At 68.7% G+C, this 57,671-nt stretch carries 48 protein-coding genes (2 of these 48 only partly in view); 18 read left to right on the top strand and 30 right to left on the bottom strand.

Annotated features, from left to right (window positions below; translation table 11 throughout):
* From BCEP18194_RS29540 to BCEP18194_RS29525, 4 genes are all read right to left on the bottom strand, one after another.
* Positions 1–581 carry the start of a virulence factor family protein gene (locus BCEP18194_RS29540; RefSeq protein ID WP_011354956.1) on the bottom strand. 700 nt of this gene lie to the left of the window's left edge, so 581 of the gene's 1,281 nt are visible here — the first part of the coding sequence; it begins with the start codon at positions 579–581; its stop codon lies beyond the left edge, outside the window.
* Entirely contained in the window at positions 578–3,172 is a 2,595-nt protein-coding gene (gene mprF / locus BCEP18194_RS29535) for a bifunctional lysylphosphatidylglycerol flippase/synthetase MprF (protein ID WP_011354955.1), read from the bottom strand. Before mprF ends, BCEP18194_RS29540 begins: the two co-directional genes overlap by 4 nt.
* Before the next feature lie 428 nt (positions 3,173–3,600).
* Complete coding sequence (locus BCEP18194_RS29530; protein WP_011354954.1) at positions 3,601–4,035, bottom strand: hypothetical protein; 435 nt, start codon at positions 4,033–4,035, stop codon at positions 3,601–3,603.
* A gap of 82 nt (positions 4,036–4,117) precedes the next feature.
* The gene (locus BCEP18194_RS29525) at positions 4,118–5,032 is read right to left on the bottom strand and encodes a LysR family transcriptional regulator (RefSeq protein WP_041493554.1); all 915 of its coding nucleotides are present in this window, start codon (positions 5,030–5,032) and stop codon (positions 4,118–4,120) included.
* 95 nt (positions 5,033–5,127) lie between these two features.
* On the opposite strand from BCEP18194_RS29525, the gene BCEP18194_RS29520 reads away from it, so the two are divergent.
* Positions 5,128–5,565: a GlcG/HbpS family heme-binding protein gene (locus BCEP18194_RS29520; RefSeq protein WP_011354952.1), complete on the top strand. Its 438-nt coding sequence runs from the start codon at positions 5,128–5,130 to the stop codon at positions 5,563–5,565.
* A 4-nt stretch (positions 5,566–5,569) separates the two neighbouring features.
* Positions 5,570–6,346 carry an SDR family oxidoreductase gene (locus BCEP18194_RS29515; protein WP_011354951.1) on the top strand — a complete coding sequence of 259 codons (777 nt, stop codon included), beginning with the start codon at positions 5,570–5,572 and terminating at the stop codon, positions 6,344–6,346.
* 59 nt (positions 6,347–6,405) lie between these two features.
* On the opposite strand, the gene BCEP18194_RS29510 is transcribed toward BCEP18194_RS29515, so the two are convergent.
* The 4 genes from BCEP18194_RS29510 to BCEP18194_RS29495 are packed head-to-tail and all read right to left on the bottom strand — an operon-like array spanning position 6,406 to position 14,940.
* Positions 6,406–10,593, bottom strand: coding sequence for a bifunctional nitrate reductase/sulfite reductase flavoprotein subunit alpha (locus tag BCEP18194_RS29510; protein ID WP_011354950.1), 4,188 nt, complete (start codon positions 10,591–10,593; stop codon positions 6,406–6,408).
* A gap of 16 nt (positions 10,594–10,609) precedes the next feature.
* On the bottom strand, positions 10,610–10,957 hold the full coding sequence (nirD, locus tag BCEP18194_RS29505) for a nitrite reductase small subunit NirD (protein ID WP_011354949.1): 348 nt from the start codon (positions 10,955–10,957) through the stop codon (positions 10,610–10,612).
* A gap of 38 nt (positions 10,958–10,995) precedes the next feature.
* Positions 10,996–13,593 (bottom strand): nitrite reductase large subunit NirB, encoded by a 2,598-nt coding sequence (gene nirB / locus BCEP18194_RS29500; protein ID WP_011354948.1) that lies wholly within the window; start codon positions 13,591–13,593, stop codon positions 10,996–10,998.
* 21 nt (positions 13,594–13,614) lie between these two features.
* Complete coding sequence (locus tag BCEP18194_RS29495; RefSeq protein WP_011354947.1) at positions 13,615–14,940, bottom strand: MFS transporter; 1,326 nt, start codon at positions 14,938–14,940, stop codon at positions 13,615–13,617.
* A gap of 665 nt (positions 14,941–15,605) precedes the next feature.
* Between BCEP18194_RS29495 and cobA the strand changes: the two genes are divergently transcribed.
* The 7 genes from cobA (at position 15,606) to BCEP18194_RS29460 (ending at position 21,646) form a co-directional block, all read left to right on the top strand.
* Entirely contained in the window at positions 15,606–16,376 is a 771-nt protein-coding gene (gene cobA / locus BCEP18194_RS29490; RefSeq protein WP_041493553.1) for a uroporphyrinogen-III C-methyltransferase, read from the top strand.
* Positions 16,377–16,532: 156 nt separating this feature from the next.
* Entirely contained in the window at positions 16,533–17,129 is a 597-nt protein-coding gene (locus BCEP18194_RS29485) for an ANTAR domain-containing response regulator (RefSeq protein WP_011354944.1), read from the top strand.
* A 5-nt stretch (positions 17,130–17,134) separates the two neighbouring features.
* Entirely contained in the window at positions 17,135–18,187 is a 1,053-nt protein-coding gene (locus tag BCEP18194_RS29480) for a CmpA/NrtA family ABC transporter substrate-binding protein (RefSeq protein ID WP_041493277.1), read from the top strand.
* A 122-nt stretch (positions 18,188–18,309) separates the two neighbouring features.
* Entirely contained in the window at positions 18,310–18,909 is a 600-nt protein-coding gene (locus BCEP18194_RS29475) for a uracil-DNA glycosylase family protein (RefSeq protein ID WP_011354942.1), read from the top strand.
* Between the two features lie 60 nt (positions 18,910–18,969).
* Entirely contained in the window at positions 18,970–19,761 is a 792-nt protein-coding gene (locus BCEP18194_RS29470) for a YkgJ family cysteine cluster protein (protein ID WP_041493276.1), read from the top strand.
* Between the two features lie 119 nt (positions 19,762–19,880).
* Positions 19,881–20,822 (top strand): helix-turn-helix transcriptional regulator, encoded by a 942-nt coding sequence (locus tag BCEP18194_RS29465; RefSeq protein WP_041493552.1) that lies wholly within the window; start codon positions 19,881–19,883, stop codon positions 20,820–20,822.
* Positions 20,823–20,947: 125 nt separating this feature from the next.
* Positions 20,948–21,646 (top strand): fumarylacetoacetate hydrolase family protein, encoded by a 699-nt coding sequence (locus tag BCEP18194_RS29460; RefSeq protein WP_041493275.1) that lies wholly within the window; start codon positions 20,948–20,950, stop codon positions 21,644–21,646.
* Between the two features lie 63 nt (positions 21,647–21,709).
* Here BCEP18194_RS29460 and BCEP18194_RS29455 read toward each other — a convergent pair whose 3' ends face one another.
* The 6 genes from BCEP18194_RS29455 to BCEP18194_RS29430 form a co-directional block, all read right to left on the bottom strand.
* Positions 21,710–22,249, bottom strand: coding sequence for a DUF4303 domain-containing protein (locus BCEP18194_RS29455; protein ID WP_011354939.1), 540 nt, complete (start codon positions 22,247–22,249; stop codon positions 21,710–21,712).
* A gap of 147 nt (positions 22,250–22,396) precedes the next feature.
* Positions 22,397–23,608 (bottom strand): MFS transporter, encoded by a 1,212-nt coding sequence (locus BCEP18194_RS29450; protein ID WP_041493274.1) that lies wholly within the window; start codon positions 23,606–23,608, stop codon positions 22,397–22,399.
* Between the two features lie 234 nt (positions 23,609–23,842).
* On the bottom strand, positions 23,843–25,438 hold the full coding sequence (locus tag BCEP18194_RS29445) for a trypsin-like peptidase domain-containing protein (RefSeq protein ID WP_041493273.1): 1,596 nt from the start codon (positions 25,436–25,438) through the stop codon (positions 23,843–23,845).
* Positions 25,439–25,752: 314 nt separating this feature from the next.
* Positions 25,753–26,391: a hypothetical protein gene (locus tag BCEP18194_RS29440; protein WP_011354936.1), complete on the bottom strand. Its 639-nt coding sequence runs from the start codon at positions 26,389–26,391 to the stop codon at positions 25,753–25,755.
* Positions 26,392–26,510: 119 nt separating this feature from the next.
* On the bottom strand, positions 26,511–27,092 hold the full coding sequence (locus tag BCEP18194_RS29435; protein WP_011354935.1) for a DUF3304 domain-containing protein: 582 nt from the start codon (positions 27,090–27,092) through the stop codon (positions 26,511–26,513).
* A gap of 104 nt (positions 27,093–27,196) precedes the next feature.
* Positions 27,197–28,669 (bottom strand): PLP-dependent aminotransferase family protein, encoded by a 1,473-nt coding sequence (locus BCEP18194_RS29430; protein ID WP_011354934.1) that lies wholly within the window; start codon positions 28,667–28,669, stop codon positions 27,197–27,199.
* A gap of 202 nt (positions 28,670–28,871) precedes the next feature.
* On the opposite strand from BCEP18194_RS29430, the gene BCEP18194_RS29425 reads away from it, so the two are divergent.
* Positions 28,872–30,074 (top strand): GNAT family N-acetyltransferase, encoded by a 1,203-nt coding sequence (locus BCEP18194_RS29425; RefSeq protein ID WP_041493271.1) that lies wholly within the window; start codon positions 28,872–28,874, stop codon positions 30,072–30,074.
* Between the two features lie 24 nt (positions 30,075–30,098).
* On the opposite strand, the gene BCEP18194_RS29420 is transcribed toward BCEP18194_RS29425, so the two are convergent.
* Entirely contained in the window at positions 30,099–30,578 is a 480-nt protein-coding gene (locus tag BCEP18194_RS29420; RefSeq protein WP_011354932.1) for a DUF3331 domain-containing protein, read from the bottom strand.
* Positions 30,579–30,616: 38 nt separating this feature from the next.
* On the bottom strand, positions 30,617–31,828 hold the full coding sequence (locus tag BCEP18194_RS29415) for an MFS transporter (RefSeq protein WP_041493270.1): 1,212 nt from the start codon (positions 31,826–31,828) through the stop codon (positions 30,617–30,619).
* Between the two features lie 213 nt (positions 31,829–32,041).
* On the opposite strand from BCEP18194_RS29415, the gene BCEP18194_RS29410 reads away from it, so the two are divergent.
* From BCEP18194_RS29410 to BCEP18194_RS29390, 5 genes are all read left to right on the top strand, one after another.
* Complete coding sequence (locus BCEP18194_RS29410; RefSeq protein WP_041493269.1) at positions 32,042–32,782, top strand: GNAT family N-acetyltransferase; 741 nt, start codon at positions 32,042–32,044, stop codon at positions 32,780–32,782.
* A gap of 347 nt (positions 32,783–33,129) precedes the next feature.
* Positions 33,130–34,194, top strand: a complete 1,065-nt coding sequence (locus BCEP18194_RS29405) for a 2,3-butanediol dehydrogenase (RefSeq protein WP_011354929.1) — start codon at positions 33,130–33,132, stop codon at positions 34,192–34,194.
* Between the two features lie 447 nt (positions 34,195–34,641).
* On the top strand, positions 34,642–36,579 hold the full coding sequence (locus BCEP18194_RS29400; RefSeq protein WP_011354928.1) for a sensor histidine kinase: 1,938 nt from the start codon (positions 34,642–34,644) through the stop codon (positions 36,577–36,579).
* 160 nt (positions 36,580–36,739) lie between these two features.
* Complete coding sequence (locus tag BCEP18194_RS29395; protein WP_041493551.1) at positions 36,740–37,396, top strand: VC0807 family protein; 657 nt, start codon at positions 36,740–36,742, stop codon at positions 37,394–37,396.
* Between the two features lie 81 nt (positions 37,397–37,477).
* The gene (locus tag BCEP18194_RS29390; RefSeq protein WP_011354926.1) at positions 37,478–38,344 is read left to right on the top strand and encodes a CPBP family intramembrane glutamic endopeptidase; all 867 of its coding nucleotides are present in this window, start codon (positions 37,478–37,480) and stop codon (positions 38,342–38,344) included.
* A gap of 20 nt (positions 38,345–38,364) precedes the next feature.
* On the opposite strand, the gene BCEP18194_RS29385 is transcribed toward BCEP18194_RS29390, so the two are convergent.
* The 5 genes from BCEP18194_RS29385 to BCEP18194_RS29365 all read right to left on the bottom strand — a co-directional run bounded on the left by BCEP18194_RS29385 (position 38,365) and on the right by BCEP18194_RS29365 (position 44,149).
* The gene (locus tag BCEP18194_RS29385) at positions 38,365–39,345 is read right to left on the bottom strand and encodes an aldo/keto reductase (RefSeq protein WP_011354925.1); all 981 of its coding nucleotides are present in this window, start codon (positions 39,343–39,345) and stop codon (positions 38,365–38,367) included.
* 194 nt (positions 39,346–39,539) lie between these two features.
* Positions 39,540–40,211: a MarC family protein gene (locus tag BCEP18194_RS29380; RefSeq protein ID WP_011354924.1), complete on the bottom strand. Its 672-nt coding sequence runs from the start codon at positions 40,209–40,211 to the stop codon at positions 39,540–39,542.
* 160 nt (positions 40,212–40,371) lie between these two features.
* Positions 40,372–41,172, bottom strand: coding sequence for an enoyl-CoA hydratase-related protein (locus tag BCEP18194_RS29375; RefSeq protein ID WP_011354923.1), 801 nt, complete (start codon positions 41,170–41,172; stop codon positions 40,372–40,374).
* A gap of 38 nt (positions 41,173–41,210) precedes the next feature.
* Positions 41,211–42,533 (bottom strand): phenylacetate--CoA ligase PaaK, encoded by a 1,323-nt coding sequence (gene paaK / locus BCEP18194_RS29370; RefSeq protein WP_011354922.1) that lies wholly within the window; start codon positions 42,531–42,533, stop codon positions 41,211–41,213.
* Positions 42,534–42,592: 59 nt separating this feature from the next.
* Positions 42,593–44,149 carry a 3-hydroxyacyl-CoA dehydrogenase gene (locus tag BCEP18194_RS29365; RefSeq protein ID WP_011354921.1) on the bottom strand — a complete coding sequence of 519 codons (1,557 nt, stop codon included), beginning with the start codon at positions 44,147–44,149 and terminating at the stop codon, positions 42,593–42,595.
* A 550-nt stretch (positions 44,150–44,699) separates the two neighbouring features.
* Here BCEP18194_RS29365 and BCEP18194_RS29360 point away from each other — a divergent pair.
* A complete protein-coding gene (locus BCEP18194_RS29360) occupies positions 44,700–45,788 on the top strand; it encodes a calcium:proton antiporter (RefSeq protein ID WP_011354920.1) in 1,089 nt (362 codons plus the stop codon).
* Positions 45,789–45,882: 94 nt separating this feature from the next.
* Here the strand turns inward: BCEP18194_RS29360 and BCEP18194_RS29355 are convergent, their stop codons facing one another.
* The 9 genes from BCEP18194_RS29355 to BCEP18194_RS42300 form a co-directional block, all read right to left on the bottom strand.
* On the bottom strand, positions 45,883–47,016 hold the full coding sequence (locus BCEP18194_RS29355; RefSeq protein WP_011354919.1) for a transporter substrate-binding and LysM peptidoglycan-binding domain-containing protein: 1,134 nt from the start codon (positions 47,014–47,016) through the stop codon (positions 45,883–45,885).
* A gap of 20 nt (positions 47,017–47,036) precedes the next feature.
* A complete protein-coding gene (locus tag BCEP18194_RS29350; protein WP_011354918.1) occupies positions 47,037–47,810 on the bottom strand; it encodes a hypothetical protein in 774 nt (257 codons plus the stop codon).
* Positions 47,811–48,479: 669 nt separating this feature from the next.
* Positions 48,480–49,304, bottom strand: a complete 825-nt coding sequence (locus tag BCEP18194_RS29345; protein WP_011354917.1) for an amidohydrolase family protein — start codon at positions 49,302–49,304, stop codon at positions 48,480–48,482.
* Positions 49,301–50,323, bottom strand: coding sequence for a hydroxyacid dehydrogenase (locus tag BCEP18194_RS29340; RefSeq protein WP_011354916.1), 1,023 nt, complete (start codon positions 50,321–50,323; stop codon positions 49,301–49,303). The genes BCEP18194_RS29345 and BCEP18194_RS29340 overlap by 4 nt, the downstream gene beginning before the upstream one ends.
* Positions 50,320–51,390, bottom strand: coding sequence for a LacI family DNA-binding transcriptional regulator (locus BCEP18194_RS29335; protein WP_011354915.1), 1,071 nt, complete (start codon positions 51,388–51,390; stop codon positions 50,320–50,322). The genes BCEP18194_RS29340 and BCEP18194_RS29335 overlap by 4 nt, the downstream gene beginning before the upstream one ends.
* A gap of 22 nt (positions 51,391–51,412) precedes the next feature.
* A complete protein-coding gene (locus tag BCEP18194_RS29330; RefSeq protein ID WP_011354914.1) occupies positions 51,413–53,299 on the bottom strand; it encodes a TRAP transporter large permease subunit in 1,887 nt (628 codons plus the stop codon).
* Positions 53,300–53,302: 3 nt separating this feature from the next.
* A complete protein-coding gene (locus BCEP18194_RS29325; RefSeq protein ID WP_011354913.1) occupies positions 53,303–54,331 on the bottom strand; it encodes a TRAP transporter substrate-binding protein in 1,029 nt (342 codons plus the stop codon).
* Positions 54,332–54,621: 290 nt separating this feature from the next.
* A complete protein-coding gene (locus tag BCEP18194_RS29320; RefSeq protein WP_011354912.1) occupies positions 54,622–55,530 on the bottom strand; it encodes a LysR substrate-binding domain-containing protein in 909 nt (302 codons plus the stop codon).
* On the bottom strand, positions 55,523–55,651 hold the full coding sequence (locus BCEP18194_RS42300) for a hypothetical protein (RefSeq protein ID WP_256990456.1): 129 nt from the start codon (positions 55,649–55,651) through the stop codon (positions 55,523–55,525). Before BCEP18194_RS42300 ends, BCEP18194_RS29320 begins: the two co-directional genes overlap by 8 nt.
* On the opposite strand from BCEP18194_RS42300, the gene BCEP18194_RS29315 reads away from it, so the two are divergent.
* Both BCEP18194_RS29315 and BCEP18194_RS29310 read left to right on the top strand, forming a co-directional pair.
* Positions 55,644–56,582, top strand: a complete 939-nt coding sequence (locus BCEP18194_RS29315; protein ID WP_041493550.1) for a 2-hydroxyacid dehydrogenase — start codon at positions 55,644–55,646, stop codon at positions 56,580–56,582. The genes BCEP18194_RS42300 and BCEP18194_RS29315 overlap by 8 nt on opposite strands.
* A gap of 66 nt (positions 56,583–56,648) precedes the next feature.
* Positions 56,649–57,671, top strand: the 5' portion of a protein-coding gene (locus BCEP18194_RS29310; RefSeq protein ID WP_011354910.1) for an MFS transporter. 342 nt of this gene lie beyond the right edge of the window; only the first 1,023 of its 1,365 coding nucleotides appear in the window; the start codon lies at positions 56,649–56,651; the stop codon falls past the right edge of the window.

Here is a 57,671-nt window from a genome sequence, read left to right as displayed (position 1 = left end):
TCGCCCGTGGCCGCCGTTTCGACGAAGCCCGGCATCGCGCGGCGCACGATCGTCGGATCGGGCGGGCACGGCTTGAAGCGCGGATCGAGCTTGGCAGCCGGATCGACCGATACAACACCGGCGATCGTGTTCTCCGGCGCCATCGACAGGATCTGCTTCGCGATCGCGCCGCCCTGGCCCACGCCCGCGACGATCGGCGTGAAGTAGCGCGACGATTGCGCGAGGCGTTCGAGCTGGTGGCTGACCGCTTCGGCGTCGCCGTCGAGGTGGTGGCAGGTCTCCTGCTTCGCGGCGAGATTCATCGCATAACGCTCCGAATCGACACCCACCGTCATCGCACCGGCCTTCGCCAGCGCATCGGCGGCCTGCTGGTCGGCCGCATTCCAGCCGGCCTCACGCGAGAACAGCACGACGAAGCCGCGCAACGGCCCGCTGGGTTTGGTCACCGTCACGGGCCCATAGCGGCCGCCCGATACGGTTTCGGCCTTCACTGCGGCTGGCTGCGTAGCGCACGCGGCGCCGGCCAGCATCATTCCCGCGCAGGCGGCTGCCGCCCGCGCGATTCCCTTCTTCAACATCATGAGCGCCGACCTCCAGCCAGCAATGACAGATCCGCCAGCGTGACGAACACGCCGACCGTGCCCGAGGCCGCGAGGTAACGCGGCTCCCAGTGCGGTTCGAACTTGCTCTTGAATGCGCGCAAGCCGCGGAAGTTGTAGAAGCGGCCGCCGAAGCGCCAGACCATCAGGCCGATCCGGTGCAACGGCGACGGCATCTTCGCCGCCCCCATCCCCGAGAACGGCGCGATGCCCAGGCTCAGCTTGCGGAAACCCGCTTCCTTCAGATGCAGCGCGAGCTGCGTAAACAGATATTCCATCGCGTACGGCGACGCGTCCGGCAGGTGGCGCATCACGCCGACCGTCGCCTCGGTGTTGAGGTCGGTCGTCATGAACGTGACGAACGCGATCGGCTTGTCGGCCTGCCGGACGAGCATCACCGACTGCGTCGCCAGATAGCCGTCGTGGAACGCGGCGACCGAGAAGCTCTTCTCGCGCGCGTCGCGGCTGTCGAGCCAGCCGTCGGAGATATCGCGCAGCGCCGGCAGCGCGGCCGGCACGTCGCTCGGCGCGATCACCTCGACCGTCAGCGCGTCCTTGTCGCCGCGGCGCAGCGCGTAGCGCAGGTGCGAGCGGTTCGAGCCTTTCAGGTCGAACCGGTCGAGCGCGATATGCGCTTCCTCGCCGAGCTTCATCAGCGTGAGCCCCGCGTCGAGATACAGCGGCAGCGCGTTCGCGCGCACCTGGTAGAACGCCGCACGGCCGCTATGCGCGTGGGCAAGCGCGATGAACTTGCTGATCAGCGCCGGCCATTCCTCGCGCGGCCCGACCGGGTCGTGCAGCGCGGCCCACGTGCGGCCGTTCTTCGCATACATCAGGAATGCCTGGCGGGACTCCGAGAACAGGAACGACTTGTCGCCCATCAGCGCGAGGCCCGCATCGCTGCATTCCTGCGCGCGGATGATCCGTTCGGCATCCGACAGGTCCTGCTCCGCAGGCTTCACGAAACGGCCCGGTGCCGGGCGCAGCAACTGCCACAGCGCGAACAGCGCGACGAACACGCCGGACGCGAGCGTCGCGCGCAGCGCCCGCGGCGCACGCGCGTCGAACGAGAAATGCGACCACAGCTCGCGCGTGTACGGCACGTCGCGGAACGCGAAGAACAGCACCCACACGGCCAGCATCAGCACCATCGCGACCGACACGAACCAGCTCACCGTGAAGCGCTCGGCCAGCAGCGACGAATGGCGGTTGAAGCGGCGACGGCTGACGAGCAGCAGCACGAGCAGCGTGCCGAGCACGCCGGCCTCGACGAACGCGAGGCCCTTCGCCAGCGACAGCGCGAGGCTGGCGAGCGTCAGCGCGAAGGTCATCCACCAGGCGCCGTCGAGGCGGCGCAGCAGCCCGCGCGCGACGAACAGCAGCGCGACGCCGAGCACGCTGCAGATCACCTGCGAACCTTCGAGCACCCACAGCGGCACGAGGTGGCGCAGGATCGCGATCCGGTGCCAGAACGCGGGCGTCGCGCTCGAGATCACCAGCATCCCGCCGACCGCGAACGTCACGAGGCTCAGGAACACCGGCGCGAGCTGCGATACGCGCACGGCCTGCCGCGTCACGAGCCGGCGCCGCAGCGCGCGGCCTTCGAAACCGGCCAGCAGGCCGGCCGACAGCACGAGCGGCACGCCGAAATAGATCGCGCGATACGCGATCAGCGCGGCGACCATCGCGTGCGGCGGCACTTCGCGACCGAGCGTGAAGACCATCGCGGCTTCGAACACGCCGATCCCGCCCGGCGTATGGCCGATCATCCCGAGCAGCAACGCCGCGGCGTAAACAGTAATGAAGGTCGGGAAGCCGACCGGCGCGGCCGGCAGCAGCACCCACAGCGTCAGGCCCGCCGCGACGACGTCGAGCACCGCATAGACGACCTGCGCGACGAGATCGCGCCGCGCCGGCACGTCGAACGACAGCCACTTGAAGCGCGTGACGACCGGGCGCGCGGTGTTGCCGCACATCACGACCATCGCGGCCAGCACCACGAGCAGCGCCGCGCCGGTCCACGTCAGCACGCCGGGCGCGACGTGCAGCATCGCGGCGAGCGCTTCCGGCACGCAGACCATGCCGACCGCCGTCATCAACACCATCGCGAGCGCCAGCGTGCCGCTCGTGAACACCGTCATCCGGCCGATCTGCGCGGGCGTGACGCCCGACACGCCGTACACGCGTGCGCGCACCGCGCCGCCCGTCAGCGCGCCGAAGCCGGTCGCGTTGCCGAGCGCGGACCCGGCGATCGCGCCGATCCACAACGCGACGCGCGGCACCTTCGCGGCGACATAGCGCAGGCCGACCGCGTCGCGCGCGACGAGCGCGAGATAGCTGAGGGCCGTCGCGCCCAGCGACGCGCCCCACTCGCCGACGGACATGTGACGCAGCTGGCGGATCACCGACCGGTAGTCGACGGATTCCGACAGGTGCTGGAAAACCACGATCAGCAGCAGGCCGATGCCGAGCGCGAGCAGCGGCGACAGCACACGCTCGTGGCGGATCAGCGCCCGGACACGGGCGATCACCGCCGCGGCGCGGCCGGGCGAACCAGAGTGGCGGGAAGACATAGAGTGTTCAGTGGTGGTGCATAGCGTGTCGCGGCGCAAGACGGCCAGGCGGCGACGTATCTGGTTGTTCTGCGTGGGCGGTCGGCCGAAGGAAATGGCACACGGCGCCTGGATCAGAACTTACGAGTATACGGAATTTATATTACAGAATCTTTCAGGTTCGGATTGTGCGGTTTTGTGGCGCCTCGCACATCAAAATCGCATCAAAAATAGTGCGTCCGACGAACGCAAGGTGCGCATCATACCGGGAACCGTCACGGTTTTTTCATCGGATGAATGACCGGTAGCGGAATTGGGAGAAATTCTCCCGGTCGGGCTGCGTCGACGAGGACGGATTCACGGGCCGGCAGCGCACTTCAGAAATGGGGACGAGTTGATCAGAGTGGCGGGTGCCGACCGTCTCTCGCCCCGGGAACACACGGGCCCCATTACTTCGCCCGCTCATGCTCCCCCAACCCGATCGCCTTGTAGTCGTAAGTCGGATAGAACTCCGTCCGGTACGCACCCCACGCCGTATCCTCGAGCACGCGATTGACCTCGCGCAGCCGCGACGCCGGCAACCGCAGCACGACGATCTGCCCGATCCCCATCGTCACGGTCCAGCTCACCACCTCCACGCCCGGCGGCGGAAACGCCTTGTAGAAGCCCTGCTTCGCGAGTTGCGCATTCAGCTCGGCAAGCGGGCGCGACTGGTCGTGTTTCAGGAATACCGTGAGCAGTACCGCGTTGTCGGGCGTCGCGGCGGCCGAAGCGGCCGGCACGGTCGATGTCTGGCCGATGGCCGGTGCGCTGCAGATCGCGGCACCGGCCAGCGCTGCAGCGATTGCAAGGGTTCGGATCGGGAAAGGCAGGCATGCCGTCATGACGCGACTCCATAGCTTCTCGTGGCTGGAGCCGCCATCATGCGCCGCCGGACCCATCGCTGCAGTCGGCCGACCGGTACGATTATTCGTCGTCCGCGCCGTTTCGTTCGCGCAGCACGTCGATGAATGCACGCAGCTTGGCCGGCACGTGCTTGCGATTGACGTAGTACAGCCACATCGGCGGCAGCGTGCGGCACGCACCGGGCAGCACCTCGACGAGCGTGCCGTCGCGCAAATCCTGCTCGATCCGCTCGCGCATGAACGCGAATGCAATGCCGACACCTGCGCGCGCCGCGTCGATCACCGCGTCGGCGTCGTTCGTCACGAACACGCCGTCCGGATCGAGATCGACGTCGCGCTGCCCGTCACGCAACGGCCATTTGTGCAGGCGCCCGCTCTCCGAGAACCGGAAACGGATGCACGCATGCCGCTCGAGGTCGGCAATCGACGCCGGCGCGTCATACCGCGCCAGATAACCGGGCGACGCAACCAGCGCGCACGTCAACGCCGGCGCGATCCGCACGCCGATCATGCCCGGCTGCAGCCGATCGGCCAGGCGAATCCCCGCATCGAACCCGTCCTTCGCGATATCGACCAGTTCGTTCTCATAGCGGATCTCGAGCCGGACTTTCGGGTAGCGCTCGCGGAACGTGGCGAGCACCGGCGCGATCACGAGCGTCCGCGCCAGCGGCAGCGCGGTCACGCGCAACAACCCGTTCGGCTCGCTGCGCGCATCCTTCAGCTCGTCGCGCGCCTGCATGACCTGCCGGTACGCGGGCTCCGTCTGCCGCCAGTAGCGCTGGCCGGCTTCCGTCAGGCTCACGCCGCGCGTGCTGCGGTTGAACAGCTTCACGTTCAGCTCGCCCTCGAGCTGCCCGATCGCGAGGCTCACGGCCGCCGGCGTCAGGCCGAGCGCGGCGGCGGCCCGCGTGAAGTTGCCGGCCGTCGCGACGGTCATGAACACGTGCAGCCCGGCCATTGGATCGCGTCTGCTCATCATTAAAAAAACTTGAAACGCCTTCGAGCGGAATGCGGATTCTCCCATATACCGCAACTGCCTACACTGGCACTGTCATCCCACCGGAGCCTCGCATGAACCCGCTCACCGCCGCATTGCCGCTCGCGGCCGCCCGCCGCACGATCGACGCGGCACTGGCGCATGCCGCCTCGCTGCAGGTCGCCGGCATCGCCGTCGCGATCGTCGATGCCGGTGCGAACCTGCTCGCGTTCGCGCGCGCTGACGACTGCTTTCTCGGCGCGATCGATCTCGCACAACGCAAGGCGCTGACGGCGGTTCGCTTCCGCGCCTCCACCGGCGCCCTCGGTGCGCTGTCGGGCGACGGCCCGCTGCGCGGCATCGAACACAGCCACGGCGGGCTCGTCACGTTCGGCGGCGGCGAACCGCTCGTCGACGGCGACGGGCACTGCGTCGGCGCGATCGGCATCTCGGGCGGCAGCGTCGACGACGACACCGCGATCGCGCAGCACTGTCGCGACCGCTTTCCGGCAACCTTCCACTCCACAAGGTAAGCACATGGCATCGAAACGCATCCTCATCACCGGCGCTGGCACCGGCTTCGGCCGCGAAGTCGCGCTGCGCCTCGCCGAACGCGGTCACGACGTGACGGCCGGCGTACGCGTCACCGCCGAAATCGACGCATTGACGGCCGCCGCCACGCAGCGCGGCACCGCGCTGCGCGCGATCAAGCTCGACGTCACGTCGGCGCACGATCGCACCCGCGCGGCCGAGCTCGACATCGACGTGCTTGTGAACAATGCAGGCGTCGGCGAAGCTGGCGCGTTGGTGGACCTGCCGGTCGAGATCGTCCGCGAGCTGTTCGACGTCAACGTGTTCGGGCCGCTCGAACTCACGCAGCAGATCGCGCGCGGCATGCTCGCGCGCCGGCACGGCAAGATCGTGTTCGTGTCGTCGATCGCGGGCCTGATCACGGGGCCGTTCACAGGCGCCTATTGCGCGTCGAAGCACGCGATCGAATCGGTAGCCGAGGCGATGCACGCGGAACTCGCGCCGCACGGGATCAAGGTCGCGGTCGTGAACCCCGGCCCGTACAGCACGGGCTTCAACGACCGGATGATGGAAACGACGCGACGCTGGCACGATCCGGCCGTCCATACCGTGACGCCCGAGCGGCTGACGTTCCCGCTCGAACAGCACGACCCGGAGGAAATGATCGCGAAGATGGTCGACGTGATCGACAGCGACGGCGGCGCGTTCCGCAACCTGCTGCCGGCATCGTCGGAAGCATTCGTGCGCACCGAACAGGCGCACGCGTGGGAGCGGCAGCAGTAACCTGCCGGCAGAGCGACGGAGCGACGGAGCGACGGATGGCACGCCGCCGCTCCGCGCGTTCAGTACACGTCCCGCATGTAGCGTCGCGCCTTCGAAAGCCGCGCGACGTAGTCGTTCGCGGCTTCGTCCGACATGCCGCCGTGCTCGGCGACCACCGCCTTCAGCGCCGTGTCGACGTCCTTCGCCATCCGCGCGGCATCGCCGCACACGTAGAAGTGCGCGCCTTCCTCCAGCCACGCGAACAGCTCGGCACCCTGCTCGCGCATCCGGTCCTGCACGTAGATCTTGTCGGCCTGGTCGCGCGAGAACGCGAGGTCGAGCCGCGTCAGGAAGCCGCTGTCGTGCATCGCGCCCAGTTCGTCGCCGTAGTAGAAGTCGGTCTGCGCGTGCTGCTCGCCGAAGAACAGCCAGTTGCGCCCGCGCGCGCCGCGTGCCTGCCGCTCGTGCAGGAAGCCGCGGAACGGCGCGACGCCGGTACCGGGGCCGACCATCACGATCGGCACGTCGCCGTTCACCGGCGGCCGGAAATGCGCGGACTTCTGCACGAACACCGGCACGCGGCCGTCGTCCGCGCGATCGGCGAGGAACGTCGACGCCACGCCTTTGCGTGCGCGCCGGCCGTTGTGATAGCGCACGGCCGACACGGTGAGGTGGATCTCGCCCTGGTGCGCGCTCGGGCTCGATGCGATCGAATAGAGACGCGGCTGCATGCGCTTGAGCATCCCGACCAGCTCCGTGCCCGACAGCTCGACCGGAAACTCGTGCAGCACGTCCGCGAGCTGCTGCCCCCACAGCCATTGCTTCAGGTCGCCCTTGCGCTCGTCGCCGAGCAGCGACTTCAGCGCGCCGTTCGCGCTGCGCGACGCGATGAAGGCAAGCGTGTCCGGATGCGGGCGCGTGATGTCGAAGTGACGCGCGAGCGCGTCGCCGAGGCGCACGTCGCCGACGCCCGCCACCGACACGGGTGAGTCGGCCTTCAGCGCGGTGACGGACAGCAGTTCGTCGACCAGCTCCGGGCAGTTGGTCGGCCACACGCCGAGCGCGTCGCCGGTTTCGTATTCGAGGTTCGCGCCTTCGGTCGACAGCGACACGCAGCGCGTATCCTTGGCCGCGCCCGGACGGTTGAGCCGCAGGTTCGCGACCAGCTTCGACGGCGCCGGATGCGCCTTCGTCGGCAACAGCCCCGACGGGCTCATCCCGCCGGTCGGCACCGCGTGCAGCGCGGCGTCGGCCTCCTTGATCCGCGCGACGACGCGTTCGAGCCACTGGTCGGCGTCGCGCTGGAATTCGACGTCGCAATCGACGCGTGCACAGAGACGCGCCGCGCCGAGTTCCGCGAGCCGCGCGTCGAGCCGGCGGCCGTGGCCGCAGAACTGGTCGTAGTTGCGATCGCCGAACGCGAGCACCGCGAAGTGCACGCCGTCGAGGCGCGCGGCGCTGCCGGCCTGCAGCGCTTCCCAGAATTCGCTGCCGTTGTCGGGCGCATCGCCGTCGCCGAACGTGCTCGTCATCAGCAGCACGTATTGCGCACCGGCGAGCGACGCCACCGGATAGTCGGACATGCATGCGGTGCGGATCTCGAAGCCCGCGTTCATCAGTTGCGTCGCGTAATCCTCGGTCAACGATTCGATGTTGCCGGTCTGCGATGCCCACAGCAGCACGACCTTCGGCCGCGTGCGCACGATCCGCACGCCACCGGACGCGCCGGCATCGGCCGGCAGCGCGGGCGCCGCGGCACCCGGCACACTCGCGGGCAGCGAGCGGCTGAACAGCCCGGCCAGCATGCCGTCGAGCCAGAACCGCACCGGCGGCGTGAGCGGCGCGGCAGCCGGCAGCACGGGCACGCTGCCCTCGCGCTTCCCGGCGCTCGCCTTCAGCCCGCTGACGAGGCCGGCCACGTACAGCCGTTCAGTGTCCGTCAACGGCGGCGGCGCGAGGTCGGCCACGCCGAGCGCGGCCGCGAAAGTGTCGATGTCTGCCATGTCGGATTCCTGTGAAGCGGTCGCCTGCGTCATCACCGGCGCGGGCCGCACGTCGTCGGCGCGTGCGTCGGGTTGCGCCGTCTCGTCGTCGGCGGACGCGAACGCATCGGTCTCGACGCGCCGCAGCGCGACCGCGCAGTATTTCAGTTCGGGTTGCTGCGATTCGGGATCGATCGCGTCGTTCGTCACCGCGTTGATGCACAGGTCGTCGCCGTACACGTCGTTCCAGTGCATCGGCGCGAAGCAGTTGCCGCGCTGCACGCGCTCGGTCACGACCGCCGGCAGCACCGCGCGACCCCGCGCCGAGCGGATCTCGACGCTGTCCTTCGCGGCGATGCCGAGCGCGCTCGCATCGTCCGGGTGCAGCTCGACGAACGGGCGCGGGTTGAGCTTGTTCAGCATCGCGACCTTGCCCGTCTTCGTCATCGTGTGCCATTGATGCTGCAGGCGCCCGGTGTTCAGCACGATCGGGAACGTGTCGTCAGGCAGCTCGGCCGGATCGACATGCGGCCGCGCGAAGAAGCGCGCCTTGCCCGACGGCGTCGGGAACGCGAGGCGCGGTGCGTCGTTGCCGTCGGCGGCCGGGCGCAGCGTCTGGCTCACGCCGTCGTTCAGGTAGCGGATCGGGTGGCGCTCGCGCGCGGTGCCCGGCGCGACCGGCCACTGCACGGGCCCGTCGCGCAACGCCGCATGGCTCGCGCCGCGCAGGTCGTAGCCGGTCGCCGGATTCGAGAAGCGGACGATCTCGTCGAACACGTCGGCCGCCGACGCATAGTCGAACGCATCGCCGAAGCCCATCGCGCGCGCGACTTCCGCGACGATGCGCCAGTCGGGCAGCGCGTCGCCCGGCGGTGCGACCGCCGCGCGCATCAGCGTCAGGTTGCGCTCGGAGTTGATCATCACGCCGTCACCCTCGGCCCACAGCGCGCCGGGCAGCAGGATGTCGGCATAGCGATTGGTCTCGGTGTCGAGGAACGCGTCCTGCGCGATCACGAGCTCGGCGGCCTGCAACCCGGCGATCACGTTCTGCCGGTTCGGCACCGTCGCGACCGGGTTCGTGCAGATGATCCAGCATGCCTTGATGTCGCCGGCCGCCATCCGCGAGAACATGTCCACCGTGCCTTGCCCCGTCTCCTTGCGCAGCGTGCCGGCCGGCACGCGCCACAGGTTCTCGACGAAACGGCGGTCGTCGTCGGACGCCACCGAGCGCTGGCCCGGCAGCCCGGGGCCCATGTAGCCCATCTCGCGCCCGCCCATCGCGTTCGGCTGGCCGGTCAGCGAGAACGGGCCGCTGCCGGGGCGGCAAATCCTGCCCGTCGCGAGATGCAGGTTGCAGATCGCGTTGGTGTTCCACACGCCGTGCGTGCTCTGGTTGAGCCCCATCGTCCAGCAGCTCATCCACTCCTGCGCGTCGCCGATCCATTGCGCGGCCGTGCGCAGGTCGGCTTCCGCGAGCCCGGTGATTTCCGCGACACGCTCGGGCGTGTAGTCGGCGAGGAACGCGGGCATCGCGTCCCAGCCTTCGGTGTACGCGTCGATGAACGCGGCATCGGTGCGGCCGTTCGCGTGCAGCAGGTGCAACAGCCCGTTGGTCAGCGCGAGATCGGTGCCCGGCCGGATCTGCAGGAACAGGTCGGCCTTGTCGGCCGTGCCGGTGCGGCGCGGATCGACGACGATCAGCTTCGCGCCGGCCTTTACGCGATCCATCATCCGCAGGAACAGGATCGGATGGCAGTCGGCCATGTTCGCGCCGATCACGAAGAACAGGTTCGCGCGATCGAAATCCTGGTACGACCCGGGCGGGCCGTCCGCGCCGAGCGACTGCTTGTAGCCGGTGCCCGCGCTCGCCATGCACAGGCGCGAGTTCGACTCGATGTTGTTGGTGCCGACGAAGCCCTTCGCGAGCTTGTTGACGAGGTATTGCGCCTCGATCGACATCTGCCCCGATACGTAGAACGACAGCGCGTCGGGCCCGTACGTATCGAGCACCGTACGCAGGCGGCGTGCGGTCTCGGCGATCGCGTCGCGGCCCGACAGCGGTACCAGGTCGTCCTCGCGCGCCCGGCGCACGAACGCGCGGTCAAGCCGGCCCGAGCGGCGCAACGCGACGTGCGCCGACGAGCCCTTCGTGCACAGCCGCCCGAAGTTGGTCGGATGGTCGGAGTCGCCGGACACCTTGACGACTTCGCCTTCCTCGACGTGCAGCACCATCCCGCAGCCGACGCCGCAGTACGGGCACACGCTCTTGACGGGGGTGGCGGTCATGCGCGCTCCGGGGCTCTCAGGCTGCGATCCACACGAAACCGTCCTCGACCCGCGACGGATACGCGCTCACCGACTGCTCGGGCGCCTCGAGGCATTCGCCGGTGCGCAGGTCGAAATGCTGCTTGTACAGCGGCGACGCGACGACGACGCGCTCGCCGAGGCTGCCGATCAGCCCGCGCGACATCACGGCCGCCTGCGACACGGGATCGACGTTGTCGATCGCGAACACGCCGCCTTCTTCGGCATGCGCGACGTGAAAAACCGCAACCTGCTCGCCGTTGACGAGGGCACACACGCCGGTGTTCGGCACGATGTCGTCGAGCGGGCACACGCGGGTCCAGGACAACGGAAGACGATCGTTCATGATGGGCTCCTTGGAAAAGACGCTGGTGTCGGTCAGGGTCAAACGGTTGCGGGTTCGGTGGCGGCTTGCGTCACGCCTTCAGCCACGACGGGAATCGACACAGGTTTGCCGCCCGCGCGTTCGCCGGGCGTCGCGGGCCGGATCTGGCCGCGCGTCTCGACGAATTCGATAGTCGTGTCCGGCGCATCGCTGTTCACGAAGTGGCGGAAGCGCTTGCGCGTTTCGGGATCGGTGACGGCCTTCTTCCATTCGCACTCGTAGGTGTCGACCACGTGCTGCATGTCGGCTTCGAGTTCGGCGCCGATCGCCAGTTTGTCGTGCACGACGACGTCGATCAGGTAGTCGAGGCCGCCTTCGAGGTTGTCGCGCCACACGCTGGTGCGTTGCAGCCGGTCGGCGGTGCGCACGTAGAACATCAGGAGGCGGTCGATGTAGCGGATCAGCGTCGGACGGTCGAGATCGGACGCGAGCAGTTCCGCGTGGCGCGGCTTCATCCCGCCGTTGCCGCACACGTACAGGTTCCAGCCCTTCTCGGTCGCGATGATGCCGACGTCCTTGCCCTGCGCTTCCGCGCATTCGCGCGTGCAGCCGGACACGCCGAACTTGATCTTGTGCGGCGCGCGCAGCCCCTTGTAGCGGTTCTCCAGGTCGATCGCGAGGCCGACCGAATCGTCGACGCCGTAGCGGCACCACGTCGACCCGACGCACGATTTCACGGTGCGCAGCGCCTTGCCGTATGCGTGGCCCGATTCGAAACCGGCCGCGATCAGCTCTTCCCAGATCGACGGCAGCTGCTCGACGCGCGCGCCGAACAGGTCGACGCGCTGGCCGCCGGTGATCTTCGTGTAGAGCCCGTACTTCTGCGCGACCTGGCCCACCGCGATCAGCCCTTCCGGCGTGACTTCGCCGCCCGGCATGCGCGGCACGACCGAGTACGTGCCGTCGCGCTGGATGTTCGCGAGGTAGTAGTCGTTCGAATCCTGCAGCCCGGCGTGCTCCTTCTTCAGCACGAATTCGTTGAAGCACGACGCGAGAATGCCGGCCACCGCCGGCTTGCAGACGTCGCAGCCGAGCCCGTGGCCGTGCTTCGCGAGCAGTTCGTCGAAGGTCGTGATGCGCTCGACGCGGATCAGGTGGAACAGCTCCTGGCGCGAATGCGGGAAGTGTTCGCACAGATGGTTGTTGACCGCGAGGCCCTGCTTCTTCATCTCGGCCTTCATGATCTGCGTGACGAGCGGCACGCAGCCGCCGCACGACGTGCCGGCGCCCGTGCACGTCTTCAGCGCGCCGAGGCTCGTCGCGCCGTCGGCGACCGCCGTGCAGATCTGCGACTTCGACACGTTGTTGCACGAGCAGATCTGGGCGGCCGCGGGCAGCGCCTCGACGCCGATCGCCGGCTTCGCGACGCCGTCCGACGACGGCAGGATCAGGAATTCCGGCGACTCCGGCAGCTCGATGCGGTTCAGCATCATCTGCAGCAGCGTGCCGTATTCGGCCGCGTCGCCGACCATCACCGCGCCATGCAGGAACTTGCCGCAATCGGACACCACGAGCTTCTTGTAGACCTGGCGGCGCTCGTCCGCGTACTGGTAGGTGCGGCTGCCGGCCGTCGTGCCGTGCGCGTCGCCGATGCTCGCGACGTCCACGCCCATCAGCTTCAGCTTCGTGCTCATGTCGGCGCCGGCGAATGCGGCCTCGGCTGCACTGCCTGCATCGCCGCCGAGCTGCTTCGCGACCACCCGCGCCATGTCGTAGCCGGGCGCGACGAGGCCGTACACCATGCCGTTCCAGGCCGCGCATTCGCCGATCGCGTAGATGTCGGCGTCGCTCGTGCGGCAGGCATCGTCGATCGCGACGCCGCCGCGCGGGCCGAGGTCGAGCCCGCACGCGCGGGCCAGTTCGTCGCGCGCGCGGATGCCGGCCGAGAACACGATCATGTCGGCGTCGAGGTGCGAGCCGTCGGCGAATGCCATCCGGTGCGTGCCTTCCTCGCCATCGACGATCTCGAGCGTGTTCTTGCCCGTATGCACGGTCACGCCGAGCGCCTCGATCTTCGCGCGCAGCATCCGGCCGCCGCCGTCGTCGACCTGCACGGCCATCAGCCGCGGCGCGAATTCGACGACGTGCGTGTCGAGCCCCATGTCGCGCAGCGCCTTCGCGCATTCGAGGCCGAGCAGCCCGCCGCCGATCACGACGCCGCGCTTCGCATGCGTGCCGCACGCCTGCATCGCTTCGAGATCCTCGATCGTCCGGTACACGAAGCAGCCGTCCCGATCGTGCCCCGGCATCGGCGGCACGAACGGGCGCGAACCCGTCGCGAGCACCAGCTTGTCGTACGCGAGCGTTTCGCCGGACGCGAGCGTGACCGTATGCGCGGCCCGGTCGATCGACGCGACTTGCGCGTTCAGCCGCAGGTCGAACTGCGGATGACGCTCGAAGAAGCCGGGTTCGACGAGCGATAGGTCGTCCGCCGACTTGCCCGCGAAGAATTCGGACAGGTGCACGCGGTCGTACGCCGGGCGCGGTTCCTCGCCGAGCACGGTGACCTGCAGCGCGCCCGCGGCGCCCGCTTCCGCCGCGACGCATTCGAGGAGCTTGTGGCCGACCATGCCGTGGCCGATGACGATGAGTTTCATGGTGACGTTTCCTTCGGTCGATCAGTTCGCGACGCTGCTGGCAGCCAGCGCGCGGTCGCGCAGCTCGGCTTCGCGAGCCTTGTGTTCTTCGCTGAAGCGCACGGCCATCGCGCACAGCGCGGTTGCGGTGACGGCCAGCCCGAGCAGGCTCAGCGTGTGCTGTACGTCGCCGACGCCCTTCAGCAGGAAGCTCGCGGCCACCGCGCCGACGTTGCCGCCCGCGCCGACGATCCCCGCCACGCCGCCGAGCGCCTTGCGGTCGATGAACGGCACCAGTGCGTAGGTCGCGCCGCAGGCCATGTGCGTGAAGAGGCCGAACGTGAGCATCGCGACCAGCGCGACGCCGATGCTTTGCGCATGCGAGAACCAGATCAGCCCGAGCCCTTCGCCGACGATCAGCGCGCACAGCAACGTGGCGCGCACGTCGAGGCTGCGGCGCGCGGCGATCTTGTCGGACAGCCAGCCGCCGAGCGCGCGGGCGAACAGCGCGAGCAGCCCGAACAGGCCGACCGCGAAACCGGCGTCCTTCAGCGACAGGCTGAAGTGATCGACGTAGTACAGCGCGGCGATGTTGTGGATGAACACCTCGACGCCGAAGCACGCGCCGTACGTGACGAACAGCATCCACACGCGATAGTTGCCGCAGGCCGCGAAGAAGCTCGCCCAACCGCCCTTCTTGCCGCTGTCGACCGTCACGCCTGCCTTGCGCAGCGCGACGATGTCGCCTTGCGGGCAATCCTGCGTGAAGCGCCAGTACGCCCACGCCATCACGAGCATCGCGACGCCCGGCACGACCAGCGCGATGCGCCACGACGAATCCTCGCCGAAGCCGAGCATCAGGCCGGCGGCGACGAGCAGCGGCATCAGCGCCTGCGTGGCGCCGGCACCGGCGTTGCCCCAGCCGGCCGTCGTCGCGTTCGCGGTGCCGACCACGTTCGGTGCGAACATCACCGACGTGTGGTACTGCGTGATCACGAAGCCCGCGCCGATCGCGCCGATGCCGAGCCGGCAGATCAGGAACGACAGGTAGTCGTGCGTGAAGGACACCGCGAACACGGGGATCGCGCCGAGCAGCAACAGGCCGACGTACACGCGGCGCGGGCCGAAGCGGTCGCACAGCGGGCCGACCAGCAGCCGCACGGCGATCGTCGCGGCCACGGCCGCGATGTTGATGTTGGCGACCTGTGCCGCGGTCAGGTGGAATTCGCGTGCGATCAGCGGCATCAGCGGCGCGCACGCGAACCACGCAAAGAAGCACACGAAGAACGCCATCCACGTCAGGTGGAACGCGCGCATCGGCGCGGTGCGGAAGCTGAAGAGATCGATACGGGTAGCTTTGTCGGTCATGTCATCCGCCAAACGAAAAACGGCGTCCTGCGCACCCGGTCTCGTCGAGACCCGATGCGTAGGACGCCGTTGCCCATGAAGCCCGTTGCCGGGCGCGTCTAGTAATCGGTACTGCCGGACGCATCGCCGTTGATCCGCCCGAACCACCTAACGCAAACGCCGTGCCATGTCGTCGTGAATCGGGCCCGCAGCCCCGCCGCGCAAGGCGCATCGGGCGTTGCACGATGCGCGGCTTCGTGCGACCCACGATGCGCCGTGAGGCAGCGAGGCACAGATGTGGTGCGCTGCAGCACTGTCCCCGTGCGACATCGCGGTGCGCGCTGACGGGGCACGATGCACGCCGATGCGGCATTGCGGCTGCCCGCGCGCGGCGGCTGCATGGGCACGCGTGGCCATCGCGCGGCGCGATGCACCCTGCTCCCGCCGCGCCGGCGCGACGTCTCATGCCGGTTGGCCCGGATATTGCTGAATCCCGTGCATGACACCGGCAACGGCGCCGGTGGGCAGTCCCCGCAAACCATGCCCGTCGTATCGGCGGGCCGATCAGGACAACGGTGTCCCTCCGTGCACGGCACGGCCGGATGCCGGTGCGTTTCGACCGCCCGCCGCCGCCGCGCAGACAACGCGCTATCGACCGCCGCATGCAGGCGGCCCTGGAACACGACATGACGACAGGCAAAGTCACGCTGCTGGGCGCCGGCCCCGGCGAGCCCGATCTCCTCACGCTGAAGGCCGTGAAGGCGCTGGCCGCCGCCGACGTGCTGCTGCTCGACGATCTCGTCGCGCCCGGCATCGTCGAACTCGCGCCGCAGGCGCGCGTGATCCGCGTCGGCAAGCGCGGCGGCTGCCGCTCCACGCCGCAGGCATTCATCGAGAAGCTGATGCGCCGCTACGCGCTGCGCGGCGCGCACGTGGTGCGCGTGAAAGGCGGCGATGCGCTGCTGTTCGGGCGTGCCGGCGAAGAACTGGCGACGCTGCGCGCCGCCGCGATTCCGGTCGAGATCGTCAACGGCATCTCGTCGGGATTCGCGGCCGCCGCGAGCCTCGGCATCTCGCTCACGCACCGCGAGCATTGCCAGGGCGTCACGTTCGTTACCGCGCACCGCCAGGACCACGGCGAGCCCGACTGGGCACGCCTCGCGGCGACCGGCACCACGCTCGCGATCTACATGGGCATGAGCCGCGTCGACAGCATTGCCGCCGGCCTGCTCGCCGTGCTGTCGCCCTCGACGCCGGCCGCGGCCGTGCAATGGGCCGGCACGCCCGACGAACGCCGCTGGACCGGCACGCTCGGTGGCCTCGCGCGCGGCATCGACGAAGCGCGGCTCGGCAGCCCGGCCGTGATCCTCGTCGGCGGCGCGATCGGCGAAGCGGCCGTGCAGCACGTGCCGGATGCGGGTGCTGCGATCGAAACAGCCTTGTCCCGGGCCGCGTAGCATGCGCGACACCTCGCGGCACCGGCCGCCCACCTATCATGAAGACAGCGGCACCGGCCGCCGGGCTGCCATGCGCGGCCCCGGCACGATGTCCGCCCGGGGCCGTTGCCCCCGATCGGCCCATCGCGCCACGCTTTCGCCGCCGCCGTTCGCATCATGAGTACGCCTGCTTCTTCCGCCCGCCTGCGCGTGCTGCTCGTCACCGACACCGACAAGCCGATCGGCGACCTCGGCGATGCGCTCGCGACCCTCGGTTACGAGATGCTGAACGACGTCGCGACGCCCGCGCGCCTGCCGGCAGCCGTCGAGGAGCAGCATCCCGACGTCGTGATCATCGATACCGATTCGCCGTCGCGCGACACCCTCGAGCAGCTTGCCGTGATGCACGCCACCGCGCCGCGCCCCGTGCTGATGTTCAGCCACGACTCGAACCAGTCGCTGATCCGCGCGGCGGTCGGCGCGGGCGTCAGCGCGTATCTCGTCGAAGGGCTGTCGGCCGAGCGTCTCGCACCGATTCTCGAAGTCGCGCTCGCCCGCTTCTCGCACGACGACGCGCTGCGCCGCCGGCTGGCTGACGTCGAGCGCGAACTCGCGGAGCGCAAGCTGATCGACCGCGCGAAGCGCCTGCTGATGGACCAGCGCAAGCTGTCCGAACACGACGCGTACGCGGCGCTGCGCAAGCGCGCGATGGATCAGGGCCTGCGCATCGTCGACGTCGCGCGGCAACTGCTCGACGCGTCACCCCAGTCATGAATGCCATGGATACTTCCTCTCCCGCCGCGCCGGAACGCGCGCATCTTCGCCTCGGGTTCGTCGCGCTGAGCGATGCGGCCCCGCTGATCGTCGCGCAACGCCTGAACCTCGGCGCGCGGCACGGCCTCACGCTCGAACTCAGCCGCCAGCCGTCGTGGGCCGCCGTGCGCGACAAGCTGCTGAGCGGCGAGCTCGACGCCGCGCATGCGCTGTACGGGCTCGTCTGCGGGCTGCAGCTCGGGATCGGCGGCCCGCAGGCCGACATGGCCGCGCTGATGGTGCTGAACCGCAATGGCCAGGCGATCTCGTTGTCGCGCGGCCTCGCCGACGCGTATCGCGCGAGCGGCAGCGTGCGCGACGCGTTCACGACGCTCGGCCGCAAGCCACTTCTTGCCCAGACCTTCCCGACCGGCACGCACGCGATGTGGCTGAACCACTGGCTCGCGTCTCACGATGTCGATCCGCTGCGCGACGTGCGCAGCGTCGTGATCCCGCCGCCCGAGATGGTGGCCGCGCTCGCGAGCGGCGAACTCGACGGCTTCTGCGCCGGCGAACCGTGGCATGCGGTGGCCGAGGCCTGCGGCGCGGGGCGGACCATTGCCGTCACGAGCGAGATCTGGCCCGATCATCCGGAGAAGGTGCTCGCGACCCGGCGCGATTTCGTCGCGCTGTACCCGGCCACGGCCCGCGCGCTGATCCGCACGCTCGTCGATGCCTGCGCATGGCTCGACAGCGCCCCGCACCGTCGCGAGACGGCCGACTGGCTCGCGTCGCCCGATGCGCTCGGTGTGCCGGCCCGGCTGATCGCACCGCGCCTGCTCGGCGACTACGGATCGGGCCCGTTCGCCGTGCCGCCGCTGCCGATCCGCTTCCACGACGGTGGCGCCGTGAACCGCCCCGATCCGCGCGAAGGCGAGTGGTTCCTGTCCCAATACCGGCGCTGGGGCATGCTCGACGGTTCGCACGACGACGCGAGGATCGCCAGAGCGATCGCGCAAACCGCGTTGTATGATGCTGCCGTCGCCGAAAGCGGCGCAGCGGGCCTGTCGCAGGCTTGATGCGCGCCGCGTGATGCAGGCGGCGCGCGCTCCCGCGCCACGCCTGTCCGGGCCGCCTGTCGGCGCCCGGCACGCGCCCACCGGGTGACGCCGCATGACCACTCCGTCCCCGATCAGATTCGATGCCGAAACCCACGCGCGCGCCGCTCGACGTGCTGCTTACCGAAATCCGCGCGTGCCGTGCCTGCGAAGCCGACCTGCCGCTCGGCCCGCGCCCCGTCGTGCGGGCCCATCGCGACGCGCGCATTCTGATCGTCGGGCAGGCGCCGGGCGCACGCGTCCATGCGAGCGGCATTCCGTGGGACGACGCGAGCGGCAAGCGGCTGCGCGGCTGGCTCGACGTCGACGCCGACACGTTCTACGACGAGACGCGCTTCGCGATCGTGCCGATGGGTTTCTGCTACCCGGGCCGCGGCGCAAGCGGCGACAACCCGCCGCGCCCCGAATGCGCGCCGCTGTGGATCGACCGCTTGCTCGCCGAGCTGCCGTCGATCCGGCTCACGCTGCTGATCGGCCAGTACGCGCAGCGGCATTTCCTGCGCGATACGCGCAAGGCCACGCTGACCGACACCGTGCACGCCTGGCGCGACTATGGCCCCGACGTGTTGCCGCTGCCGCATCCGTCGCCGCGCAACCAGGCGTGGTTCAAGCACCACCCGTGGTTCGACGCCGCGGTCGTGCCAGAGCTGCGACGCCGGGTCGCGCCGCTGGTCGCCCCGTAAAGAATCCACCGACATGTCGCGACGTTTCGCGACACCCCCGTAATCCGTATCGAATCGAGCATGAACGACACCCCCACCGACCTCGACTTTGCCTGCAACGGCTGCGGCGGATGCTGCCGCGACCTGCGCATTCCGCTGACGATCGACGAGGCCACTGCGTGGCTGCGGCGCGGCGGCCACGTGGAGCTGCTGTGCGACGCGATGCCGTGGCTCGTCGAGCCCGAGCCCGACAACGCATTCGCCGCTTACAAGCGCGTGCGCTCGACCGCCGCGCTCAGCGGCTCGCTGCCCGTCCGCATCACGGTCATGCTCACCGCGACCCATGCCGGGCCGTGCCCGAACCTGCTCGACGATCTGCGCTGCGCGATCTACGACGAGCGGCCGCTCGTGTGCCGGATCTATCCGGCCGAAGTGAATCCGTTCGTGCCGCTGGTGCCGGACGGCAAGCAATGCACGCCCGACGCATGGCAGCAGGCACCGTTCGTCCGCGGCGGCACGATCGTCGACGCGGACACCCGCGAGAACATCGCGCGCTCGCGTGCGGCGAGCGAAGCCGAGACGCCGCTGCGGGCGCGGCTTTGCGCGGCATTGGGAATCGATACGGCGGCCGTGGCCAACGAAGGGTTCGCCGTCCATGCGCCGCCGGCCGCCACGCTGCTTGCGGCACTGACGGCATTGCGCGCGTCGGAGTCGGAGTCCGTGCCGGCCAGCGCCGACGACGCCATCGCCTGGACGCTGGTGTCGAACCGCACGTCGACGATGGACGCGCTCGTGTCGGTCGGCGCGGCCAGTCAGCGTGCCGGCAGCGGCAGCCCGCACGCCCGTTATCTCGGCTTCCACCCGGACGAGTGATCGCCACGCGGCACGCCGCGAGCGACACCGGGCAACGCCGCGCGGCTGCACAGATCGCCGTCGCGCCCGGTTCGCTGTACCATCGCGGCTCAACCGCGTCACGAACAGCAGAATCCTTCATGCCCTCCATCGCCCCGCCGCGCCTGTACGGGATGCCCGAACGCAGCGACCGGCTCGACTTCTACATCCGCGACCAGGCGTCGCGCCAGGCGATCACCGAGCCGCACCGGCACGCGTATTTCCAGATCCAGTTCAACCTCGGCGGCGACACCGAGCAGCGGATCGGCGGCGTCACGCGGCCGTTTCCGCGCGGCGCGCTCGCGTTCGTGCTGCCGCACCGCGAGCACCTGATCCCGCACCCGGAAGGCGCGCATTTCATCGTGATCAACTTCAGCCAGGCGTTCCTGCGCGCCGATCTCGACGTCGACCCGCTCGATCTCGAGGACGTGCCCGCGCACCGCTTTCCCGAGCTGACGCCGTTCCGCTTCCAGGAACATCTCGACTTCATCCTGACCGGCGACGCCTACGACGAAGCGCGCCGCCTCGCACTGTGCATGCTCGACACCGATCGCGTGCGCACGTTCGGCTCGACCACGTTGCTGCGCGGCTACCTGCTGCAGCTGATCGGGCTCGTCTGCACGCAGTACGCGGGGGCGCTCGACAAGCTCGCGCAGCGCGGCGCCCAGCGCGCGGGCCGGCGCGACGCACTTGCACGCGTGCTGCGGCACGTGCGCGCCAACCTGACCCGCGAAGACCTGACGCTCGCCGCGACCGCCGAGGCCGCGTTCCTGTCGCCCAACTACCTCGCGCACCTGGTCCGCAAGGAAACCGGCAGCACCTTCACCGATCTCGTGACCGAGCGCCGGATCGCGCTCGCGCAGTCGCTGCTGGCCCACACGAGCCGGCGCATCGCAGATATCGCGCGCTCGGTCGGCTTCCGCGACGAAGGGTATTTCGCGCGGCGCTTCCGTGCGCGGGTCGGCGTGTCACCGAAGGCGTACCGCGACGCGAACGCCGCGCTGCCGGACGGCGACGACACACCGACGGCCGCCGACGCGTAGTTTTGTCCCGGTAAAACGCAGTTGCGTCGCATCCGGCCGCACGGGCGTCGGGTATCGTTGCACGCATGCCGGCCCGTGCGCCGCACGGGCGCGGCATCCGTCTTCCCACCGAACGAGGCCATCCGATGTCCGCTTATGTCATCGACGCTGCCGAGCGTCCTTCCGTCGAAGTCGAACAGTCGTCCGCGCGCTTTCCGGTGCGCCGCGTCTTCTGTGTCGGCCGCAACTACGCCGACCACGCGCGCGAAATGGGCGCCGATCCCGACCGCGAACCGCCGTTCTTCTTCACGAAGCCGGCCGACGCGATCGTCCCGGCCAGCGGCACCGTCGCCTATCCGCCGCTGACGAACGACCTTCATCACGAAATCGAGCTGGTCGTCGCGATCGGCAAGGACGGCCGGGCGATCGACCCGGCCGACGCGCTGTCGCACGTGTGGGGCTACGGCGTCGGCATCGACCTCACGCGCCGCGACCTGCAGGCCGAAGCGAAGAAGCTGAGCCGTCCGTGGGACTGGGCGAAGGGTTTCGACGCATCGGGCCCCGTGACCGCGCTGCGCGCGGCGTCCGCTACCGGCCACCCGGCGACGGGCCGCATCTGGCTCGCAGTGAACGGCGACACGCGCCAGCAAGGCGACCTGGCCGACATGATCTGGGCCGTGCCCGACGTCATCGCGTATGTGTCGCGCTCGGTCGAGCTGAAGGCCGGCGACCTGATCTTCACCGGCACGCCGGCTGGCGTCGGTGCGCTGCAGCCCGGTGACCGCGTCACGGGCGGCGTCGACGGCGTCGCGACGTTCGAGTTCGTCGTGGGCGCAAAGCCGTAAGCCGTCACGCAGCACGCATGGCGGCCGCCTGCCCGAGGTCGCCGTGCGACATCCCGAATTCGCTCAGTCGTAACGGCGCAGGAATGCGTCGGCAACGGCCGGCGGATTCAGCGCCTTCGCCGATTCGTTTTCCAGCGCCTCGGCAGCGTCGTCGTCGCTGATCGACACGAACAGCGTGATCGCCGCCCTTTCGTCGCCCGTGCCGAACAGGCCTTCGCGGTCGAGCAAGTGCAACGCCTCGATCATCGAGGCGTGCAGTTGCCGCGAAAATTCCGGGAATCTCGACCGGACAAACTGCGGGCTCAGCAAGTCATCGGCGAGCTTGCCGCAGATCGCATTGAACGGCGACGCTTCCGCCGCCGCGTACGCCCATTCGGAAAAGCCCCACGCATACCACGGGTCGTCGTCCGGAACGGCCTGTTGCTCGCGGGTCCGGCGCAGGCCCTCGACCGAGTTGGCCGCCGGCACCACCGTCATCGCACCGCTGTCGGTGTACAGCGCGAACGCGTAGAAATGCTCGTCCGGGTGCAGCGCCCGCAGCGCCCTGAAGGTCGCCCTCGCGGCGTCGGCAATCTCCCGCTGAAAATCAGAAAAGTCGCTCATCGCATCCTCGTCCAGTCACCCTGCGCGCGTCGGGGATGACTCGGTGCGCGGAGGGTTCGTCGTCTCCCGATATTCGACCGATTGTCCGCCAATCGCCCGCGGCACGGTAGCGCGCCCGCACCCGTGCCTGGTCCTGCGCGCCTGCGCTCACGGCCCCGCGTCCCGCGCATCGAACACCCGCACGCAGACGGCCGCCGCCAGCGCGATCGCGGCAGACAGCAGCATCATCGCCAGCGGCGCATAGCCCGCGTTGCCAGCCGTCAGCACCGCGCCCGTCAACGACGAAAGCGCGGCGCCACCGGCGATCGTCATCGCGCCCGCCAGCCCCGACGCGCTCCCCGCCAGCTCCGGGCGCACCGACACCGCGCCGGCATGCGCGCCGGGATTGGTCAGCCCGTTGCCGATGCCGACCAGCACGCACGGCCCGAACCATGCGATCGCCTGCGTCGCGCCACCGAACATCAGCGCGAGGCCGACCAACGGCCCCGCGCACGCGACCACCCGTCCGCACAGGATCGTCGTGGCCAGCGCGTAGCGGCGCGCGTAACGCGCGGCCAGGAAGCTGCCGCACACAAAACCGGCCGTGACGGTCCCCATGTAGACGCCGATCTTCGCGGGCGCGATGCCGAACACCGTTTGCGCGGCGAGCGGTGCGCCGGCCAGGAACGCGTAGAACGAGCCGGTCGAAAACGCCATGCAGAGCGCATAGGCCCAGAAACGGCGCGCACGGAGCAGCGCCGGATACGCGCGAAGCTGCTGCCCGAGGCTCGACGACCGGTTCGCGTGGGTTTCGACGAGATCGAACGCGCACCAGACGAACAGCGCGATGCCCGCCACGCCGAGCAGCCAGAAGCTCGCGCGCCAGCCCATCGTCTGGTCGAGCGCGCCGCCGAGCGTGGGGCCGAGCATCGGCGCGAACGCGGCCGCCATCGCCGCATAGCCGATCCGGCTCGCCGCGCGCGCACCGCCGCCGGTGTCCCGGATCGTCGCCATCGACACCGGATAGACCGACGTGATCGCCGCCTGCATCAGCCGGCATGCGAGAAACGCACGAATATCGGTCGCCATCGCGCAGCCCAACGAGCCGAGCGCGAACACGCCGACGCTCGCCAGCACGACCGGCCGCCGCCCGAACCGGTCCGACAGCGGCCCCATCACGAATTCGAGCGATGCGGCCACCGCCGCGTAACCGCCGAGCGACAACGCTACGAGCGCGTAATCGGCGCGCAGGTCGCGCGCGATGGCCGGCAGCGACGGCAGGAACAGGCTCAGCGGCAGCACCGAGCATGCGCACAGCAGGATCAGCGTCGCGTGTCTCGGCGACGCCCGTTCGGAAGCGACCGGCAGGTTCGATTGCAAGCGGATGCCATCCGCGCACGTGCCGCACGGCCGTGCGCAATGCAAAAAAAAGCCCCCGAACGAGTCGGGGGCGCATGGGTGCCGGCGCGGTGCCGCTACCGGACCCTGCGCCTGTGGACGACTACGATGACGAATGCTGCTTTCATGCCGGATGGCTCCTGATTGTCTGGCTGATGGCTGACTGCCTGCGATATCGGACGATGGTAGGCGGACGATGCCGAGCGCGTCAACGCCCTAACGCGCACGCACCGACACGAACTTCCTTGCGTTGTTGCGCTGGATCAGCACCGCGATCACGCTGCCGTTCGCTTCGAGCGTCGGTATGTCATCGGGCGTCTCGAGCAGCGTATCGTTGAGCTCCAGCACGACATCGCCCGGCTGGATGCCCGCAGTGGCTGCCGGGCCGTGCACCGCGTCCACCATCATTCCCACCGCGAGCCCCGTCGAGCGGCGCTCGTCGTCGCTGAGCGCGTGCATCGTCAGCCCGAGGCGGTCGCCGCCGTCGGCTGCCCCTGCTCCCGCCCCCGGTCGTGCAGCCGCCTTCGGCGTGGCCATGCCGACGGTCGCACCCGCGTTGCCGGCGGCCTCGTCGGCGCCCGTGATCGTCAGCATCACCGGCGCACGGTTGCGGATCAGCCGCAGCGGCGCCTTCTGGCCGGGCGGCAGCGCGGCGGCCAGGTCGTTCAGCTCGGCCGAGCGGCCGATCGTCTTGTCGCCCAGCTTCACGATCACGTCGCCGGGCTTCACGCCGGCCGCGGCAGCCGGCGAGCCGGGCGCGACACCATTGACGAGCGCGCCCGCCGGACGCGGCAGCCCGAACGCCGCCGCGAGCCCGATCCCGACATCCTGCACGTCGACGCCGATCGCATTACCGGATGACGGCTCGCCCGGCGCCTGCGACTGCTGTGCCTGCGCCTGCATCTGCTTCTGCAGTTGCGCACGCACCTTTGCGGCAAACGCGATCGGGATCGCGAACGTCATGCTCGCGTAGCGGTCGGCGCCCGTATAGACCTGCACCGCGATACCGATCACGTCGCCCGCGCGATTGAACACGGGGCCGCCCGAGTTGTCGGGGTTCGGCGCGATGTCGGTTTCGAAGAACGGGAACGCGCTGCCATCCGGCAGCCGGTGCGACGTCGCGCTGACGATACCGGCCGTGACCGTGTTGCCCGACCCGTCCGGCGCACCGATCGTCATCACCGGTTCGCCCGCGCGTACCTTCGACGAATCGCCGACGCGCACGAACGGCAGCTTCGTTGCGTTGACACGCAACACCGCGACATCGCTTTGCGGATCGACGGCCAGCACGGTCGCCTTAAATTCGCGGCGGTCGGTGAGCCGCACCGTCACGTCGGTCGCGTCGTCGACCACGTGGGCGGAGGTGAGGATCAGGCCGTCGGCACTGACGATGAAACCCGAGCCGCTGCCCGATACCGCGCGCGGCGCCGTGTCGGGTGCCGGCGCCTGGGCCTGGGCTTGCGCCTGGGTTGGCGCCTGCGGGCCCTGCGCGGGCGGCGGTGCGTCATGCCGGAAGAACGCGGCGAGCGGATCGTCGGGATCGAGGATCGAGAAGGACGGCCCGCCGGCCTGCTGGTCGGGTGCGGCGGTCATGATGGTCACGACCGCCGGGCCGTAGCGGTCGACGATCGCCGGAAAATCGACCGGCATCGCATAAGGCGTAGCAGCCGGCCGCTGCTTCATCGGGTGTGGCGTGACGGGCGGCGAGAGGGTTCCGGCAAGGGCAGCCGGCGGCGGCAGCAAACAGCCGGCAAACACGCCCCCGATCAACGCGGTGCGAAGCACGGCGCGAGCAAGCGTCTGGCGAACCACAGTGCACCTCCCCCGGGAGTCGCGGCGCCGACCTGCGCGAGACGCGCAGCTGCCCGACAAGCACCGGTACACGCATCCATTTATAGCTCACGCGGCCTGTTCGAACATACGAATCGAAACCCGAATGCCGGGCGGCGCGGCAGGCGCGGAGCCGCGACGGTGGCCGTTTCGAACAAAATGCGCGGCTCGTCAATCCGCACAAGTCCGATTGTCGTGCGTGGGGATGGGTGGTTCGTGGCGGGCGGTGCCATGCATGCGCACCTTCGCTCTACCTGGATGTCGATGAACGTCGAGAGGCGAGCGATCGCCCGCCATCACCTCGAATCGACTGTGTGGGCTTCCGCCAGCGTCTGCAGGCGTCGACTCAGATCCCGAACCGCATCGGCCGGCGCGCCTGACACGACCAGGCACAGGTTCTTGTAGATCCACACGAGTCCGAGCCCGGGACCCGCGATGGAGCTCTGGACCGACACGCTTCCGAGCGGATCGGGATTCGTCTCGAACGGCACGCGCGCGATCGTCGGCGACGTGGTCTCGTCGAGGAAATAATCCGCCGCCTTGAAGCGATCGCTGGCCTGCGCAACCGTGATCGACACGCCCGCCGCGTTGAACCGGCCGTTGAAGACAAACACCCGGACATCCTTGAGCGGCCCGGTTTCGTCGAGACGCTGTTCGAAAGATTCGATCTTCAGCGCATTCAAACCGGGGACGCGCTGTGTTGCGAGGTTGCCCCAGTCGAACACGACGATCATCCGGCCATCGTCGGTCGCGAACTTCCGGTCGAAATCGATGCGCGCCTTGAATGCGTCGACGCGCGCGGTCGGGCTGAGGGCTCGCCGAATGGCTGCGGCTCGTTCTTCCGCACTCGTGGCGTTTCCCGATGCCGGCGCCTGCGCGTGGCTCAAGCCGACAAACATGGAACCTAGCAGCAGGCCGATGACACACGCTTTCATTGCACCGCTCCTGCGCCGTGCGACACCTTCGCCATCGTCACGAGGCCTGCGAAGAATCGCATCATGTATCGGCGTCACAACGCACGAATCGGGCCGCCCGGCAGAAGCAAAACGCGCGCTCATGGCGCGACTCCCGCGATTCTTTTGTCCGGTGCCGGGCAGTCAGGGCTGCTGTTCAACACCGTAAAGTGTCCCGGGCAAGCCTTGCTGGGCACCTGTAATCCCTCAGGAAACGCCGGTGCGCCCGGCAGCCACGGCGACGCGTATGCCTTGATCGTGTCTCCCGGGAAAAACACGATCCACAGATAGCCGTCCGAGAACGAACCATACTGCTCGATCGGCACGACCCGGCTGGCCATTGCATGCGGATTGCGCCGGACCATCTCGTCGTTGCGCCATTCGACCTCGACCGTCAATCCCGGGCGCCATTTTTCAGGAACGGACACGCAGCAGGTGATGCCGCCGCCGGCGCTGCCGATACGGGCGGCCACATTTCCGCCCCAGGTGCCGTCGACAGAGAAGGTACCGATCGGCACGTCCGTGTAGTTCAGCGCATTCAGCTTCAGCCCGATCCCGGCATCCTTGCCGCCGGGTAGCGCGACGTCATCCGTCGCACGAGAGCACCCTGCTCCCGTAGCGACGGCAGCCAGGAAAACGGCCAGACGAACGACGGTCATCATCGATCCAGCTCGCACACTCATGACTCGATTCTCTTGTCGGGATCCCGAAGTGAAATCGCAAGCGATACGGTAGCGGAAATCACCGGTGACCGGTGATGCAACCCGCGCGCCCGACCGCCCTCACGTCACGCCCCACCCACCCGCTCCGCGATCGCCGACAGCATCCGCAACATCGGCTCGAACGCGTCGGCCGACGTATTGCCGAAACCGAGCACGAGCCCGTTACCCGCCGATGCCGCATCGATCGAAAAACCCGACAGCGGAAACGGCCCGATGCCGTGTGCGCGCGCCGCGTCGACGATCGCACGATCGCGGTAGCGCGCCGGCAGCCGCAGCGCGAGATGCAGCCCGCACGGCCCGCCCTCGATCTGATGCGGCACGCTCAGGTTGCCGTCGAGCGCGGCGAGCAGCAACCGTCGCCGGTCGCGGTACAGCCGGCGCATGCGGCCGAGATGGCGGCCGTACTCGCCCGTCTCGATGAAATCGGCCAGCGCGAGCTGCACGTGGCGCGTCCCGCCACGCAGCATCTCCGGCAACACCGGCCGCACCGCCGCCAGCAACGCGTCGGGCAGCACGAGAAAACCGATCCGCAGCGCCGGAAACATCGTCTTGCTGAACGAGCCGAGATAGACGACGGGCGAATCGGGTGCGAGCCCGTGCATCGCGCCGATCGGCTCGCCGGTATGGCGGAATTCGCTGTCGTAGTCGTCCTCGATGATCCACGCGCGATGCCGGCGCGCGGCATCGATCAGCGCGAGCCGGCGCGAGATCGACAGCACGGCGCCGGTCGGGAACTGGTTTGACGGCGTCGTATAGACGAGGCGCGGCGTCCGCTCGCGCCAGTCGTCGGCGTCGACCCGCAGCCCTTCCGCGTCGACCGGCATCGGCACGACGTCGAGGTCCGCGGCCTGCATCGCGGTGCGCGCGCCGCGATAGCCGGGCTCTTCGACCCACACCGTATCGCCCGGGTTCGTCAGCAACTGCGCGCACAGCGCGATCGCGCCCTGTGCGCCTTCCGTGATCACGATCTGCTCGGGATCGCAGCGCACGCCGCGCGTCACGGCCAGATGGCGCGCGATCGATTCGCGCAGCCCGCGCTCGCCGAGCGGATCGCCATAGCCGAGCAGGTCGCGGCCGGCGCGACGCAGCGCGCGGTCGATCGCATGGCGCCACGCGTCCGCCGGGAAATGCGTCAGCGCGGGCACGCCCGGCCGGAAACCTTCCGATTCGCCGGTGCCGATGCGGCTCGGGCGAATCCGGCCGAGCCGCTGCGCGACGGCCGGCGGCGCGGCGCGCCGGCGCGGTGGCGCCGGCCGCGACAACCCGACGACTCGCGTGCCGCGGCGATCGGATTGCAGGAAGCCTTCGGCGACGAGTTGCTCGTAGACGGCGGCCGTCGTGTTGCGCGACACGCCGAGCGTTTCGGCCAGCGCGCGCGTGCCGGGCAGCCGCGTGCCGGCCGGCATCGCGCCGCCGAGAATCGCGTCGCGCACGCGGCGCAGCAACTGGCGCTGCAGCGAAGGCGCGCCCGGCGTGCGTGCCAGCGGCGCGTCGAGCGGCAGCGACGGTGCATCGCCGGAAGGAAGGACAGTCGTCATCGGAACATCACAGCGTGAAAATGTTGGAACGTGGCGGACGGCTAGTGGCACCCAGCTAGCGAAGAACGGCTCGCGGTTCGCGCCCCACAATTCGTGGCACCATAAATTTACCGATCTCTGGCGCTTCTCATGGTACCTCGTCGCGACTACGATCGTCTGCATGCCGGCATGTCGCCGGCCGCCAACCGAAGCGAGATCGACCTTGTCCACGCTCACCAACGCTTTCCAGCAACCCATCGGCCACCCCGTTCCCGACTGGTCCGCGCGCCCGCGCCCGGAGCGCATCGTGCTCGAAGGCCGCTACTGCCGGCTCGAACCGCTCGACGCCGAGCGCCACGCGGCCGACCTGCACGCCGCCTATGCCCAGGCGCCGGACGGCAGCGACTGGACCTATCTCGCACACGGCCCGTACGCCGACGAATCGAGCTACCGCGACTACGCGCGGACCGCGCAGGCGAGCCCGGATCCGCTGCACTACACGGTGATCGACCGGGCCACGGGCCGCGCGGTCGGCACGCTTGCACTGATGCGCATCGATCCGGCCAACGGCGTGATCGAGGTCGGCTCCGTCACGTTCTCGCCGCTGCTCAAGCGCACGCCGATTTCGACCGAAGCGCAGTTCCTGCTGATGAAGTACGCGTTCGACACGCTCGGCTACCGGCGCTACGAATGGAAGTGCGACGACCTGAACATCCCGTCGCGCAAGGCCGCCGCCCGCCTCGGCTTCCGCTACGAAGGCACGTTCCGGCAGGCGATCGTCTACCGCAGCCGCAATCGCGACACCGCGTGGTTCTCGATCATCGATGGCGAATGGCCGGATGTCCGCGCCGCGTTCGACGCGTGGCTCGCACCGGAGAACTTCGACGCGCAGGGCGAGCAGCGCCAGTCGCTCACCGCGATCCGCCACGCGCAGGCAAGCGCGCGCGATGCGGCCAGCCGCGCGCACGACGCCACGCGCGTCACGGTGCGCCCGCTCGTCGCCGCCGACGAAGCCGCATGGCGTCCGCTGTGGCAGGGTTACCAGAAGTTCTACGACACCGCGCTGAGCGACGCGGTATTCGCGACGACGTGGGCACGCCTGATGGATCCCGACGAGCCGATGTTCGTGCTCGGCGCATTCGACGCATCAGGTGCGCTGGTCGGGATCGTGCATTCGATCTACCACCGCTCGTGCTGGACCGAAGGGCCGTACTGCTACCTGCAGGACCTGTACACCGCGCCCGACGCGCGCGGGCAAGGCGCTGGCGGTGCGCTGATCGAGGCCGTGTACGAACATGCCCGCGAAGCCGGCGCGAGCCGCGTGTACTGGCTCACGCATGAAACCAACACGACCGCGCGCGCGCTGTACGACAAGCTCGCGAACAACGCCGGGTTCATCCAGTACCGGCACGACGTGAAGAAGTAACACGCTGCCGCCACCGGCCGGCGTTCAGCCTGGAACGTCGGCCGCCGCGTGTGCGTCGTCATCCTCCAGCGCGACGTCACACGCCACGCCGGCCGCACCCGGCACCGCCGCCGGGCAGATCATCTCGTCGCCATTGGCCGGCACGGGCCGCCGTACCGGCCGGAACACCGGCTCGCCCGGCTCGATCGGCTGCCCGGATATCGCGCAGCGGCCCGGCTGCAACGCGACGCGCAGGCGCCAGCGCTGTTCGCCGTAATGGCACCGGCCGCTTTCGACCCAGCGAACCAGCAACGCATTGTCGTCGGCCTCCAGCACCGTGACGAACAGTTGCGGGCGCAACGGCGAGACGGCCGCTGCGGCGTGCTCGGGAACCGGCGCTCGGCCGATCGTCACGAGCGGATGCGCGACGCCGCCACGTGGCGGCATCGCATCGTCTTCGTCCCATGCCGGCGCATCGCGCGGCAGGTCTTCTTCGCAGATCAGGCTTTCCATGGTGTTGAGCATGCTTGACGGATTTCCGTGCAGGTTGAACGGCGCAGCGCTCAGCGCCGGCCCATTGGTGCGCGCAGCAGCGACAGGCCGATCGCCGCGCCGGTGACGGCGGCCGCGAGCATCAGCCCGATGCCGCCCGACCAGCCGAATGCACCGACGATCGCGCCGATCGCCAGCGGCCCGATCACCTGTCCGAGATAGTTGCCCTGCACGACCCAGCCGATGCTGAGCGGCGCCAGCGATGGCGTCGGCGCGGAGCCCGGCGCACACGCGAGGATCGTCGCGGGCAGCATCCCCGCGATCGCCGAGAACGCAAAACCCAGCGCGACCGCGAGCGGCGCCGGTGTGGCCGCGCTGAAGAGCCCCGCGCCGGCCACGCCGATCGCGACCGACGTGGCGGCCATCACGATCCCGGGCCGTGCGCCGCGCGACAGCAGCCAGCCGGCCGTCAGGTTGCCGATCACGCACGCGGCGACGATCGCCGCGCTGATCAGCCCCGCCGCGCCGACCGCCACGCCGAGGCGCTGCATCAGGAACACCGGGAGGAACGTCATCGCCGCGAAAAACTGCACGTTGTAGGTGGCGAAACCCAGCGCGAGCAGCGTGGTCGACCGCGACGCGAGCACGTCGCGCAGCGCGGGCCCGATGCGCGGCGCGGCAGCCTGCCGCGACGACGCATCGGCGGACGTCGTGACGGGCACCGCAGCCGCCGCGACAAGTGTGAGCACCGCGGCCGCGAGCCAGCCGTTGCGCCAGCCGCCGAGCAGCGGCCCGACCAGCATCGACAGCGCCATCCCGGCCGGCATGAACGTGCTCCACAGTCCGAACGCGAGGTTGCGCCGCTCCGGCGGCGTCACACGATTCAGCACGGCCGGCGCGGCAACCACCACGATCACGAAACCGAGCCCCTCGGCGAAGCGCGTGGCCAGCAGCAGCGCAAAACTGCCCGCCCATGCGCCGGCGATACTCGACAGGCCGAGGATGACGAGGCCCGCGATCAGCAACAACCGATCGCCCCAGCGCCGCACCAGCAGGCCGGCTGCGATGCCGCCGAACACGCCGACGAACGGAAACACCGACATGATCCCGCTCAGCGACGCGAGCGAGCCGCCGAACTCGTGCTGGAGCGACGGCAACGCGATCGTCGCCTTGCCGACGTGCAACGCCGACACGATGCTCGCCAGCACGACGTTCGCGACGGCGGCCCGGTAGCTGCGTGACGGCAGCGTGGCGGCATCGGCCGCGACAGGCGATTCGGTCATCTCCACCTCCGTTGAAGCGGCCGCGTGCAACGGGATGCGTCACGCGTCCGCGATCGGACTGGCGCACATGATACAAATTGAAGTTAACTTCAAGTAAAGGGGTAATGTGCGCAACGATCCGTTCCGCCGATCGCGGCAATGCGCCGGCATGGCAGCGTGCGCCCGCCTGATCTAAGCTGTCGGCTTCGCCCCGACAACGTTGCATACGACCGCATGCCGACCGCCGCTCCCGCTCCCGACGCCCTGCTTCCGCTCGACACAGCCTGGTCGACGTTCCCCGGCCGCAAGGCCGCCGTACGCACCTTCGTCGCCGGGTACTGCGCCGCACGCGACCGGCGCGACGCGCCGCTGCACGACAGCCCGGACGGCCACGTCGTGCGATTCGACGCCGGCATGGGGCGGCCTTCCGAGCACTTCGTGATCGAGGGCGCGCCCGCGGATGGCGACGGTCCGTTCACCGTCGGCGCATGGATCACGCGCTACGGCGCCGCGCCGCTGCCGGCCGCGCTGCACGGCAGGACACGCCGGCTGTCGGACGAGCATTTCATGGCCGCCGATATCGGCAGGCTGTCCGGCGACGATGCGCTCGCGCAATCGCTCGCCTGCCACACGCCGGGCGACGTCGATACGTTCAATGCGGGCGCGCCATTCCCGCCGTTCCAGCCGAATCCGGCCGCGTTCTTGTTCGCGCACCGGCTGGACGGGCAGATCGCCGCCACAGCGCGCTACGGCTTTGCGTCGGCACGCGACATCGTCGTCGACCGGGTCGGGACGGCCGACGCGTACCGCCGCCGCGGCCTCGCGATGCAGTTGCTCGCCGCGATCGTCGCGCACGCTCGGCAACGCGGCGCGCAGCGGGTATGGCTCGTGTCGACCGAGGCCGGCCTGCCGCTGTACCGCGCCGCCGGATTCACGCTGCTCGCACCGGTTGCGGTCGACGAAGTCGTCGCCTGAACGCGCATCGAGCCGCACCGGCCATCGCCGCACGTCTCGCGATTCGTCTCATTTCACTGAGACGAACGTCCCAGCGTCTCACCGGCGTGTCGTTCAGCTGTCGCAGCACACTTCGCGCCACGCCCCCGCCAAACCGTTTCCTGTCAACGAACGGGGAAATGATGCATCGCACCACGCACATCCCGTCCGATCGCCATCCGTCGCCCCGACTCGAGCTGGCCCCGTTCCTGCATACCGGTCGTTCGCGCAATCGCGCGACGGGCGCACCGGCAGCCACGCCTCGCGCCCGACGACAACCTGATGGAGACAGCAACGTGAGTACACCGGCATCGACCACCGCCCCCAGCATGAAAGCTGCCGTCTGGCACGGCCGCCACGACATCCGCGTCGAACAGGTTCCCGTTCCGGAGCGCCCGCCGGCAGGCTGGGTCACGATTCGCGTGCACTGGTGCGGGATCTGCGGCTCCGACCTGCACGAATACGTCGCGGGCCCCGTCTTCATCCCGGTCGACGCGCCGCATCCGCTGACGGGCCTGAAGGGCCAATGCATCCTCGGCCACGAGTTCAGCGGCGAGATCGCCGAACTCGGTGCGGGCGTGACGGGCTTCGCGGTCGGCGACCGCGTGACGGCCGACGCCTGCCAGCATTGCGGCACCTGCTGGTATTGCAAGCATGGGCTGTACAACATCTGCGAAAACCTCGCGTTCACCGGGCTGATGAACAACGGCGCATTCGCCGAATACGTGAACGTGCCGGCCGAGTTGCTGTACAAGCTGCCCGACGATTTCCCGACCGAGGCCGGCGCGCTGATCGAACCGCTCGCGGTCGGGCTGCATGCGGTGAAGAAGGCCGGCAACATCGTCGGGCAGACCGTCGTCGTGGTCGGCGCGGGCACGATCGGCCTGTGCACGATCATGTGCGCGAAGGCCGCGGGCGCCGGGCGCGTGATCGCGCTGGAAATGTCGGCCGCGCGCAAGCAGAAGGCGCTGGAAGTCGGCGCGAGCGTCGTCATCGATCCGAAGACGTCCGATGCGATCGCGGAAGTCAAGGCGCTGACCGGCGGCTACGGCGCCGACGTGTCGTTCGAGTGCATCGGGCACACCACCACCGCGAAGCTCGCGATCGACGTGATCCGCAAGGCCGGCAAGTCGGTGATGGTCGGCATCTTCGAGGAGCCCGCGCCGTTCAACTTCTTCGACATCGTGTCGACCGAGAAGGAAGTGATCGGCTCGCTCGCGTACAACGGCGAATTCGCGGACGTGATCCGCTTCATCGCGGACGGCCGCATCGACGTGCAGCCGCTCATCACCGGACGCATCGCGCTCGGCGACATCGTCTCGCACGGCTTCGAGGAACTGGTCAACCACAAGGAACGGAACGTGAAGATCATCGTCCAGCCCGCCCTCGCCTGACCGCGCGCGCAGCCGAGGCAGCTGTTCGCGCCGCGGCACCGATGCTGCAAGTGTCACCCTGAAGCGTCGCCCGTGCACGGGCGGCGCGCCTGCCATTCCCCTCCAACGCCTCCTCCTTGCCGCCGTCGTCCGTCGCGAACTCAATGCCGCGTACCGGTCGATCACGACGCTCAAAAACATTCGCAATCCAAACCATCCGTCGTAACGCACCACCGACCGGATACGCGATCAGGGTTTCTCCGGATCAAGCGCGATTCGTCCGCTGTCGACAGGACACTGACGCAAGGTGATCCTGTGCAAGGCAAGGCACGATCCGGCCTCCCTGCCAGGATCGTTGTCGCTCCCCTTGAAGGCGCCCCCCGCGCCCCCACAAAACCTTACGGTGTCATGGCGCCGACAGGCCGAGAATACGGGCCCACCCGGGATAGCTTGCAAACATGGTGTGTCATGAATCGTTCATTCTCGTTTAGCCGGGAACGCGCATATAACATTCGATCGCTGACGATCCAGCAGAAGACCCATATCGGCTTCGCACTCGTCACCACGCTGCTGGCCTTGCTGTGCGGCACGATCATCTGGGGGAGTCTCCGGCAATACCGGCAGGAGAACGCCGACCTGCAGAGCTTCGAATTCGTCCGTGGCGCGATGAGCGCCGCCAACGTGATCTCGGCCGAACGCGGCCCGACGAACGACCTGCTGGTGCGCCTGCAGGACGACGGTGCCAGCGAGGTCCGCAAGCTGCTCGCCGCGCGCGTGCGCTCCGACCAGGCGCTCGAACGTTTCCGCGCCGGCATCGTGCAGGCGACCGTGCTCGACGATCGCGAACGCAGCAACCTGCTGCATGCACTCGACTCGGTCCGGATCACACTTGCCGATGCGCGTACGGAAGTCGACGCACTCGACGCGCGGCCGCTCGCGACCCGCAGCGTTCACGATATCCAGCACGCGCAGGCACGCCTGTTCCGGATCGTCGACACGCTGTCGCTGCTGATCGACGGTGCAATGACCGACACCGCGATGCGCGACCCGCGCACGTCGGGTGCGATCCTGCTCGCGCGGCTCCTCGGCGATCTCCGCGAATACGCGGGCCGCACGGGCTCGCTGCTCATCGCGCCGATGTTCGCGCGGCAGGCGCTCGATCGCACGCAGTTCGCGGACATCATGCGGATACGCGGCCGCATCGAGCAATTGCGCGCGCTGATCGACGGTTCAATCGGCGCGCAGCTCGACGACCCAGACGTGGCACGCGAATACGCGGAGCTCAACGGGGCCTTCGATGCGCACATCCTGCCGCTCGTCGACGCGACCGTCGCCAGCGGCAAGAACGGCGCCTATGCGATGAGCGCGGCCGACTTTTCCCGCGCGATCGTCCCGCATTTCCGGTCGAGCGAGCTGCTGCGCGATCGCGTGATCGACCTTGCGCGGCGTCGCGCGATCGGCGACCGGCACACCGCCCGGATCAAGGTCGCGTTGTCGGCGTTCGCCACGACGCTGTGCATCGCGATCCTCGCCTCGCTCGCGCGCGGCATGCAGCGGCTGCTGTCGAAGCCGCTCGATGCGCTCGGCCACCGGATCGTCGCGCTCAGCGATGGCGATACGTCGCACGTGGCGATGCCGCGCGGCATCGGGCCCGAGATCACGCGGATCCACGACGCGCTGGAAACGTTGCGCAACGCGACCATCCGCCGCGACATGCTCGAGCGGCAGCGCAACGACATGCTGACGCTGTTCTCGCACGACATGCGCGCCCCGCTGACGTCGCTGATCATCCTGATCGACACGCATGCGCGACGGGTGGGCGAGGCGCAGATGAAGCAGCAGTTCGCGAGAATCGGCAAGCTGGCGCGGCACACGCTGGCGATGGCCGACGGTTTCGCGCAGCTCTCGCGTGCGGAGGCCAGCGATTACGAACGTGTGCCGGTCAACCTCGCCGACCTGATGAACGAGGCACGCGACGCGGTGTGGCCGCTCGCGCACCGGAAATCCATGTCGATCGACGACGTGCCGCGGCGCGACGACGCGATCGTGCTGGGCGACCCGGCGCTGCTGTCGCGCGCGCTGATCAACCTGCTGGACAACGCCATCAAGTACAGCGCATCGCTGACGAGCGTCGAATGCAAAGTCGAGCCCGGTGCCGACGGCAAGACCGTGCGCTGCACGATCCGCGACAGCGGGTGCGGGATCGGCAGCGCCGACCAGACGCGGCTGTTCGAGCGCTACCGGCGCTTTCACACCGCCGGCCAGCCGGAAACCAGCGGCGTCGGGCTCGGCATGGCGTTCGTCAAGGCTGTCGTCGAACGGCACGAAGGCACGATCCACGTGCACAGCGTGGTGCTGCAAGGCACCACGGTCACGATCACGCTGCCGGCCGCGGCGCTGCCGTGACGATGGCACCGGCGGCGCCAGCGGCACCAGTGGCAAGCGGCCAAGGCGGCACCGCAGCCCCGCCCGATTCTTCGATATACTGGACCGAACCCTTTTCGGGGCAACCGCGGGCCACCACGCCCTTTGCACGTTCGCCCCAACCTGCGTGGAATTGCTCACCGTGAAACCGCGAGCCGGACTGATTCTCGAACTCTTCGTCAACCTGGTGCTGCCCTGGGTTGCCTACCGGGCCGCGCAGCCGTATTTCGGCGAAACCGGTGCGCTGTATGCGTCGGCGGTCCCGCCGATCATCTGGTCGATCGTCGAATTCATCCGCTCGCGCCGTGTCGACGCGGTGGCGGCCATCGTGCTGCTCGGCATCGCGCTGTCGATCATCGGGATGGCGCTCGGCGGCAGCCCGCGCACGCTGCTGATGCGCGAATCGCTCGCGTCGGGCACGATCGGCGTCGTGTTCCTGCTGTCGCTGTTCCGCGAACGCCCGCTGATCTTCTATCTCGCCCGCGCCACCATAGCCCGTGAGATGGATGGCGGCGCCGCGCATTTCGAAGCCGTCTGGAACGCCCAGCCGGGGCTGCGGCGGATGCTCCGGCGAATGACGTTCGTGTGGGGCGCGTTCATGACGCTGGAAATGCTGCTGCGCCTCTGGATGGTCGTGACCTGGCCGGTCGAACGCGTGCTGGTCGTGTCGCCGGTCATGGGCTACACGGTGTTCGGCTGTCTACTGCTGTGGACATTCTGGTACCGGCGGCGGATGCGCGAGCGTAACAGCGTCCACATTCCGGGCCGCGACGGCGTCACCGAAACCGCCGGCCGCTGAGCACTGACGGTTCGCCGCCGGGATCGCAAGACGGCTGCTGTATGATGCGCGGCGTCTCGTCCGACGAATGCCGTTCCTGTCATGTCCCTTTCACTCCTTCCGTCCGCCACGATCTGGCTTGCCCTGTTTGCGGCCGCCGCATTCGCGTGGCATCGCCCGCAGCACGGCCTGAGCGTCGGCCTCGCCGCGCTCGGCTACGCGTGCGCGCTGGCGTTCGGCAAGCTCGCGCCACTTGCGCTGGCGCCGCTCGCGTTGCTGGCCGCGGCCGCCTGGGGCGTGATGCCCGAACGCCCGCGCGCAGTGCGCATCGCCGCGCACGTCGTCTTTGCCGCGGTCGCGATCGCGCTCAGCCTGCACCTGATTCCCGGCTTCCACAATCCGCGCGCGATCGGCCCGACGCGCTTCACGCCGGATGCCGTGCCGTTCACGATGTACCTGAATCTGGACAAGCCGCTCGTCGGCCTGTGGCTGGTGTGGGTGCTGCCGTGGGTCGCTCCCGACATCCCGCTGTCTCGTGCGCTGCGCACCGGCGCGGTGGCGGCCGTCGCAACGGCGGCCGCGTGCCTGGCCGGCGCGCTCGCGTTCGGGATGGTCGGCTGGGCGCCCAAATGGCCGCCGTCGGGCTGGCTGTGGCTCGTAAACAACGTGCTGATCGTGACGCTCGCCGAGGAAGCGCTGTTCCGCGGCTACGTGCAGGGCGGGCTGACGCGCGCACTGCGCGCGTTCGCATGGGGGCCGTGGGCCGCGCTTGCGATCGGCGCGGTGCTGTTCGGCGCCGCGCATGCGGCCGGCGGCTGGCAATGGATCGTGCTCGGCACGGTGGCCGGCGTCGGCTACGGCCTCGCCTGGCGGCGCGGCGGCCTGCTCGCGTCCGCGCTCGCGCATGCGGGGCTGAACGTCGTCCACTTCGGCCTGTTCACCTACCCGATGCTCGACGCCGCGCGCTGACGGCCGCGCGGCGCCGCCGCTCAGTTGATCCCGGCGACCGCGTGCGGCACGTACGGGCGTTCGAGCGTGGCGATCTCGTCGTCGGTCAGTTTCAGTTCGAGCGCGGCCAGTGCATCGTCCAGTTGCTGCGGCTTCGAAATGCCGACGATCGGCGCGGTGACCCCGCGCTTCTGCGCGACCCAGGCGAGCGCGACCTGCGCACGCGGCACGTTGCGGGCGGCCGCGATCGTCGCAACGGCGTCGACGACCGCCTTGTCCGATTCGACCGTCGCATCGTAGAGCCGCTGGCCGACCGCGTCGCTCTGCTGCCGCTCGGTCGACTCGTCCCAGTTGCGCGTGAGGCGGCCGCGCGCGAGCGGGCTCCACGGAATCACCGCGATCCCTTCGTCTTCGCACAGCGGCAGCATTTCCCGCTCTTCTTCCCGATACAGCAGGTTCAGGTGGTTCTGCATGCTGACGAAGCGGGTCCAGCCGTGCTGCTTCGACGTGTGCAGCGCCTTCGCGAACTGCCACGCGAACATCGACGATGCGCCGATATAGCGCGCCTTGCCGGCCTTCACGACGTCATGCAGCGCCTCGAGCGTCTCCTCGAGCGGCGTGCCGTTGTCCCAGCGGTGAATCTGGTAGAGATCGACATAGTCGGTGCCGAGCCGCTTCAGGCTCTGGTCGATGTCGGTCATGATCGCCTTGCGCGACAGCCCGGCACCGTTCGGCCCCTGCCGCATCCGGTAGAACACCTTGGTCGCGATCACGATCTCGTCGCGATTCGCGAAATCGCGCAGCGCGCGGCCGACGATCTCTTCCGACGTGCCGTCCGAATACATGTTCGCGGTATCGAAGAAGTTGATGCCGGCTTCGACCGCCCGCTGGATGATCGGGCGACTCTCCGCTTCCGGCAGCGTCCACGGATGCGTGCCGCGTGACGGTTCGCCGAACGTCATGCAGCCCAGCACCAGCTTGGACACTTCCAGCCCTGTCGATCCGAATTTCACGTAATCCATTGCACGCCTCGCCATTGAAGTTGAGCTGACGGCCGGATGCGCGCCGCGCATCCGCCGGACCGTCGCATGGTATCCCGGGCGGCAAAAATGCGTGCGGCATCGCCGCAGCGTACGAAGGGGGCGCGCGTCAGCGCGAGGTCGTGCGGGGCGCCGGCTGCGCAGCACGTGCGCAGCAGCGCCAGCCGCTTACCGGCTTACTTGGCCTGGTCGGCGATCGGCTGCAGGAACGCGGAAAAGCCGGTCAGCATGATCTGCACGCCGATGCACAGCAGCAGGAATGCCGACACGCGCTTCGCGACCTTGGTGCCTTCGCTGCCGAGGTAGCGCGACAGCAGCGCGGAGCGGCTGTAGACCTGCCAGATCACGATCGCCACCAGCACGGAGACGGCGATCGACACGATGCTCGACAGCATGAATTCCGACAGCTTGTGCGTGCGGTTCGCGTTCAGCGCGATCGCGGTCGCGATCGAGCCCGGGCCGACCGTCAGCGGCATGGTCAACGGGAAGAACGCGCGCGTCATGATCGCGTTCGCGTCGATCGGCTTGACCGGCGTGTCGCCGCCGCCCGGGCCGTCGGGTTCGTTCAGCATCTGCCAGCCCGCGACGGCGACCGCGAAGCCGCCGCCGATCCGCAGCGCTTCCATCGAAATCCCGAAGAAGTGCAGCACCGGCGTGCCGGCGAAGAACGCGACCATCAGCACGATGAACGCGTTGAACGCGACCTTCCTCGCGAGCAGATCGCGTTCTTGCTCGGTCAGCGCCTCGGTCCGTTCGAGAAACAGGAACGCGATGCCGATCGGGTTGATGATGCCGATCAGGCCGGTGAAGCCGAACAGGATCTCGGAGATAAGGCGGTTGACGATCATCGGATGAAGAATCGGTCGGGGCTGGGCCGGCAGCGCGCCGGAGGTCACGCATTGTAGAGCAAGCGCCCGCGCCCGCGCCGCAAAATTCGGCCGGGCCCGCTGTGCCGCCGATCGCCGCCGTTTCCCCTTGGTTTCCCCGCGGTTTCCCTGCGGTTTCCCCTTACTCGGCGCTCGCCTCCCATGCCGGCGGCCGCTTCGCGAAGAACGCAGTGAAGCCCTCCTTCGCTTCCGGCGTCGCCCGCACGCGGGAGATCGTCTGCGCGGTGAACGCCGCGCGCTCGTCCGACGGCGGATACTCGCCGATCGCATCGAAGAAGCGCTTGATCTCCATCAGCGCGTTCGGGCCATTGCGGCCGAGTTCGGCAAGCGTCTTGTCGAGTGCTTCGTCGAGCGAATCGAGCGGCACGGCCTGGTGGATCAGGCCGATCGCGACCGCTTCGCCCGCGGCGAGCTGGGTCGCCGTCAGCGCGAGCCGGCGCGCCTGGCGCTGGCCGACCGCCTCGACCAGGTACGGGCCGATCACGGCCGGCAGGATCCCGAAGCGTGCCTCGCTGACCGAGAAGCGCGCGTGATCGCTTGCGATCACGATGTCGCACGCCGCGCACAGGCCGACGCCGCCGCCGAACGCATGGCCCTGCACGCGCGCCACCGTCGGTTTCGGGCATTGCCGGATCGCGCGCATCATCGCGGCGAACCGCTCCGCATCGCGCAGGTTCGCGGCCGCGTCGTTCGCACTCGCGCGCTGCATCCACTGCAGGTCGGCACCGGCGCAGAACGCGCGGCCCTCCGAACGCAGCACGATCGCGCGCACGTCGTCGCGCTGGCCGAGCGTGGTGAACGCGTCGGTCAGTTCGGCGATCATTGTCTCGTCGAACGCGTTGAGCACGTCGCCACGCTGCAGCGCGACGGTTGCGATGCCGCGCGCATCGACCGTGACGGCCAGGGTCTTCAATCCATCCATCGAACAGGTTTCCTCGGGTAGAACCGCAAACAGGGGAATTACGCAGCCTGGCGGCGGTCGATCACGCGCCGGGCCTTGCCGGTCGCGGTCGCGGGAATGCCGCCCGCCGCCAGCACCGTCACGCCGGACGACACGCCGACCATCGTCTTGATCCGGTGCTGCAGCTCGCGCGCGAGCGCCGCGCGATCGCTGTCGCTGACGGACGCGGCCGCTTCGGAGCGCAGCTCGACCGCGAGATCGAGCCGGTCCATGTGACCGTCGCGCGACAGCGTGATCTGGAACTGGCCCGACAACTGCGGCAGCGCGACGACGATCTCCTCGATCTGGCTCGGGAACACGTTCACGCCGCGCACGATCAGCATGTCGTCGGAGCGGCCCGTGATCTTCGCGAGACGGCGCATCGCGCGCGCAGTCGGCGGCAGCAGCGCGGTGAGGTCTCGCGTGCGGTAGCGGATCACCGGCATCGCTTCCTTCGTCAGCGACGTGAACACGAGCTCGCCCTGGCTGCCGTCGGGCAACACTTCGCCCGTGACCGGATCGATGATCTCCGGGTAGAAGTGGTCTTCCCAGATCACCGGGCCGTCTTTCGTCTCCACGCATTCGCACGCGACGCCCGGGCCCATCACTTCCGACAGCCCGTAGATGTCGAGCGCGTCGATGCCCACGCGCGTCTCGACTTCCTCGCGCAACGCCTGCGTCCACGGCTCCGCGCCGAAGATGCCGATCTTCAGCGACGACTCGGCCGGATCCATCCCCTGCCGCACCATCTCGTCGATCAGGTTCAGCATGTACGACGGCGTGACGAGGATGATCTTCGGCTCGAAATCGCGGATCAGCTGCACCTGCTTCTCGGTCTGCCCGCCCGACATCGGCACGACCATGCAACCGAGCCGCTCCGCGCCGTAATGAATCCCGAGGCCGCCGGTGAAGAGCCCGTAGCCGAACGCGTTGTGCAGCGTGTCGCCGGGGCGGCCGCCGGCCGCACGGATCGAGCGCGCGGTCACGTTCGCCCACGTATCGATGTCGCGCGCGGTGTAGCCGACCACCGTCGGCTTGCCCGTCGTGCCGCTCGACGCGTGCACGCGCACGACCTGCTCGCGCGGCACCGCGAACAGCCCGAACGGATAGTTGTCGCGCAAGTCGTTCTTGGTCGAGAACGGGAATTTCGCGAGATCGGCGAGCGACTTCAGGTCGTCCGGATGCACGCCCGCCGCATCGAACGTGCGGCGATAGTGCGGGACGTTGTCGTATGCGTGGCGCAGCGACCACTTGAGGCGCTCGAGCTGCAGCGCCTGAAGTTCGTCACGGCTGGCGGTCTCGATCGGCTCGAGGGCGGCGGCGGGATGCGTCGGGTGAGTCATCGGGGTGCTCCTCCAATGGAGTGATGTCGTTATCGTGTTCGAAGTAACGGGGGCGACGGCTACGAGCGAAACGTGCGGCCGGCCGCATGCAGCGCGGCGATGAGCGGCGACACGCGATAGCGGTCCTCGCCGTAGCTCGCCGCCAGGTTCGACAGCACGCGATGCACGCGGCCGATGCCGATCGCATCGGCCCACGCGAGCGGGCCGCACGGGTAGTTCACGCCCTTCTCCATCGCCAGATCGAGATCGGCGGGCGAGCACACGCCTTGGTTCACCGTGTCGGCCGCCTCGTTCGCGAGCATCGCGACGGTGCGCATCGCGACCATGCCCGGCACGTCCGCGACGCCGACGACGCGGAAGCCCGCCTGCTGGAACTGGCCGACCGCGTCCGCATAGGCCGCATCGCTGCACTGGAGCGCGCGCGTCAGCGCAACGAGCCCGGCCTGTGCGTAATCGCGTGCAAGGTCGACCAGCACGAGATCGGCGACGCCCGTCTGCGCGGCACGCGCGGTCGCGGTGCGGCCGTCGGTCAGCGCGATCGATGCACGGCCGGCCGTCGCGAGCAGGTCGTCGGCATGCGCGCCGGCCTGCCGGGCGCCCGGAATACGTTCGGCGAAGCGCGCATGCAGCGCGGCGGCCGGACCGTCCTCCACAAACAGGGCGACGTCGGCCGGCGCATCGCGCGGCGCTTCGAGCTCGGGCGCGGGCGGCGTCGCGCCATCCGCATACGAATAGAAGCCGCGACCCGACTTGCGCCCGAGGAAGCCCGCGTTCACGAGCTCCTGCTGGATCAGCGACGGCGTGTAGCGCGGATCGTTGAAGTACGCGCGGAACACCGATTCGGTCACCGCGAAGTTCACGTCGTGGCCGATCAGGTCCATCAGCTCGAACGGCCCCATCCGGAAGCCGCCGGCCTCGCGCATTACCGCGTCGATCGATGCCGGCGCGCCGCCCTGCTCGTTCAGCACGCGCAGCGCCTCCGCGTAATACGGCCGCGCGACGCGGTTCACGATGAAGCCCGGCGTCGATTTCGCCATCACGGGCCGCTTGCCCCATGCGGCGGCGGTGGCATATAGCACCTGCGCGACCTCGGGCGCGGTCGCGAGCCCGCTCACCACCTCGACGAGCGCCATCAGCGGCGCCGGGTTGAAGAAATGCAGGCCGGCGACGCGCTGCGGCACGCGCAGCCCGGCCGCGATCGACGTGATCGAGATCGACGACGTGTTGGTGGCCAGCAGGCACGCGTCGTCGACATGGCGCTCAAGGGTCGCGAAGATCTCGCGCTTCACGTCGAGCCGCTCGGCCGCCGCCTCGACGATCAGTGCGGCGCCCGCGAAATCGGCCAGTTCACGCACCGCGCGAATCCGGGCGCCGGCCGCATCGGCCTGGGCCGGTTCGAGCCGGCCCTTCTCCGCGAGCCGCGCGAACTGCGCGCGGATGCCGGCCAGCGCCTTGTCGCAGGCGGCTTCGTTCAGGTCGTACAGCAGCACCGTATGGCCGGCCGCCGCCGCGACCTGCGCAATGCCCGCGCCCATCGCGCCGGCACCGATCACGCCGACGACGACCGACGGCGCCAGCGCGCCCGAGTTCACCGAATGTGCAGAAGAAACAGCCATCGCTTGCGATCCGTCATGAAGTGGAAGTGCGAGCGATTATAAACCGACCGGTCGGTATATTTATGTCAGGGCGAGCCCGAATTTGTCGTGCAAGAGACCGTTACGGAAACTGCAAAGACAAAAAAATTGAAAGGTCGGGGCACTTTTTGTAAACCGAAAGGTCAATGAAAGCGTTCGAATATGAGATAGTGACCCCCGAACGCCTGATAAAATTCGACAAACCGCCGGATTTCAGGGGGAAACCGCGTGTCACGCTGCCACCGCCGTCCATCGCCGGCCGCCCTTCCGGGGTCGGAACCGAGCCTCCGGCCCGAGCGTCGTCACACGTGCTCGCCTCGCCGTCCGCGGCCAGCCGCATCGAACCGTTTCATCCAGCGACGGGCTTCGGCCCGCCCGCGCCCCTCGCTGCCTCACGGCGGCGAATCCAGGGCAGCACCGTTGCGTGCCGCCCCCTTTCGGTTCCATCATCCTCGTTCGGCGGATAGTACGGCCGGGCTTCGTCAACCCGTGACGGCGCGTCGCGCGCCGCCACTCGCATAAGGAAACCCCCATGCCGCTCTCGTCCAACCAGCTCCCGCGCTGGACCCTCGTGGCCCCGCTTGCCGCATGGCTGGTCCTCGCGCTGTCGCGCGTCGTGCCGGCCGAAGGCCTCCTCATCGCGGTGTTCGCCGCCGCACTCGCCGGCGCCGTGTTCGCCGCCGTCCACCATGCCGAAGTCGTCGCGCACCGCGTCGGCGAGCCGTTCGGCACGCTCGTGCTCGCGGTCGCCGTGACCGTCATCGAAGTCGCGCTGATCGTGTCGGTGATGCTCGGCGCGGGCCCGGAGAAATCGGGCCTCGCGCGCGACACCGTGTTCGCCGCCGTGATGATCATCTGCAACGGCATCGTCGGTATCTGCCTGCTGGTCGGCGCGTGGAAGCACGGCGAACAGGACTTCCAGGGCCGTGGCGCCAGCAAGGCGCTCGCGGTACTGGCGTCGCTGTCGGTGCTGTCGCTCGTGATGCCGAACTACCTGAACGCCGCACCGGGCCCGTTCTTCTCGAAATCGCAGCTCGCGTTCGCCGGCGTGTCGTCGCTCGTGCTGTACGGCGCATTCGTGTTCGTGCAGACCGTGCGCCATCGCGACTACTTCCTCGCCGCGCACGACAGCGCGAACGAGGCGGTGCACGCGGCGGCGCCGAGCAACCGCACTGCGCTGATCCGCCTGGTGCTGCTGTTCGTGAGTCTCATCTCGGTCGTGCTGCTCGCGAAGCTGCTGTCACCGGCCGTCGAGCATGCGGTGATGAAGCTCGGTGCGCCCGAGGCCGCGGTCGGTATCGTGATCGCCGCGCTCGTGCTGCTGCCGGAAGCGCTCGCGGCCGTTACCGCCGCGCGCGCGAATCGCCTGCAGACCAGCATGAACCTCGCGCTCGGTTCGGCGCTCGCGAGTATCGGGCTCACGATCCCGACCGTCGCGGCCGTGTTCATCTGGGTCGGCCAGCCGCTCACGCTCGGCATCGGTCCGATGGAAACCGTGCTGCTGGCGCTCACCCTGCTGGTCAGCACGCTGACGCTCAGCCAGGGGCGCACGACGGTGCTGCACGGCGTCGTGCACCTGTCGCTGTTCGCCGCTTACCTGTTCCTGTCGATCACGCACTGACGCAAAAAAGCGCACGGCCCGGCGAATCACCTCCGCCGGGCCGTGCGCAGTCTTTCACGTCGCTTCAACTTCCTTCGTTCACGTCACGCCGCCGTTACCGCACCGGAATCACGAGGTGCTGGCCCGCCAGGATCAGGTTCGGATTGGCGAGGTTGTTCCGGCGTTGAATCTCGCGATAACGCTGGCCGCTGCCGAGCTTGCTCGCCGCGATCATGTTCAGCGTGTCGCCCGCCTTCACCACATACGTGTGTTCGCCCGACGCGGCCGCAGTCGTCACCGCCTGGTCGCTGACGAAGTACTTGCGCAGCAGGTCGAGATACTGCGGCGACTGCTTGAGCTTCGCGATCGCGGCATTCAGGTAGATCAGCAGATCCTGGTCGTCCGCGCGCACGCCGATCTTGTACGCGATGTTCGAGCCGTCGAGCTTGGTCACCGCGAACTTCAGGTCGGTGTCCTTGATCGAGCTGACCGCGAACGGATAGTCGTAGATGAACGCGTCGACCGTATGACCGTCGATGCTCTTCGCGATGAACGCCGGATCGGAATCGTCGACCTCGACGAACTTCACGTTCGGATACTGGCGCGTGACGAACGCGCGCACGTCCGGGTCGCCCTTCAGGATGCCGACCGTCTTGCCCGCGAGATCGTCGGTCGAGCGGATCGCGGAGCCTTGCCGCACGATCAGCGAGTAGCCGAAATCGTCGACGTACGGCACCGAATAGACCACACCCGACGGCGTGTTGTCCGGGAACGTCAGCCCGTCCATCGCCACGTCGACCACGTGGTTCCCCTTCGCGTCCGTATCGAGCAGCTGCTTCGGCACGCCCGGATAGGTGTCGACCTCGTGACGCGTATCGACGGCCACCGGCTTGCCGCCGTGCGAGAACGACGGATCCGCGAACAGCAGCCGCGCGAACTCGACGTTGAAGCCGTGCGGCGCGCCCTTGTCCTCGCCGAAGAACGGTTCGCTCGGGTTCTGCACGGAGATCCGCACGATGCCGTTTTCGGCAATCGATTTCAGCGTGCTGGCCTGCGGCGTGAAGCCGGCCGGCAGTACGTTGGACGACGGCGATGTCTGCGCGGACTGCCCGGTGTCGCCACTTTGCGCGGACGTCGAGCCCGGGGCCGCGTCATGCGCGGGAATCAGCGTCGACAGGCCGCCCTGATGCACGATCCATACGCCGACGAGCACGACCAGGAATGCGATGGCGCCAAGAAGTTTTTTCATGGTTGCGAGCCTGCAGGAAGTTATTGTTGTTTCGACGGCAGTTGCGCGGGGTTCGTCGCATCGAGCCCGGGCGCGTGCGGCGCGTTCATCACCGCCTGCTGCTGCGCCTGCTTGACCTCGGGGTTATCCATCAGCGACGTCTCCATTTCGGAGAACGCCTTGTTGACCGAACGCATCACCGAATCGACGGCCACGTCGGTCTTGATCTGCTCGAACGTATCGGACGCCTGCTTGCCCGCGAGCTTGTTCATCTGCTGCGCGGCCTGCGACATGTCCCACATCGCCTTCGCGCGGTCGATCGCCGATGCGAAGTTCTTCAGTTCGGCCTGCACCTGCTTGTAACGCCCCTCGCGAAACGACAGCAACTGCTTCATCGTGTCGAGCTGCTGCCGGAAGCGTGGCGCGTCGTCCGGATACTGCTTCTCGAACAGTTCCGTCTTGCTTTCGAAGTTCTTCACCTCGGTGCGGAATGCGGTGATGCTGTCCGCGAACTTCTGGGCCGCCTGGCGCTTTTCCGCGAGCTGGTTGATCAGCGTCTCGATCGGATTGGCCTGCGCCTCCTGGACGATCATCTTCACCTTCTGGTTCGCGAACTTCATTGCAACGACCGGCGCGAAATAGATCGCGCCGAGGCCGATCACGCCCGCCGTGACCAGCGCGATCACCCCTTTCAGGATGAACAGCGCCGCCGGTGCCGCGATCGCGACGCCGGCGACGATGATCGCCCACTTGATCAGCTTGACCTTGCCACTCCCCGAACTGCCGTTTGCTTCTTCATTCGAAAGCTGCGACATGAGTTTTTCTCCTTGAACCTCGAACCGAACTGCTTGCGTTAGCTTTTTTTCAAGCTCAATCAAAATGCTTCGGACTTCGGTGCCGCCAGGCAATCAGGCAAGCCGGCGGCGCAATGCAAGGATGGGCGCGACGGACGTCACGAGACGCCGGTGTAGGCGCCGTTCAGGATGCGGTGATGGGGAGCGACAGACGGCGCTGCGATGCGGCGCGCCGGACGGGCGCCGTTCGTCGCCGCGGCGCTCGCGCGGACGGGAAAGTGTACCGATGCACGGTACGAAACGGGATGACGGATACGTGACGCGACAGGCGTCGGGTGAAGCGTTGTTCCGGCGGGCCGACAATCGCGGGGCCGGTATTCCGGTACGAGTGCGTAAAGGCTCATCGTTGTTCTTTTGCGTATCGCGGGTGCAGGAACCGCGCGGCCGGCGCGTCCCGCTCCAAATGCACGGACGTATCCTGCGCCGACCGGCATGCAGCGTCAAGCAGTTGTCGCAGTGCAGCGAAGTGCTGCGTTCCTCCGTTGGAACATCCTCGGCGACTCAGCTTTCAGCACGGTAAGGATTCGCAGGACTGCGACCTGTCGTGCTCGGTCAGGATTGCTTGGCATCGAATGTGACATGCTTCCGGATTGAAAGCTTGTCACGCTCGGCCTCGTCCTTGCAGCCGACTCAGAATCCGTAAAGTACGGCCGGGTTGTCGACCAGAATCGCGCGGCTCACCGCATCGTCCGCCGTGCAGTCGTCCAGCCAGCCGAGCAGGCGCAGGTCGTCGGGCACCGGCGACGCGTTCGGGTGCGGCCAGTTGCTGCCCCATACGCACCGCGCCGAATGGTGACGCGCCAAAACGGCGGCGAGACGCGCGACATCGTCGTAACCGGGCGCGCCCGAGCGCGACGTCTCGTACGGCGCGGACAGCTTCACCCATGCGTGGCCACGGTCGAGCAGGCGCCGCAGCGCGAGAAACTCGGGCGCATCCGGCGCGACGGGCGTCAGGAACTTGCCCGTGTGATCGATCACGACACGCGCCTGTAGCGCGGACAGCAACGGCACGACCTCGGGCAGCGTGCGGCCGTCGAGCTGCAGGTCGACGTGCCAGCCAAGCGGCGCGATCCGCGCGGCCATCCGCTCCAGTTCGTCCCACCGCGCCAGGCCGCCCGCCAACATCATGAACCGGACGCCGCGCACGCCCGCCGCGTGCAACCGCGCCAGCTCGGCATCCGGCACGTCGACCGGCAACGTCGCGACGCCGCGCGCCTGCTGGCCGAATGCAGCCAGCGCGTCGAGCAGGCAACGGTTGTCGACCCCATAGCCGGTCGGCTGCACGATCACGACGCGGGCAAGGCCGAGCGTCTGCTGCACCCGGCGATACGCATCCACCGGCGCGTGCGGCGGACGGAACGTCGCCGTCGGCGCGAGCGGATAGGCATCGTCATAGATGTGGATGTGGCAATCGCACGCGTGGGCCGGCCGACCGGTGGGCGCGTCGGGTCTCATCGCGCGCCCGGTCCAGCATCTGCCCCTGCCGTGCGCCAGCGCTCCAGACGCGTTGCGTGCGCGGCGTTGACGGCGCCGCGCGGCATGTTTCCGTCGAGCAGTGCGGTGAGCTGATCGACCGTCTCGAGCGCCTGGTGCTCGACCGCGGGCAGCGTCAGGCCACCGACATGCGGCGTCGCGATCACGCGCGGATGGGCGGCGAGCGCGGGCGTCGGCATCTGGTCCGCCGCGCGCCCGACGTCGAGGGCACTGCCCGCGAGCCGGCCGGTGTCGAGCGCCTCGGACAGCGCCTGCTCGTCGACCAGTTCGCCGCGCGAAGCATTGATGAAATACGCGCCCCGCTTCATGGCTGCGAACGCGCCCGCATCGATCAGGTTCGCGGTGGCCGGCGTCGCCGGCGCGAGGCACACGACGAAATCGGCGGCCTGCAACAGCGCCGCGAAGTCGACCTGCTCAAGCATCGGCGCGTCGACGCGCACGTAGGGATCACTGACGAGCACGCGCATCCCGAGCGCCGTCGCAATCGGCGCAAGGTGGCGCGCGATCTGTCCGTAACCGATCAGGCCGAGCGTGCTGCCGCGCAATTCGCGCCCCATCTGCGGCACGGGCGGCATCCCGCGGTGGTAGTCCGATGCATAACGGCCGATACCGCGCGCGAGATCGATCATCGCGCCGATCACCCACTCGGCGACCGCCGGCGCAAAGCCGGGGCTCGCCTGCGTGACCAGCACGCCGAACGCGCTCGCCGCGTCGACATCGACGGTGCGGATATCGACCGCGCAGCGCAGGAACGCCGCCAGTGCGGGTAGCCCGGCGAACAGCGCATGCGGCGCGGGCGTCTGCCGGTACGCGATCATCGCATCGCAACCCTGCGCGGCCGCGACCAGTTCGTCCGTGTCCAGCTCGCGATCGAGCGGGTTGCACGTGACGTCCGCGATCGCCTGTAGCGCGCGCATCGCCTTCGCGCCGAAATAGCGGTCGAGCATCCCCGACGGATGCGTGACGAAGACACGTGTCATGCCGCCCCTCCTTGCGCGTGGTCCGCCGGCGGCGGCGACGCGACCGATGCGCGCTCGATGAGGGTCACCCCGGAGAACACGTGCGACTCGGGCGCCAGTGGCGTGTCGCCGTCCGACCGCATCACGCGCCGCACCATGTCCTCGGCCATCTCGGTAACGGGCAGTTGCACCGTGGTCAGCGCCGGATTCGAAATCGCCGACAGGAAGTGACCGTCCATCCCGACGACCGACACGTCGTCCGGCACGCGCAGGCCGCCGTCACGCAACCCGGCCATCAGGCCAAGCGCGAACAGGTCGTTGACCGCGACGATGCCGGTCGGCCGCGCCGGATCGGCGGCAAGCGCGACGCCCAGCGCGCGCCCCACGTCGACGATCACCGCGTCGCCGTACTCGTTCGCGGGGCCGCCGTCGAGCACCTGTGCGTGGGCCTCGATGCCCGCATCGCGCGCCGTTTCGAGAAAGCCGCGGATCTTGTCGCTGCGGCTCACGGTCATGCCGGCGACCGTCGCGAACGCGAGCCGCCGGTGTCCCGCATCGACGAGGCAACGCGTCGCGAGCCGCGCGGCGGCCTCGTTGTCGGCCGTGACGTGTTCAACCTTCGACAGCTCGCCGGGCGTCGCGCGCCGGTCGTAGCTCACGACCGTCATCCCGCGCTCGGCCGCGCGCTCGAGGTGGCTTTCGTCGGCCAGCGACGAGATCACGATCACGCGCCGCACGCCATGCGCGAACAGGTCGTCGAAGAACGACGCCTCTTTCTTCGCATCGCGATACGTATTGCCGATCAGCACGCGATGACCGTACCGTTCCTGCGCGCAGGCCTCGACTTCGCGCGCGATGTAGCCGTACATCGGGTTCGCCATCGACGGCACCAGCAGCCCGACGAGCGGCGTCTGCCCCGTCTTGAGCTGGCGCGCCAGCGTGCTGGGCCGGTACTGCAGCACTTCCATCGCGGCCTTCACGCGTTCGAGCGTTTCCTGCTTCATCTGGTCGGTGCGGCCGTTGAGCACGTTCGAAACCGTGCTGACCGATACGGCCGCATGACGGGCCACGTCCTGAATCGTACTCATGTCGTCTTGCTGTAAAAGGCGGCTACAGGCCGAAACGGGCCGGCAGCCACAACGAAAACGCCGGCACGAGAATCAGCGCCACGAGGGCGGCGACCAGCACCAGCAGATATTTCACCATCGGCCGCGCAACGTGCCGGACGTCGGTGCCCGTGATCGCGCAGGTCGTGAACAGACCGAGCCCTACCGGCGGCGCGAACAGGCCGAGCCCCATCGCCACCACCACGACCGTGCCGAAATGCAGCGGGTTGATGCCCAGCTGCAGCGCGATCGGCGCAAGCAGCGGCCCGAAGATGATCAGCGCCGGCGCACCCTCGAGCACCGCACCGAACACGACCATGACGAGCGCCGCGAGCAGCAGGAACATCGTCGCGCCGTACTGGTGGGCGAACGCGGTCATTGTGCCCGAGACCAGCGCCGGAATTTGCTCGATCGACAGTGCGAACGACACACTCGACGCCGCGGCAACGATGAACAGGATGCCGCCAGCCATCGACGCGGCGCGCACGAACACGCGCCCGACCGTACGCCAGGTCAGTTCGCGAAACGCGAGCCAGCCCGCCACGAGCGCATAGACCACCGCGAACGCGGAGACTTCCGTCGACGTCGCGATCCCCGACGTCACGCCCTTGCCGATCATCGCGACCATCACCAGCACGACCAGCGCGCCGCCCGCGAGCGGCAGCCACGCGCGGCGTTCCGTGAACACCGCCGAGACGTCGATCCTGCGCCCGGTGATCACCGTGACCACCGCGAGCGATGCGGCGAGCACCGCAGCCGGCACGATGCCCGCGACGAACAGGCCGGCAATCGAGATGTTCGCGACGAAGCCCATGATGATCATGTTCACGCAGGGCGGGATGGTCTCGGCCATCACCGCGCTGCACGCGAGCAGTGCCGCCGTTTCGTCGGGATCCTGGCGCGCACGGCGCACCGCCGGCATCACGACGCCGCCGACTGCCGCGATGTCGGCGAGCTTGGAGCCCGACACGCCGGAAAAGCAGGCCGTCGCGAGAATCACGATCAGCCCGAGCCCGCCGCGCACGCGCCCGAAGATCCGCAGCAGCAGTTCGACGAGCCGTGCGGACATGCCGTTCGATTCCATCAGCAGCCCGGCCAGCACGAAGAACGGCACGGCGAGCAGCACGAAGTGATCGGCACCGGCCATGACCTGCTGCGAATAGACGAGCAGCGGCAGTGTCGGGTCGGCCAGGAAATACAGCAGCGCCGAGAACGCGAGCACGAAACCGATCGGCACGCCCAGCACGAGCCCGCCGACGAAACCGGCGGCCAGCAGCATGCCCGGCGCGATCGCGTGTGCCGGCACCAGTGCATTCCATCCGTACAGCGCGGCCGCGAATACCGTGCAGCACGCGAGCGTGCCGGCCACCCGGCGGCGCGGCGCGTCGAGCGCATTCGCAAGCGCGAACACGGTCATGAACAGCGCGCCGAACATCATCGGGTACACGTTGATCCAGCCCGGCAGCCCGCCCGGCGTCAACTGGTCGTACGAATCGGCCAGCAGCTGGCACGACGACACCAGCAGGTTCAGCGAGACGGCCGCGACGATCCAGTGGCCGACCTGCACGAGCGCGCCCTGCCAGCGCGCGGGGAACCAGCCGCGAAACAGGTCGATGCCGACGTGCTGGCTGCGCCCGAGCACCGTCGCCGCGCCGAAAAACACCAGCACGATCATCAGCGCACTCGCGACCTCTTCGGTCCAGTCGAGCGGGTCGTGCAGGAAATAACGGCACACGACCGACACGAACACGACGAGCACATCGACAGCCAGCACCACCGCGGACACATACTCGATCGCGCGCAGCATCGCGTCCAGCACACGCGCGACGCGGCGTGCCGGACGGCCGGCGCCAGGCGCCGCCGCGGCGCCCGAAACGGAACAGGTCTCCATCGCTCAGCCCCGCACGGCGGCAATCGCCGGAAACAGCGGCGCGGTCGCCGGATACTGCGTGGCGAATGCCGTATAGAGCCGGTCGTGCATCGTCTGCCGCAACGCCGCGCGTTCGGCTGCCGCCATCGGATGGAAGCTCATGCCGTGCTGCTTCAGCGCCTGCTCGGCCTGGTCGGCCTTCTGCGCGGCAATCGCGCGCTGCTGCACGGTTGCGTCGGCCACCGCGCGATCGAACGCGGGGCGCAGGTTCGCCGGAATCCGGTCGAGCGCGCGTCGCCCCATCACCACGGTCATCGCGGCAAACACGTGATGCGATTGCCAGCACGATTTCACCACCTCGTCGAACTTGCTCGCGAGCACCGTGGCGGGATCGTGCTCGAGCCCGTCGACAACGCCCGTCTGCACGGCCATGTACAGCTCGCCGAACGGAATCGGTGTCGGCACCGCCCCCATCGCCTTGAAGGTGTCCATGAACGCCGGCGTCGGCAGCACCCGAAGCTTCGTGCCCTTCAGCCCCTGCAGCGCCAGCACGGGCTGCTTCGTGAACACGCAGCGCCCGCCGAAATGCGAGCCCCAGGTCAGCACCGAGCAGCCCGCGCGCTTTTGCAGCAGCGCGTTCAGGCTTGCACCGACCGGGCCGTCGAGCACTTTCGCGACATGCGCATAACTGTCGAACAGATAACCGAGATCCAGCATGCCGAGTTCCGGCGCCACCGTCGCCCAGATCGACGAACCCGCGATCATCATGTCGATCGCACCGATCTTGACCTGCTGCGCGACATCGCTCTCCTTGCCGAGCTGGCTGTTCGGGAAGTAGTCGACCCGGATCGCGTCGCCGACACTCGCCTTCAGGTTTGCGGCAAGACGCTCGTACCACACGTAGTGCGCGGCGTTCTGGTCAGCCGGCATCGACGACGAGCAACGCAGCGTCACGACCGGCTGCGCGCGCACGGCTTCCGGCAAGCCGCCTGCAGCCGCGAGCGTGGCGGCGGACACCGTCTGCAGAAAGCGCCGCCGGGTGTAGGTATTCATGGGCCGTCTCCTTTGCGATTGCGCCTCGCGACGCACTGTATCGATTTAGTGTATCGATACAGTAATACGACGACCGACGAGATAAAAATGAGGGTTTTCCCGTGACAAGGATGAAAACGGGGATCTGCGCAGCCTATTTCCGGCCGAAATATTGGCAAATCAGAGGGATTTCGGCCAATTCCGGACGACCCGGAATTGATTCAAGCGGCCAGCTTGAATTGTCTGACGACAGACTTTGAGCCACGCATGCGGGCGGGACGCTCGAGCGAGTCGCGGCCCCACCGTCGCCCCTATGCGCCCGCTTCGTCAGCGCTCTCGGTCAGGAACCGCTCGACCATTGCGTTGAACACCGGCAGCGCCGGATTGTCGTTGTCCGTGCGCCACGCGAGATACAGCTCGGCCGCCACGTCGGCGCCCGCCAGTGGCCGGAACACCACGCCGTCGACATGCAGTTCGCGCGCCGACGCCGGCACGAGCGCGGCACCGAGCCCCGCGCGCACGAGGCCGAGGATCGTATGCGTCTGCCCGACGTAATGCAGGTAGTTCGGCAGCCGCCCCGCGTTCGCGAATACGCCCGAGATCAGGTCGTGGAAGTATTTCCCCTCGTTCGGCGAATACGCGATGAACGGCTGCCGGTCGAGATCGTCGGGGCCGATGCGCTCGCACGCGGCGAGCGGCGCGCCCTCCGCGACCGCGACCAGCATCGGCTCGCGCTGCACGAGCCGGTATTCGAGCGGCTGGCGCGCCGCGCGCTGGCGCACGAAGCCCGCGTCGAGCATCCGCGACGCCAGCGCATCGATCTGCACGGTCGACACCATCTCGCGCAATTCGATGTCGACGTCCGGCAGCGCATGCGCGGCGTGCGCGAGCAGCATCGGGATCATCCGGTACGCGCTGACCGCCGTGAAGCCGAGCGTGATGCGGCCGGCGCCGCCATGTGCGACGCGCTGCGCGGCCTGCTCGGCCCGTGCCGAGAATTCGAGGATGTGCCGCGCGTCGCGCAGAAACCGCTCGCCGGCCGCGGTCAGGCTGACCTGCCGGCTGCTGCGTTCGAGCAGCGCGATGCCGAGCGCGTGCTCGAGCAACTGGATCTGCCGGCTGAGCGGCGGCTGGGTCATGAAGAGGCGCCGGGCCGCGCGACCGAAATGCAGTTCCTCGGCGACCGCGACGAAACAGCGAAGCTGGTGCAGTTCAATCATCCAATTCTTGAATCAATCGATAGTCTTTTGATGTTAGACGCATATCGATGCGATTTCTATACTCGGTTGCACCTGATGCGCGGCCCGCGCCGCGCACGACGACCGAGACCTTCATGACCATCGACATCCTCCTCACCCAGCCGCTCCCCGACGCCATCGACGCCGAACTGTCCGCCCGTTACGCGGTGCACCGGCTGTATGCGGCCGACCAGCCGGACGCACTGCTCGATCGCGTGGCCACCCGTATTCGCGGTGTCGTGACCGGCGGCGCGAACGGCCTGTCCGCCGCATTGATGAACCGGCTGCCCGCGCTCGAGATCGTCGCGATCAGCGGTATCGGCACCGACGCCGTCGATCTCGACCGCGCCCGTGCACGCGGCATCCACGTGACGACGACGCCCGACGTGCTGACCGACGACGTCGCCGACATGGCGATGGGGCTGATCCTGATGACGCTGCGCGACCTCGGCGCCGGCGAGCGGATCGTGCGCGCCGGCCGCTGGGGCAAGACGGCCCAGCCGCTCGCGACGCAGGTGACCGGCAAGCGGCTCGGCATCGTCGGCCTCGGCCGCGTCGGACGCGCAATCGCGCAGCGCGCGCAGGCGTTCCGGATGCCCGTCAGCTACTTCGGCCCGCGCGAGCATCGCGACAGCGGCTATCGCTTCGTGCCCGACCTCGCCGCGCTCGCGCGCGACAGCGACGTGCTCGTGATCGCGGCATCGGCCGATCACGGCAACGTGCTCGTGACGGCCGACGTGCTCGCCGCACTCGGCCCCGAAGGATTCCTGATCAATGTCGCACGCGGCAAGCTGGTCGACGAAGCCGCGCTGATTCGCGCGCTCGCCGACGGCACGATCGCCGGCGCCGGCCTCGACGTATTCGCGAACGAGCCGCACGTGCCGGCCGAGCTGCTCGAGTTCGACCGTGTCGTCGTGCAGCCGCACCGAGCGAGCGCGACCCGCGAAACCCGCGAAGAGATGGGCCGGATCGTGCTGGCCAATCTTGCCGCGTGTTTTGCAGGCCAGCGCCCGCCGACCAGCGTCACGCGCTGATCGCCGCACGGCGGCCACCCGTTACAACACCGGATGCCTCCGCACGACGGAGGCCAGGAGACACGCATGCCCAATCGATCCAGCGGCGCCGCCCTCGCCGCGTCGCCCGCCGCCTCGCGCACGATCGGCCGCGTCCGCTATGCGGTCCTCGCGCTGATTTTCGCGGTCACCGTCATCAACTATGCGGATCGCGCGACGATGTCGATCGCCGGCACCGGCGTCGCGCATGACCTCGGGCTGACGCCCGTGCAGCTCGGCATCGTCTTTTCCGCGTTCGCGTGGGCCTATGCGATCGGCCAGATCCCGGGCGGCTGGCTGCTCGACCGTTTCGGCGCGCGGCGCGTGTACGGCCTGAGCCTGCTGCTGTGGTCGGTCTTCACGATGCTGCAGGGCACGGTCGGCTGGCTCGCCGTGCAGGGCGCGTCGGCCACGCTTGCGCTGTTCGTCATGCGCTTCATGCTCGGCCTCGTCGAATCGCCGGCGTTCCCGGCCAATTCGAGAGTCGTCGCGTGCTGGTTCCCGACCGCCGAACGCGGCACGGCGTCCGCCCTGTTCAATTCCGCGCAGTACATGGCCGTCGTGCTGTTCACGCCCGCGATGGCCTGGCTCACGCATGCGCTCGGCTGGGAGCACGTGTTCCTGTGGATGGGGATGCTCGGCATCGCGCTCGCCGCGCTCTGGTTCGCGTGGTATCGCGAACCGCACGGCCATCCGCGCGTGAGCGACGCAGAGCGCGACTACCTGCGCGCGCACGGCGCACTCGTCGATCTCGAAGTGAACCGCGTGCGCCATCGGCCGCGCGTGTCGTGGCACGACGTGTCGCAACTGTTCCGCCACCGCAACCTGTGGGCGATCTACATCGGCCAGTACTGCATCACCGCACTCACCTACTTCTTCATCACGTGGTTCCCGATCTACCTGATCAAGGGGCGCGGGATGACGATCATGGAGGCCGGCTGGGTCGCCGCGCTGCCAGCGATCTGCGGGTTCACGGGTGGCGTGCTCGGCGGCGTGCTGTCGGACTGGCTGATCCGGCGCGGCATGCATCCGTCGAAGGCGCGCAAGACGCCGTTCGTCGTGGGAATGGCG

It is taken from the genome of Burkholderia lata (assembly GCF_000012945.1).
Lineage (GTDB): Bacteria > Pseudomonadota > Gammaproteobacteria > Burkholderiales > Burkholderiaceae > Burkholderia > Burkholderia lata.
This window is presented reverse-complemented; position numbering and strand designations above follow the sequence as displayed.

Excerpts from the sequence above, each read along its gene's own strand:
- mprF (WP_011354955.1), bottom strand. The coding sequence starts at position 3,172 with ATGTCTTCCCGCCACTCTGGTTCGCCCGGCCGCGCCGCGGCGGTGATC.
- BCEP18194_RS29530 (WP_011354954.1), bottom strand. The coding sequence starts at position 4,035 with ATGACGGCATGCCTGCCTTTCCCGATCCGAACCCTTGCAATCGCTGCA.
- BCEP18194_RS29525 (WP_041493554.1), bottom strand. The coding sequence starts at position 5,032 with ATGAGCAGACGCGATCCAATGGCCGGGCTGCACGTGTTCATGACCGTC.
- BCEP18194_RS29520 (WP_011354952.1), top strand. The coding sequence starts at position 5,128 with ATGAACCCGCTCACCGCCGCATTGCCGCTCGCGGCCGCCCGCCGCACG.
- BCEP18194_RS29515 (WP_011354951.1), top strand. The coding sequence starts at position 5,570 with ATGGCATCGAAACGCATCCTCATCACCGGCGCTGGCACCGGCTTCGGC.
- BCEP18194_RS29510 (WP_011354950.1), bottom strand. The coding sequence starts at position 10,593 with ATGACCGCCACCCCCGTCAAGAGCGTGTGCCCGTACTGCGGCGTCGGC.
- nirD (WP_011354949.1), bottom strand. The coding sequence starts at position 10,957 with ATGAACGATCGTCTTCCGTTGTCCTGGACCCGCGTGTGCCCGCTCGAC.
- nirB (WP_011354948.1), bottom strand. The coding sequence starts at position 13,593 with ATGAAACTCATCGTCATCGGCCACGGCATGGTCGGCCACAAGCTCCTC.
- BCEP18194_RS29495 (WP_011354947.1), bottom strand. The coding sequence starts at position 14,940 with ATGACCGACAAAGCTACCCGTATCGATCTCTTCAGCTTCCGCACCGCG.
- cobA (WP_041493553.1), top strand. The coding sequence starts at position 15,606 with ATGACGACAGGCAAAGTCACGCTGCTGGGCGCCGGCCCCGGCGAGCCC.
- BCEP18194_RS29485 (WP_011354944.1), top strand. The coding sequence starts at position 16,533 with ATGAGTACGCCTGCTTCTTCCGCCCGCCTGCGCGTGCTGCTCGTCACC.
- BCEP18194_RS29480 (WP_041493277.1), top strand. The coding sequence starts at position 17,135 with ATGGATACTTCCTCTCCCGCCGCGCCGGAACGCGCGCATCTTCGCCTC.
- BCEP18194_RS29475 (WP_011354942.1), top strand. The coding sequence starts at position 18,310 with ATGCCGAAACCCACGCGCGCGCCGCTCGACGTGCTGCTTACCGAAATC.
- BCEP18194_RS29470 (WP_041493276.1), top strand. The coding sequence starts at position 18,970 with ATGAACGACACCCCCACCGACCTCGACTTTGCCTGCAACGGCTGCGGC.
- BCEP18194_RS29465 (WP_041493552.1), top strand. The coding sequence starts at position 19,881 with ATGCCCTCCATCGCCCCGCCGCGCCTGTACGGGATGCCCGAACGCAGC.
- BCEP18194_RS29460 (WP_041493275.1), top strand. The coding sequence starts at position 20,948 with ATGTCCGCTTATGTCATCGACGCTGCCGAGCGTCCTTCCGTCGAAGTC.
- BCEP18194_RS29455 (WP_011354939.1), bottom strand. The coding sequence starts at position 22,249 with ATGAGCGACTTTTCTGATTTTCAGCGGGAGATTGCCGACGCCGCGAGG.
- BCEP18194_RS29440 (WP_011354936.1), bottom strand. The coding sequence starts at position 26,391 with ATGAAAGCGTGTGTCATCGGCCTGCTGCTAGGTTCCATGTTTGTCGGC.
- BCEP18194_RS29435 (WP_011354935.1), bottom strand. The coding sequence starts at position 27,092 with ATGAGTGTGCGAGCTGGATCGATGATGACCGTCGTTCGTCTGGCCGTT.
- BCEP18194_RS29430 (WP_011354934.1), bottom strand. The coding sequence starts at position 28,669 with ATGACGACTGTCCTTCCTTCCGGCGATGCACCGTCGCTGCCGCTCGAC.
- BCEP18194_RS29420 (WP_011354932.1), bottom strand. The coding sequence starts at position 30,578 with ATGCTCAACACCATGGAAAGCCTGATCTGCGAAGAAGACCTGCCGCGC.
- BCEP18194_RS29415 (WP_041493270.1), bottom strand. The coding sequence starts at position 31,828 with ATGACCGAATCGCCTGTCGCGGCCGATGCCGCCACGCTGCCGTCACGC.
- BCEP18194_RS29410 (WP_041493269.1), top strand. The coding sequence starts at position 32,042 with ATGCCGACCGCCGCTCCCGCTCCCGACGCCCTGCTTCCGCTCGACACA.
- BCEP18194_RS29405 (WP_011354929.1), top strand. The coding sequence starts at position 33,130 with ATGAAAGCTGCCGTCTGGCACGGCCGCCACGACATCCGCGTCGAACAG.
- BCEP18194_RS29400 (WP_011354928.1), top strand. The coding sequence starts at position 34,642 with ATGAATCGTTCATTCTCGTTTAGCCGGGAACGCGCATATAACATTCGA.
- BCEP18194_RS29390 (WP_011354926.1), top strand. The coding sequence starts at position 37,478 with ATGTCCCTTTCACTCCTTCCGTCCGCCACGATCTGGCTTGCCCTGTTT.
- BCEP18194_RS29385 (WP_011354925.1), bottom strand. The coding sequence starts at position 39,345 with ATGGATTACGTGAAATTCGGATCGACAGGGCTGGAAGTGTCCAAGCTG.
- BCEP18194_RS29380 (WP_011354924.1), bottom strand. The coding sequence starts at position 40,211 with ATGATCGTCAACCGCCTTATCTCCGAGATCCTGTTCGGCTTCACCGGC.
- BCEP18194_RS29375 (WP_011354923.1), bottom strand. The coding sequence starts at position 41,172 with ATGGATGGATTGAAGACCCTGGCCGTCACGGTCGATGCGCGCGGCATC.
- paaK (WP_011354922.1), bottom strand. The coding sequence starts at position 42,533 with ATGACTCACCCGACGCATCCCGCCGCCGCCCTCGAGCCGATCGAGACC.
- BCEP18194_RS29365 (WP_011354921.1), bottom strand. The coding sequence starts at position 44,149 with ATGGCTGTTTCTTCTGCACATTCGGTGAACTCGGGCGCGCTGGCGCCG.
- BCEP18194_RS29360 (WP_011354920.1), top strand. The coding sequence starts at position 44,700 with ATGCCGCTCTCGTCCAACCAGCTCCCGCGCTGGACCCTCGTGGCCCCG.
- BCEP18194_RS29355 (WP_011354919.1), bottom strand. The coding sequence starts at position 47,016 with ATGAAAAAACTTCTTGGCGCCATCGCATTCCTGGTCGTGCTCGTCGGC.
- BCEP18194_RS29350 (WP_011354918.1), bottom strand. The coding sequence starts at position 47,810 with ATGTCGCAGCTTTCGAATGAAGAAGCAAACGGCAGTTCGGGGAGTGGC.
- BCEP18194_RS29345 (WP_011354917.1), bottom strand. The coding sequence starts at position 49,304 with ATGAGACCCGACGCGCCCACCGGTCGGCCGGCCCACGCGTGCGATTGC.
- BCEP18194_RS29340 (WP_011354916.1), bottom strand. The coding sequence starts at position 50,323 with ATGACACGTGTCTTCGTCACGCATCCGTCGGGGATGCTCGACCGCTAT.
- BCEP18194_RS29335 (WP_011354915.1), bottom strand. The coding sequence starts at position 51,390 with ATGAGTACGATTCAGGACGTGGCCCGTCATGCGGCCGTATCGGTCAGC.
- BCEP18194_RS29330 (WP_011354914.1), bottom strand. The coding sequence starts at position 53,299 with ATGGAGACCTGTTCCGTTTCGGGCGCCGCGGCGGCGCCTGGCGCCGGC.
- BCEP18194_RS29325 (WP_011354913.1), bottom strand. The coding sequence starts at position 54,331 with ATGAATACCTACACCCGGCGGCGCTTTCTGCAGACGGTGTCCGCCGCC.
- BCEP18194_RS29320 (WP_011354912.1), bottom strand. The coding sequence starts at position 55,530 with ATGATTGAACTGCACCAGCTTCGCTGTTTCGTCGCGGTCGCCGAGGAA.
- BCEP18194_RS29315 (WP_041493550.1), top strand. The coding sequence starts at position 55,644 with ATGACCATCGACATCCTCCTCACCCAGCCGCTCCCCGACGCCATCGAC.
- BCEP18194_RS42300 (WP_256990456.1), bottom strand. The coding sequence starts at position 55,651 with ATGGTCATGAAGGTCTCGGTCGTCGTGCGCGGCGCGGGCCGCGCATCA.